We start from the raw sequence: 55,569 nt of genomic DNA on the forward strand, positions 1-55,569 counted from the left end.
GTAATTCTGCTGCTGGTCGAAATAGGACATGACCGAAGCCTGCCAACTGTCGTTCCTGTAGTGGTTGTCCAGACCATAAAAGCCGCTGCCGTTGTAGTTCCCGGCATGGCCCAACCCCAGAGCATGACCGATCTCGTGGATATAGCTATGATAGCTGTAGCTGTTGTAGCCGGTGCCATAACTCATCAGCCAGTCCAGCCCGACATTCACACGCGAACTGACGATCCGGTCACCGCTGGTTACCGATGACGACCAGGCCCCCCAGTCGCTATCGTCAAAGGTTATATGGACCGTCGCATTCGACCCCGGATTGCGGTTGAAAGTAATCCCCGTCACCTGCTCCCAGACCGACAGCGCCATGCTGGCCAATTGCCGCCCCTGCGCGGTCAGCCCAGACAGGTCCACGTTCAACACATCGCCCTGTCCGACATCGAAGGCGCGGCGGGACTGGCCGTCGGCCTCCCAAAAGCCGTCGGTCAACTGATGGGCGATCTGGGCCATGGTAAACTGGGGACGCGGGGCAAGCGCGGTAAGTTGAAGGCTGTAGGCGCCCCAATCAAAAAAGCCGTAACTGCCCGCCTCGAGGTAATAGGTTCCGGGCTGGGTCACGTTCAGCACCAGACGAGAGTTCAGCCCGTCCCCATCGTCATTCTGGGCGATCTCCATGCCATACTCGTTCATCACCCGCAAATAAGGGTCGGAAACCCCCGACGCCCCCCGCGAATCCAACGAGATGACATAGCTGCCCGGCTGCAGCTGCACGCGCACCCAGTCCGCGTCGCCCCAGTCCAGGGTGCCGTTGAAGGTGTCGCCCACGGTCATGGTGTAGCGGGTCGAGGTTCCGGCAGGCGCGTCCCCGACCTCGGTGCGGATCGCACGGGTGATTTCCGCCGCTTCGGTCAGAGTCGCGCCTGCCGCCTTGGAAAATTCCATGTTCCTGCCGATCAACGTCATGAAAATCGTCCTTGTTACAGAATTAGTTACCGGAAATTTGGGGAAGCGCGGCTTTCAGCAGCAACCGAGCAAAATCCCGGATCTCGCTATCGGGAATTACGGGACGGTCCATTACCGACAGAACCATCTCGTCGCCCTGATGCCGGCCAGCGGCACTCTCGACGGTCAGGCGCGCGCGAAGGGTGTCGGGACGCGGGCTTTGCGCCTCGAGTATCAAACGAATGCTGGACGCAGCCTGGGGCAGAGTTTCACCGCCGGATTGACGCATCTCCTCCTCCAGCGCGGCACACAGACGCGCCACTTCCGCATCGTCCGTCTTGGGACAGGTCAGGCTGGCAGAGGTCGCCGCTGCGCTGTTCACGAAACAGGCCACCAGCAGGGCTGCCGCCAGCAGAGAAGGGCGCATTGGGTCATCTTTCGTACATGTGCATGAACCATCGAATTGATCACTAGCCCGCGCTGCGGCAGCGGATCAACTATGCGTTGCGTCCGCCTTTTGAGGATTATCATGTTCGGTCAAAAATTTCCTGAAAATCCAATGGAATTACCCCTCCTGAAGGGACAAAAAGCCGCACCCCCACTTACAAAACGGTAACTATTCCACCTTTAGAATGCGATAACACCGAAACAGCGAGACCGAAAATGCAACTGACATTGCTACCGCAGCCAGACGGGCTGATAATCCGTGTCGATGAAAAACGCCTCGATGCCGCCATTGCCACAGCATTCAAGGACCGGGTGCGCAGTATGATCGCCGGTGGCGGGCCACAGATCACGCTGGATCTGGGCGGGGTGGAATTCATGGACAGTTCGGGCCTTGGCGCGGTGATCGCGATCTATAAGGCAATCCCCGCCGGGCTCCGACTGACGCTGACCGGGCTGACCCCGAATGTCGAGCGGGTGTTTCGCCTGACCCGGATGGACACCGTATTGAACATCCGCAAGACCGGCGCACCCCCCGGCCAGAAGGAGGGCCCGGAAAGATGAGCACATCGCCCCAGCCGGCAGAAAAGCGGCTGCGCCAGCCCCCGCCCGGACGCCAGCCGATGTATCACCGCATCTTCCGCGCCGACCCTCTGACCGTGCGAACCGCGCTGCAGTTCTTGCGGGAGCGGTTCGACGGAAGCGCCGGGAACGAAGTGATCGGCAAGCTGGAACTGGCGCTGGCCGAAGTTCTGAACAATATCTGCGAACACGGCATCCGGCACGAGGCGGTGCGGCTGAACGGACGGCCCCATGCACCCTTGATCCATCTTTGCGTCGCACGCCATGTCGGGGGCATTGCCTGCGCGATAACCGACGACGGCCAGCCCTTGCCGGCATCATGCCTGGAAATGCGCAGCCTGCCGTGGTCAGATCCAGCACCTCGCGACCCCGCAAAGCTCATCTCGCTGCCCGAGCGCGGTTTCGGCTGGTTTCTGATCCAGGAGCTGTCCGCCTCACTCAGCTATTTCCGCGAGGGGCGGCGGAACTTTCTGGCTTTCATCATTCCGGTGACGGAACCGCTGCTGCAAGGCGGCCCCGCCCCCCGCACGCCGGAGGGCAGGCAGGGTCAGTTCAGCCCGAACTGCAACGGATAGCGGCCGTCCTGAAATTCACCAAACATCTCGGTCACCTCGGGATGTTCCAGCGGCTCGCCCGAATAATCCGGCACCAGGTTTTGCTCGGAAACATACGCGACGTAATAGGTCGCCTCGGTTTCGGCATAAAGATGATAAAATGGTTGGTTGCGGGACGGCCGTGATTCCTCGGGAATGGATTCATACCATTCCTCGGTATTGGCGAATTCCGGATCCACGTCAAAAACTACGCCACGAAACGGATGTTCGCGGTGACGCACCACTTGGCCCAGATTGTATTTCGCGGTCTTGGACGCAATCCGCATAACTTCATTCCTGTTTGGCGCGGCTCTTACAGCCCCCAGCCGCCACTGTCCACCTGTAGGGTGCAAACCGTCAGCCTGACACAAGGCTTTATGCGGTCGCCCGCACCGATTATCCCGCATCCATCGGCGCGGCACCCCGGACCTCGCCGCGGCAGGCCGCGCAGGCTTATTGAGCCGGCAACTCTTCGCCCGGTCCCAGCGCCACGGTCGAGACCGACATCTTGGCCGAGCCTTCGTTCACCTGATTGGCATGGGCAAGATAGATCAGAACCTGATTGTCTTCGTCATAGATCCGCTTGACGCGCAGCGACTTGAAAATCAACGAACGCGAGGCGCTGAACACGTCCTCGCCCTTGGGTCCGCGCCGGATGTCACCGATGCTGATCGGCCCGGTCCGCGTGCACTCGATAGCCGAGTTCGAAGGGTCCTCGAACCAGTTGCCCTGACTTAGCCGGTCGATCACCGAGCGGTCGAAATAGGCCAGATGGCAGACCACGCCCTGCACCTCGGGATCGGCGATGGCCTCGACGATGATATCGTTGCCGACCCAGTCCACGCCGACCTTGCCAACCACCTCGGCCGAGGCGGGCGCGGCGATCAGCGCCAAAGTGGCAATCCATGCTTTCATCTTAACCTCCGGGCAGCGCAACCGGGTGGAAGATGGCAAGCCCGCCGCGTCGCTGCAAGCCTTTTGCCAACGCTACGACAGGTCATGCCCGCGGGATAAGTGCCGCGCAAGGACCACAGCGGCCGGTCGGGCCAATGCGGTAGCGCCCCCACCTTTTTCGCGCAGCCTATCGGCCACGGACAGCTAGCCAGTTTTCAACCGGCTTTCGATCAACAGATCCGCCTCATCCAGAATCGGATGGGCGACCGAGACGATATGCGCGTTCACCCGCTTCAGGTCGCGCAGAATGTCCAGATGCAGCGACGAGGTCTGCTGGCTGTCCGCCCGCCCCTCGCGCAGCCGCATCAGGTGGCGCTGCGCCGACATACGCTCCAACCGGCGGATCTCGACCTTTTCTTCCATCAGTTGGCGCGCCAGATCACGGTCGCGGGTCATGAATACGGTCTGGGCAAGCCGCAGGTTTTCGATGGTCATCAGGAACAGCCCGTCGAGTTCCCCGTAGCCCTCTTCGGAAAAGCGCAGCGACAGCGCCGCTTTCTTGCGGATCTCGGGGGCGAGCCCCTTGTCGATGATATCGCCGACATGTTCGAGGTTGATCACGTAGTCCAGAATGGTGATGGCTTGGCGCCGTTGATCCTCGCCCGCGTCGCGACCAAGACGAGACAGAAAGCTTTTGATCTCTTGCTGCATGCGGTCCACGCGCTCTTCCAGAACCGCAACCTCGGCCAGAGGCGCGTCGTCACCGCGCGCGAATGCGGTGCGGGCCTGATGCAGCATCCTTTCGATGGCATCGCCGATGGCCAGCGCCGCACGGCTAGCCCGGGCCAGTGCCACGGCGGGAGTATCCAGCGCGTTGCCATCAAGAAGCTGCGCCTCGATCGGCGGCGTGGGCTCATCCTCGCGCAGGATCACGCCGGTCAGGCGTGTGACGAGTCCCGAGAAGGGCCAGATCACCGCAGCCAGCGCCAAGTTGAAGGTCAGATGCGCCTCGACCGCCAGCCCGGTTTCCGGCAAGGGCACCAAGGTCAGAAGCTGCGCCGCCTGCCCGGCCAGGGGCAGTGCGACAAGGCAGCCGATGCCGCGCACGATCAGGTTGCCCAAGGCGACGCGACGGGCGGCGATACCCTGCCCCGCCGTCGCCAACACGGGGGGTATCGCCCCGCCCAGATTGGCGCCAAGCACCAGCACGACCGTCAAAGCCGGGTCCATGCCCAGCGACAGCACAAGCATCACCACCGCAAGCGAAGACGAGCAGATAACCGCAAGCCCTGCAGCGATGGCCAATGCCACCGGCCAGGCATTGCCCAGCATCGCCAGGAACGCCGCCATGGCAGCAGATTCCCGCAGCGGCTCGGTCGCCAGGCTCAGCAGCGTCAGCGACAATAGCATCAGCGCAATGCCGATCAGCGCCAGCCCCGCCCCCGACCAGCCCTTGCGATCCTGCCGGCGCAAAATATAGCCGATCAGCAACAGCACCGGCACCAGCGCCTCGATCCCCGAAGCGACGATCCACGCCGTCAGCGCCGTGCCCAGATTGGCGCCCAGCAACACGATTTGCGCCATGCGGGGCCGGATCATGCCGCGATCGACAAAGGACGCCGTCATCAGCGCCGTGGCGGTCGAGCTTTGCAGCCCCAGCGTCGCCACCAGACCAGAGACAAACGCCCGCAATCCGTTGCGCGTCCCCCGCCCCAGCACCATCTTGAGCCTGACGCCAAAGGCACGCACCATCCCGTCGCGGACCAATCCAAGCCCGAAAAGCAGCAGCGCCACAGCGCCGGCAAGCTGAAAGATGACGGAAACGGACTGCACGGCGCTTCACCTCCTGGCGCCGCGAAGGGCGCATACCTTCGGTGATATTTGGCCTCTATTGTCCCCGGGTCAATGGATGCCGGGGATTTGAGGCATTTCCCGCCGGTTGATGGCAGCCATGCCACATGGCCCGACTCAGGGCGCGGTAATCGGCTCGCGGCCCGCCTCGGTCAGCAGATGCAACCCGGTTTCATCAAAGACCACCACGCTCAGCGGCCCGCCATAGGCCGCGCCGGTATCGATGGCCAGACGGTTGCCAAAATGCGTCACCCGCTGAACCGGGCTGTGGCCATGCACCACGAGAATGCCGTGATCGGTGATATCATTCAGGAAGCCCTTACGGATCCAGACCAGGTCATGTTCGGTCTGCCGCGACAGATCGACGCCCGGACGAATTCCTGCATGGACGAACAGCGCCTGCGGAATCAGATGCCATAGCGGCAACCCGGCAAGCCAGCGCAGATGCGCCTCGGGCACCGCGCGCAGCGTATCGGCGCGGGTTCGGTCGTGGTCACGGATCTCGACACCATAGGAGGCCAGCGTCTCGGGCGCACCGAGCGAGTCATGGTCCAGCCAGTGCCGCCCCGACGCCAGCCCCGGATCGATCCATTCTGGCTGCACGGCAAAGCGCGGCAGGAAACGGTCGTGATTGCCGCAAAGGACGACCCACGGCCTTCCCTCGGATTGGCCGCGCATCAGGTAATCCACCACGCCGCGCGAATTCGGACCCCGATCCAGCAGATCGCCTACATGGACCAGCGTGCCGCCCCCACCCCGCGCCGCATCGTCGCGGGCGATCAGATTATGCGCCGCCTTGAGCAGTTCCAGATGGCCGTGAATATCGCCGATGGCATAGGTCCGCATGCCGCCCCCGCAAATGAAAACCCCCGGACCGTAATCCGGGGGCTGGGAAGGTTAAACCTCGAATTGCAGCGGACGCACCTGCAGGAACTTGCCGGTGGCACGCAGTGCCTCCAGCGCCTCTGGCTTCAACGGTTCATCCAGATACAGGATGGCGATGGCATCATCCCCGGACTTGGTCCGGCCCAGCGTAAAGTTGGCGATGTTCACCCCCAGATCGCCCAGCGTCATGCCCAATGCCCCAATGACGCCCGGGACGTCCCTGTTGCGGGTGTACAGCATGTGCTCGCCGATCTCGGCATCGACGTTGATGCCGCGGATCTGGATAAAGCGCGGCTTGCCGTCGCTGAACACGGCGCCCGCAATCGAACGCTCGCGCGTATCGGTCACGACGGTTGCCTTGATATAGCCGTCATAAACGCCCGACTTGCCTTGCGTTGTCGTCGCCACCTGCACGCCGCGCTCGGCCGCCATCACCGGCGCCGAAACCATGTTCACGTCGGGGTTGGTGGCCTTCATCACGCCCGAAATCACTGCGGCGTTCAGCGCCTTGAGGTTCATCTCCGAGGCAAGCCCGTCGTAAAGCACGTTGATGGCCTTGATCGGCTCGTCGGTCATCTGGCCGATGAAGGCACCCAGATGACCAGCCAGTTTCAGCCACGGCCCCATCACCGCCGCCTCTTCGGCCGTGACCGAGGGCATGTTCAGCGCATTCTGCACCGCCCCGGTCAGCAGGTAATCCGACATCTGCTCGGCCACTTGCAGGGCAACGTTCTCTTGCGCCTCGGTCGTCGCGGCGCCCAGATGCGGCGTGACCACCACGTTCGGCAGACCGAACAGCGGGCTTTCCGTGGCCGGCTCGGTGGCAAAGACGTCCAGGGCAGCACCAGCGACATGGCCCGATTTCAGCAGCTCTGCCAGCGCCTCCTCATCGATCAAGCCGCCGCGCGCGGCATTGACGATGCGCACGCCCTTCTTGGTCTTGGCCAGGTTTTCACGCGACAGGATATTGCGGGTCTTGTCGGTCAGCGGCACATGCAGGGTGATGAAATCTGCCTTGGCCAGCAACTCGTCCAGCTCGACCTTCTTCACGCCCAGTTCCTTGGCACGGTCCTCCGACAGGAAGGGATCGTACGCCAGAACCTTCATGTGCAAGCCCAACGCCCGGTCGATCACGATCGAGCCGATATTGCCGGCCCCGATGATGCCCAGGGTCTTGTTGAACAGCTCGACCCCCATGAAGCGGTTCTTCTCCCACTTGCCGGCATGGGTCGAGACGCTGGCCTCGGGCAGTTGCCGCGCCACGGCGAACATCAGCGCGATGGCATGTTCGGCGGTGGTGACGCTGTTGCCGAAAGGCGTGTTCATCACGATCACGCCCTTTTTCGAGGCCGCCGGAATATCGACGTTATCGACCCCGATCCCGGCGCGGCCGATCACCTTCAGGTTGGTTGCACCTTCCAAAAGCTTCGCCGTCACCTTGGTGGCAGACCGAATGGCCAGACCATCGTATTGGCCGATGATCTCAGCCAGCTTTTCCTTGTCCTTGCCGACATCCGGCAGGTAATCGACATCGACGCCGCGATCGCGAAAGATCTGAACGGCGGTTTCCGAAAGCTTGTCCGAAACAAGAACCTTGGGCATTTCTCTATCCTCTGGATATACGGGGCCGGTGCGGGAACCTGACGCCCCCGCATCTCATCTTCTTTCGTGAATAAATATCCCGGGGGTCCGGGGGCAGCGCCCCCGGTCCGGCAGACCGTTCAGGCGATTTCCGCCTGCGCCTCGATCTCGGCTTCGAACGCATGCTCGATCCACGGCATCAGCGCCGCGACATCCGAGGTCTCGACCGTCGACCCGCACCAGATCCGCAGACCCGCCGGCGCATCGCGATAGGCGCCAGCGTCCAGCGCCACGCCTTCCTTCTCCAGCCGCTTGGCGACGGCCTTGGCAAAGGCGGCGCCATCCTTGATGCGGGGATCGGTGAATTTCAGGCAAACGCTCGTGGTCGAGGCCGTGGCCGGATCCTCGGCCAGATCGGCGATCCAGTCACGGCCCGCGATAAAGTCGCGCACGGCTTTTGCATTCGCCTCGGCGCGGCCGATCAGCGCCTTGCGGCCACCCAGCCCCTTGGCCCATTTCAGCGCGACGATATAATCCTCGACGCACAGCATCGAAGGCGTATTGATGGTCTCGCCCTTGAAGATGCCTTCGATCAGCTTGCCGCCCTTGGTCATGCGGAAAATCTTCGGCAGCGGCCATGCGGGGGTATGGGTTTCCAGCCGCTCGACGGCGCGCGGGGACAGGATCAGCACGCCATGCGCGCCTTCGCCGCCCAGAACCTTCTGCCAGCTGAAGGTCACGACATCCAGCTTGTCAAAGGGCAGATCCATGGCGAATGCCGCCGAGGTAGCATCGCAGATGGTCAGGCCGGCACGATCGGCCGGGATCGCGTCGCCATTGGGAACCCGCACGCCCGAAGTGGTGCCGTTCCAGGTAAAGACCACGTCATTGTTGAAATCGACCTGCGTGAAATCGACGATCTGGCCATAGGGTGCCTTGCGCACCACGGCATCCAGCTTGAGTTGCTTGACCACATCGGTGACCCAGCCCTCGCCAAAGCTCTCCCAAGCCAGCATCTCGACCTTGCGCGCACCCAGAAGCGACCACAGCGCCATCTCGACGGCGCCAGTATCCGAGGCGGGAACGATGCCGATGCGATAGCCTTCGGGAACGTCCAGCACCTCGCGGGTCAGGTTGATGGCCTCGGCCAGCTTGGCCTTGCCGACAGCGGCACGATGCGAGCGGCCCAGCGGCGCGTCTGCAAGCATGTCCAGCGAGAAATTGGGGATCTTGGCACAGGGGCCCGAAGAAAAGCGCGGATTTGCCGGCCGCGCGGCCGGAGCAGTCTTGCTCATGATGTTAGCCTTCCAGCTATAAGCGCCGCGTTGGGGCGGCGTGTCCCGCTGACGGCCTTAGCGCCGTCGAAAGATTCCCGCAAGGAAAAATTCGACGGCTGCGGCAGATTGAAGCCGCCCCCCGCTTTGGGCTAGTGCTGCGCCATCCCAACCGGCCCGGAGTGTCCATGTTCACCGTCACCCTACTCGCCGCGCCCAGCCGCGCGGATCTGCCCGCCTCTCTGGTCGACGACCTGCGCAGCGCGTGGAATGGCGGCCATGTGATCTGGCTGGCGCAGGGCATCGCCGCCGAATTCCCGCTGGCCGCGGAACCCGCGGATTTCTGGCAGGTCTGGGAACGGCTGCAGGCCGAGGGCTTCGATCTTGCGATCCAGCCCACCCGGGGCCGGCGCAAGGCGGTGCTGCTGGCGGATATGGATTCGACCATGATCCAACAGGAATGTATCGACGAACTGGCCGATTTCGCAGGTGTGGGCCAGCGAGTCGCCACCATCACCGCACAGGCGATGAACGGAGAACTGAATTTCCACGAAGCCCTGCTTGCCCGCGTCAACCTGCTGGCCGGCCTGCCCGAAACCGCCATCGGGGCGGTTCTGGACAGCCGCATCACGCTTGCCCCCGGCGGGCGGGAACTGGTTGCCACGATGCGCGCGCAAGGAGCCTATACGGCGCTGGTATCGGGGGGCTTCACCGTCTTTACCGGTCCGGTCTCTCAGGCGCTCGGGTTTCAGGAACATCGCGCCAATACCCTTCTTGCCGAAGACGGGGTGCTGACCGGCCATGTCGCCCTGCCGATCCTGGGCCGCGAGGCCAAGGTTCAGGCACTGCGCGAAATCACCGCCGAGCGCGGGCTTTCGCCCGTGGATGTGCTGGCGGTGGGCGACGGCGCGAACGATCTCGACATGCTCAAACTCGCCGGCATGGGTGTCGCATTGCATGCCAAACCAGTGGTCGCAGCGCAGGTGGATCTGCGAATCAATCACGGCGACCTGACCGCGCTGCTCTATCTTCAGGGCTATGCGGCCGAGGAGTTCGCGGCATAGGCATCTGCGCATCACGCTGCGGCAAAGCGTCCGCCGTCCGTCTACACGAACTTGCGATCATGACCGTTCGGTGACAGAAGCAAGGGATGAATCGGCGCATGAAAGCCCTGTCCGTGCATCTGCTGACCGCGACCGGAGCGGTGCTGTCGATGCTTGCCCTGCTGGCTGCGGCAAGGGCCGAATGGTCGCAGATGTTTTTCTGGCTGGTCATCGCGCTGATCGTCGACGGCATCGACGGTCCCCTTGCGCGGCGCTATCACGTCAAGACCAACTGGCCGACCTATGACGGCGTGTTGATGGACCTGATCATCGACTACCTGACCTATGTCTTCATCCCGGCCTATGCGCTGTTCATGTCGGGGCTTTTGCCCGGCTGGACAGGCTGGATCGCGATCATCGCCATCACCTATGGCAGCGTGATATATTTCGCCGACACGCGCATGAAAACCAAGGATAATTCCTTTGCGGGCTTCCCGGCCTGCTGGAACATGGTGGTGCTGGTGCTGTTTGCCACCAAGCCGAATTTCTGGCTGACCCTCATCATCGTCGTGGCATTGGCCATCACCATGTTCACCAATGTCAAATTCATCCACCCCGTCAGGACCGAACGCTGGCGGCTGATCTCGCTGCCTGTCACGGTCGCTTGGGTGGGCTTTTCTGTCTGGGCGGTGCTGGTCGATTTTCACCCCGAAAGCTTTGCCCGCTGGGGACTCTTGCTCAGTTCGCTATGGCTGATGTTCGCGGGCCTCGCCCAGCAATTGACCGAGCGACGGGGTTGATCGCCGGGCATTTTACCCGGAATGTGCGCCAAGGGATCAGCCCATAAGGGGGACAGGGATGTTTGCACGATTCATGCAGGCGGCTGCGATGGCCACGGTACTGGCCACGCCGGCGCTGGCGGCGCCGGATTCGATCACGCTGGCCATGGTGCTCGAGCCGCCGAACCTGGACCCGACCGGAGGCGCCGCGGCCGCCATCGACGAAGTGGTCTACGCCAATGTCTTCGAAGGGCTGACCCGCATCGGCCCGGACGGCAGCGTGCAACCCGGCTTGGCCGAAAGCTGGCAGGCCGAGGACGGCGGCAAGTCCTATGTCTTCCACCTGCACCCCGGCGTAACCTTCCACGACGGCAGCGCCTTCGACGCGCAAGACGTAATCTTCTCGCTGGATCGCGCGCGGGCGCCCGACAGCACCAACGCCCAGAAAGCCCTGTTCGAAGGCATCGAGACGGTCGAGGCCGTCGATCCCACCACCGTCCGCGTCACGCTGAAAGCCCCCGATGGCGGCTTCCCCTTCAAGATGGCATGGGGCGACGCGGTGATGGTTGATGAGGCCAGCATCCAGAACATCGCTACCAAGCCGGTCGGCACCGGCCCCTTCCGTTTCGGCGAATGGCGGCAGGGCGATCATATCCGACTCGACGCTTTCGACGATTACTGGGGCGGGAAACCGGCGCTGAAAACCGCCACCTTCCGCTTCATCTCCGACCCCAGCGCCGCTTTCGCGGCCATGATGGCGGGCGACATCGACGCCTTCCCAATCTACCCCGCGCCCGAAACCCTGTCCCAGCTTCAGGCCGATCCACGCTTCAAGGTGCTGGTCGGCACGACCGAGGGCGAAACCATCCTGGCCATGAACCACAAGAACCCTGCCCTTGCGGATATCCGGGTGCGTCAGGCCATCGCGCATGCCATCAACCGCCAGGAAATCATCGATGGGGCAATGTTCGGCTATGGCACGCCCATCGGCACGCATTTCGCGCCGCACCACCCCGATTACGTCGATCTGACCGGAAAATCGCAACACGACCCCGAGCAATCCAGAAAACTTCTGGCCGAGGCAGGCGCCGAAAACCTGACCCTGCGCCTGGCCCTGCCGCCCACCCCTTACGCGAGGCGCGGCGGCGAGATCATCGCGGCCGAATTGCGCGCCGTGGGCATCCAGACCCAGATCACCAACATGGAATGGGCGCAATGGCTGGAACAGGTGTTCAAGAACGCCGATTACGACCTGACCATCATCAGCCATGTCGAGCCGATGGACATAGATATCTACGGCCGCAAGGATTATTACTTCAACTATCGCAACCCGGCCTTCGACGAGGTGATGACCCTACTCAACGCCGCCACCGAACCGGCCGACCGCTCGACGCTGCTGAAACAGGCGCAGGAAATCCTTGCCGGTGATTACGCCAACGCCTTCCTGTTCCAACTGGCCAAAACCGGCGTCGCCAAGGCCGAGATCAAGGGGCTTTGGGAGAACACCCCCATGCCAGCCAACGACCTGACCGCCGTATATTGGAAGGAATAAGACAAGGGATCAGGGGCACCTCGCCCGCTCTTCTCTGTTGCCCAAATACCCAAAAAACAGTGCTACCGGCGCGGCGCTCTCAGTTCTTTAGCACCAGACAGCGCCCACCAAGACTGCGCAGCCGGTTGCAGAACGAATGGGCCTCGGTCTTCGAAGAATAGCCGATCTGCGCGGTATACAGCTTTCGCGGCCCGCCCGAGACCTTGCGATGCACATAGCTGACGCGCTTGCCGCCCAGGATCGGTCGCAACTGCCGGTTCAGCCGTGCGACCTGCTGGTTGACCCCGGACTGGCTGGGATGCGTGGCCACGATCACGCCCCAGGGCCAGGGGTGCTCGGGGGTCTGGAACTCGCGCAGTTTGCGCTTGCCGGCCAGATCGATGCAGGCTTGCCGGAACGGCTGTTCCTTGTCCAACCGCACGTCCAGCCTGGCCGGGGGGTTGTCGCGCCAGATCCAGGCCGTCTGGCCGGTAATCGCCTGGACATAGTCCTGCGTCTCCCACGGCAGGCTTCCGTTTTGCGAAACAAAGCGCGCCGCCCGGTTCTCGCCACCGTTATAGGCGACCGCGGCAAGTCCGACATTGCCAAAGCTGGTGCTCAGCGTCGCCAGATAGCGCGCAGAGGCCTCGATGGCTTTGGCCGGGTTGAAAGGATCGTCCAGCCCGACCATCTCGGCCGTGCCGGGCATGAATTGCGCAATGCCCATGGCGCCGACCGGACTGATCGCGCCGGGCTCGAACAGGCTTTCCTTCCACAGCAGGCGGGCAAAGAAATGCGGGTCCAGCCCATTTTGCCCTGCCGCCCGCTCGATCGCCAGGCAAACGTCGGGCACATAGGTCGCGACCGAGATGCAATAACGTCCATCGTCGGTGCAGCGCAGCTTGTCCGACGGCCGGGGCGCGCGCAAGCCAAGCAGCGCATCCACGGCTTCATAGGCGGGGGCAGCGCTTGCGGCCAGCACGGCGGCAAGGATCAGGACCAGACGACGCATGCGAGACTCGGACAATGGAACGGGTTTCAGATAGCAGCCAAGGCGCGGCTTGAAAACCGCGCCCTTGCTCAATCGGCCTTTCTGCCCTTGCCGGCCTTGTCCTTACCGGTGGTCTTGGCCGGCTTCGGATCGGCCTGCGCAGTCTTGGCGGCCTTGCGCTCAGCCTTGGCAGCATCTCTCGCAGCTTGTTTCGCAGCCTTGCGCTCGGCTTTTTCAGCTTCTTTCACGCGCTTTTTCTCGGCCTTCTCGGCCTCTTTGATCCGCTTTCGCTCGGTCTTGTCGGGTTTACGGCCAAGCGAATGCAGGGGTTTTGCCTTCCCCGCCGGCACGGGTGCCGGTTCTGCGGCTAACTCTGCAAACGGCGCTGGCGTTGCCGCGGCCTCCGGTGCCTGCTCGCCCTGTGCCTTGCGATGGCGCCTTTCGGCACCGGCACGGCGCAGCGCCAGACCCAGTGCCTTGCGCACTGCATCGTCCTGCTCGCTTTCCTTCATGGCGCGCAGATCGCGCTGCAACGCTTCCAGCGCGCTTTGATCCAACAGGCGCAGCGCGGCAGTTTGGGTCTGTTCGACAAGCGCATCCAGATCGCGCGAGGCGACGGCGGACTGATCGTCGGGCTTGGCCATGGGCTTTCTCCTCTGGGCTCGGGCGCTATGCAGGCAGAACCTGCCATGTGCCGCCGATGCTGACCAGAAAAGAATGCCCCGGCCTTGGTCGGGCCGGGGCATGGAAAGCGTGCAAATCGTAAGAGGTTACTGCGCCGCCGCGGTCTGCACTTCATCGGCCGAGGCCAGATAACCGTTGGGCAGTTGGACCTGCGGCCCTTCCAGTGCCAGGCTTTCGGCCTGCGTTCGGACCTTGACAGCGGTGCCGCTGGGAATCTCGTTGAACAGATCCATGATGTCCTGGTTGAACAGACGGATACAGCCGGCCGAAGTCGCCTTGCCGACCGAGGACGGGTCCATGGTGCCATGAATGCGATACATGGTGTCGCGGCCGCCGTTATAAAGATAAAGCGCACGCGACCCCAGCGGGTTGTCCACACCGCCCTTCAACCCGCCCTTCAGCGGACCGTAAAGCTCAGGCTGGGTGCGAACCATGTTGGCGGTGGGCGTCCAGCTGGGCCACGCATGCTTGCGGCCGATCGTCGCCCTGCCCTGAAAATTCTTGCCCGCCTGACCGACCGCGACGCCATAGCGCATCGCCTCGCCATTCCCCAGCACGTGATAAAGAAAGCGCGCATAGGGATCGACGACGATGGTGCCCGCCGCCTCGGGGCCGTGATAGGCCACGCGCTGGCGGCGGTTACGCTCAGTCAGGTAGGCGGGGCGGACAGAGTGAATCTCGATCGGCTCGCCATTCGGGCCGGTATCGACCCGCGCACCATAGACGCCCTGATCGGGCGGCGTGGTCGGGGTCTGCGGGGTCGGAGCGCAGGCGGCAAGGCCAAGGCCCATTGCCAGCATAAGCGGAGCAAGGCGCATCGGTATTTCCCTTCGTAACGCGCCGCGCCCCAGGGGACGCGGCCGTGGCAGCAGTGATATTGCATCGAATGATGTGCCCATCCCGAGCAAAGGGTGGGCATGATTTCCACCTATGTATCAGCCTTCCCCGTGCTGCGGCGTCAAGCCTCGGACCCTGCGGATATGCGCAATCGTTACCAAACTGTTGCCCAAACGCGCGATTTTCCGCGCGCGTTTGGGCAAAATCGGTCCTGCAAGGCGTTGGAACTCCTAGCGCGCGGGAATCGTTACGCTGTCAGACCGGTCCTCCGGCCGAACCATGAAAAGGACGCGCTTCATGACCCTGACCGCCTTGCTCATCACTCTTATCATCGGTGCGATCGCTGGCTGGCTGGCCGGGCAGATCGTCAAAGGCCATGGCGAGGGCCTGCTGATGAACATCGTTATCGGCATCGTCGGCGCCATAATCGCGGGCTGGCTGTTTCCCATGCTTGGCCTTGGGCTTGGTGCCACGGCCCCGATCCTTGGAACGATCGTCTTTGCAACGATCGGCGCAGTGATCCTGCTGGTGATTCTGCAGCTTATCAAGCGGGCCTGACCTCGGTCCAAACGCGAAAAAGGGGACCTTTGGGTCCCCTTTTTTTGTTTGTGGTGATGTCTAGGCGTTGACGGGCTGCAACTTGGGCCGGGCGGCGGCCTTTGTCCCACGCAGATAGCGGGCATAGCCCAGGTCCTCGGCTGCGATGTCGGGATTGCGACCCGAGATCAGATCGGCGATCAGCCGCCCCGAGCCCGCCGACATGGTCCAGCCCAGTGTGCCATGACCCGTGTTCAGATAAAGGTTCGGGATCGGCGTCGCACCGACGATGGGCGTGCCATCCGGCGTCATCGGCCGAAGCCCGGTCCAGAACAGCGCCTTTTCCGCATCACCGGCACCGCCGAACAATTCGCCCACCGATTTCGCCAAAGTCTCGTGCCGGCGCCGGTTCAGGCTCAGGTCATAGCCGGCAATCTCGGCCAGGCCGCCGACGCGGATACGGTCGCCAAGCCGGGTGATCGCAACCTTGTAGGTCTCATCCATGACGGTCGAGACGGGCGCGCGCGATTCGTCCTGAATGTCGATGGTCAGCGAATAGCCCTTGAGCGGATAGATCGGCAGCTTCAGTCCCAGATGCCGCACCATCCGCGGCGAATAAGAGCCCATGGCCAGAACATAGCGGTCGGCGGTCAGCCGGCCCTTGTCGGTGCGCACCGCGGCAACGCGGCCGCTCTCGGCCTCCAGCCCATCGATGGTGACGCCCCAGCGGAAGGTGACGCCCGCTGCAACCGCCATTTCGGCCAAGCGGTTGGTAAAGATAAAGCAGTCACCGGTTTCATCCCCCGGCAAGCGCAGCCCGCCGACCAGCAATTCGCGAGAGTTCGCCAGCCCCGGCTCGGCGGCGACGCAGCCGTCGCGGTCCAGCAGCTCGAACGGCACGCCATCGGCCTTGAGCACTTCGATATCCTTGCCTGCCGCCTCCAGCTGCTGCTGCTTGCGGAACACCTGCAAGGTGCCCTGAGTGCGCTCGTCATATTGGATGCCGGTTTCTGCCCGCAGTTCGCTCAGACAGTCGCGGCTGTATTCGGCCAGCCGGACCATGCGGCTTTTGTTGACGGCATAGGCAGAGGAGGTGCAGTTGGCCAGCATCCGCGCCATCCACGACACCCGTTGCCAGTCAAGCTTGGGCTGCAAAACCAGTGGCGCATGGCGCTGGAACATCCATTTCAGCGCCTTGAGCGGAACACCGGGCGCCGCCCAAGGCGATGAATAGCCGGGCGAGATCTCACCAGCATTGGCAAAGCTGGTCTCCAGCGCCGGGCCGTCCTGCCGGTCGATCACCGTCACTTCATGTCCCGCCTTGGCCAGATACCAGGCCGAAGTGACACCCAGGACACCTGCCCCCAGAATGATGACCTTCATGTTCGCGCACCCCCCGAAATTCGAACTGAGGGCAAGAATACCAATCGGTTCAGAAATGAAATCCGAATTTCATCGTCAAACTGGCAGTAATACACAATTATCCATCGTATATTATTGTTTTATTCGAATAATGTTCGAGTATATGTGTAAATCATGAAAGAATACCCCCTCTGGAAAGAATCGGCCATCGCGATTGCAGGCGGAGGTGGCCTTGCCTAAGGTTGACGCATTGCGCCCTAGGTTTAACGGATTATGCCAGCCCCTGCCCGCAAGAGCCCTTTTGCCCCATTGCGCCACCCTGACTTCCGCCTGCTCTGGTCGGCGACACTGATCTCGAATTTCGGGGGACTGGTGCAGGCGGTAGGCGCGGCATGGATGATGACGCAGCTGACCAGTTCGGCAACGCTGATCGCGCTGGTGCAGGCATCGAATACGCTGCCGATCATGCTGTTTGCGCTGCTTTCGGGCGCGATGGCCGACATCTTTGATCGCCGCACGCTGCTTTTGGGCGCGCAGATATTCATGGCCATAGTCTCGATCCTGCTGGCGGTGCTGACGTGGCAGGGCTTGATGACGCCCTTGCTGCTTTTGTCGCTGACGTTTCTGATCGGTGTCGGGCAGGCGATCTACAACCCGCCCTGGCAGGCCAGCATGCAGGATCTGGTGCCGCGCGACGATCTGCCGGCGGCGGTCTCGCTGAATTCGGTGGGTTTCAACCTGATGCGCAGCGTCGGCCCGGCGGTGGGCGGCATCATCACCGCAGCCTTCGGCGCGGCGGCAGCGTTTGCCGTCAATGCCCTCAGTTATATTCCCCTGCTTGGCACATTGGCGCGTTGGCATCCGGTAACCCCGCCCCGCACCACCACGCCCGAACCCTTTGTCGCCGCCGTGGGCGCGGGGCTGCGTTACGTGGCCCTGTCGCCGAACCTTATGCGAGTGCTGTCGCGCGGAGCTTTGTTCGGCTTCTCGGCCATCGTCATCCTGTCGCTGCTGCCGCTGGTCGCCAAGCAGAATCCGGTGGGCGGTTCACTGCTGTTCGGCCTGCTTCTGGGTTGCTTTGGGCTGGGCGCCATCTTCGGTGCTCTGATCAACCCGCTGGTGCGCGAGCGGCTGGACAATGAAAACGTGGTCCGCGTGGCCTTTGCCGCCTTCGGGGCCTCGGCCCTGATGCTGGCCTTGACCGAAAGCACTTGGCTGCATGCACTGGCCATGCTGCCTGCCGGGGCAAGCTGGGTGCTGGCGCTGTCGCTGTTCAACGTGACGGTGCAGCTTTCGACGCCGCGCTGGGTGGTGGCGCGTGCGCTAGCGCTTTACCAAACGGCGGTCTTTGGCGGCATGGCGGCGGGCAGTTGGACATGGGGTTCGGTCGCCAACAGTTACGATCTGGACACGGCGCTGATCGCGGCTGCGGTACCCCTGTTTCTGGGCGCGATTCTGGGTCACTGGCTGCGCATCCCGGAATTTGGCACGCTGGACCTCGATCCCGTGAACCGCTTTCGCGAACCCGAGCTGGCGCTGGACCTGCGGGGCCGCTCGGGGCCGGTCATGATCATGATCGATTACGAAATCGACCAGTTAGACGTGCCCGAGTTCCTGCGCCTCATGGCGTTGCGCCGCAATATCCGACGCCGTGACGGGGCGCGCAATTGGGCGCTGCTACGCGATCTGGAACACCCCGAGCGTTGGACCGAAAGCTATCACATCGCCACCTGGGACGAATATATCCGCCACAACCTGCGCCGCACCAAGGCCGACTTCGAAACGTATCAGGATCTCAACAAGCTGCACCGCAGTTCCGAGCCGCCCCTTGTCCACCGCATGATCGAACGCCACACCGTCAGTCTGGACGACGATGTGCCCCTGATCGGCAAGCTGGAAGTGCCCTGATCGCGAAGGCGGCTTTACCGGCGCGCAAACCCACACTAGCGTTCCCCCATGTTGCGCTATGTGTCCCGCCGCCTGATCTCGCTTGGCCTGAGCCTGCTCGTGGCCTCGGCGCTGATTTTTTCGGTGGTCGAGCTGGTGCCGGGCGACCCGGCCAGCTTCATGCTGGGCACCGGCGCGCAGCCCGAGACCGTTGCCGCGCTGCGCCAGCAGATGGGCTTGGACCTGCCGCTGCCGCTGCGTTACCTGCACTGGCTGGGCGGGGTGCTCAGCGGCGATCTGGGGCACAGCTTTACCTATAAGACGCCGGTGGCGGGGATGATCCTTGACCGGATGCAGGTTTCGCTGCCGTTGGCGCTGATGGCGCTGGCGCTGGCCGTGACCATCGCCCTGCCCATCGGCATGTATGCCGCCGCAAGACGCGGACGGGGGGGCGATACGGTGGTGATGGGGGCGATGCAGGTCGGCATCGCGCTGCCGAATTTCTGGTTCGCCATGCTGCTCGTCCTGCTGTTCGCGGTCAGGCTGCGCTGGCTGCCGGCGGGCGGCTTTCCGGGCTGGGACCATCCCGGTGCCGCCCTGAAATCGCTGATCCTGCCCGCTTTCGCACTGGCCCTGCCGCAAGCGGCGATTCTGGCGCGCGTGCTGCGCTCGGCCCTGGTCGAGACGCTGGGGCAGGACTATATCCGCACCGCCCGCGCCAAGGGGCTGAGCGCCGGGCAGGTGCTGTCGCGCCATGCCTTGCGCAACGCGCTGATCCCGGTGCTGACTATTCTTGGCATGCAGTTTTCCTTTCTGCTGGCCGGGGCCATCATCATCGAAAACGTATTCTACCTGCCGGGCCTTGGCCGGCTGATCTTTCAGGCCATCACTCAACGCGACCTGATCGTGGTGCAAAGCGCGGTGCTGGTGCTGGTTGCTGCGGTCATCCTGATCACCTTTCTTGTGGACCTGTCCTATGCGCTGGTCGATCCAAGGCTGCGCAGATGAGATGGTCGCTGATCCTTGGCGGATTGCTTTCCGGACTGGCGCTGGTCGCGGCGCTGGTGTCGTTCTTCTGGACGCCCGCCGACGTGACCCAGCTTGCCATCGCGCAAAAGCTGCTGCCGCCCTCGACCGAGCATTGGCTGGGCACCGATCATTTCGGCCGCGACATGCTGTCCATGATCATGGTGGGCGCGCGCACCTCGATCGCCGTTGCGCTGGTGGCGGTCGGGATCGGCATGGGCTTTGGCGTGCCGCTGGGTCTGCTGGCCGCCGCCCGCAGCGGCAGTTGGCTGGATGAAATCGTCATGCGCGGCAACGATCTGGTCTTTGCCTTTCCCAGCCTCGTCATCGCCATCCTCATCACGGCGGCGCTGGGGCCCTCGGCGGTGAATGCGATCATCGCCATCGGCATCTTCAACATCCCGGTCTTTGCCCGCGTCACCCGGGGCGGCGCGCTGCCGATCTGGACGTTGGACTATATCCGCGCAGCACAGGTGGCGGGCAAGGGCGCGACCCGCATCAGCTTGCAGCACATCCTGCCCAATATCGCCAACCTGCTGATCGTGCAGGGCACCATCCAGTTCAGCCTGGGGATTCTGGCCGAGGCGGGCCTTAGCTATGTCGGGCTGGGCGCGCAGCCGCCAACGCCAAGCTGGGGCCGGATGCTGGCCGAGGCACAGACCATGGTATCGCTGGCCCCACACGTGGCCATCATCCCCGGGCTTGCCATCGTCGTGACGGTGCTGGGCCTGAACCTGCTGGGCGACGGATTGCGCGATGCGCTTGACCCCAGATTGCGCAGGTCGCCATGATCGAGACCAGCAAGCTGACCGTCAGCATCGGCACGCATGAGATCCTGCGCGGCATCGACCTGGCGTTGCCGCCCGGCCAGATCACCGGGCTGGTCGGCGAAAGCGGCTCGGGCAAGTCCATGGCGGCGCTGGCGATCATGGGCCTGCTGCCCGAGGGCATGCACGCCGAGGGACGGGTGGATCTGGACGGCCGCAACCTGCTGGACCTGCCCGAACAAGCGCTGTGCCGCATCCGCGGCAAACGCATCGGCATGATCTTTCAAGAGCCGATGACGGCGCTGAACCCGCTGATGAATATCGGCGATCAGGTTGCCGAGGTGCTGCGCATCCACCAGCGCCTTAACCGCAAGACCGCGCTGGCACGCGCCCGCGACCGGCTGGACCGCGTCGGTCTGACCGCGCCGCGCTTTCCGCTGACGCTTTACCCGCATGAGCTGTCGGGTGGCCAGCGCCAGCGCGTCGCCATCGCTCTGGCCATTGCCGAACGCCCCGACCTGCTGATCGCGGACGAGCCGACCACCGCGCTGGACGTGACCACGCAGGCCAAGATCCTCGACCTGCTGAAAGAGCTGGTGCGCGACGAAGGCATGGCGCTGTTGCTGATCACCCACGACCTTGCCGTCGTCGCAGGGATCGCTGATCGCGTCGCAGTCATGCAGCGCGGGATCATCGTCGAAGAGGGCACGACCCAAGAAGTTTTCACCCGACAGTCCCATCCCTATACCCGCGCACTTTTCGCGGCCTCGACCCATCAACCACGGCTGGTGCTGCCCTCGGCCCGGCCACGCCCGCTTTTGCAGGTTCAGGGGGCGGTGCGCGACTATCCCCTGCCCCGCCGCAGCCTGACCGCGCCGCGCGGCACCCTGCGCGCGGTCGATAACGTCAGCTTTGATATCGAGGCCGGGGAATCCGTCGGACTGGTCGGCGAATCCGGTTGCGGGAAATCGACGCTGACGCGGGCAATCCTTGGCCTGGACCGATTGCAAGGGGGCCGGGTCCTGCTGGATGGGCAAGAAATCCATGCCGGCCGCGCCATGGCACCGGAACTGCGCGCCAAGATGCAGGTGGTGTTTCAGGACCCGTTCGGCAGCTTTGATCCCCACTGGCGGGTCGAGCGGCTGGTGGCCGAGCCCTTTCACCTGACCGGCCTGCCCCGCGACTGGCGGGAACAAGTGGCCGAGGCGCTTTTTGATGTAGGCATCACCGGCGATGCCCTGCGCCGGCATATCCACGAATTTTCGGGCGGGCAGCGTCAGCGCATCGCCATCGCCCGCGCGCTGATCATCAAACCCCGTCTGATCGTGCTGGACGAGGCGGTCAGCGCGCTGGACGTGCAGGTGCGGGCACAGGTGTTGGACCTGCTGGCACGGCTGCGGGTCAGCCACGGTCTGTCCTATCTGTTCATCAGCCATGACCTGTCGGTCGTGCGCCAGATCACCGACCGGGTGATGATTATGGAAAAGGGCCGCGTCGTCGAGACCGGCCGCACCCATGCCGTGATGGACGCGCCGCAGCATCCCTATACGCAAAGCCTGATGGCGGCGACGCCGCGCATTCCCGTGGAATGGCAGGTTCACGAACCTATCAGCAGGGTTGCACTCGTCACCCCGGCACCATAGGTGCTGCGGGCTCGTTTCAAAGGCGAAGTGAAAATGGCACGCGCAGATCAAGACAGGCACCCTGCCCGCCCGCAGGCGGAACGACCCGGCAACCGCGACCTTGTCGGTGGCTTGCTGCCTGCCATGCCCGAATCACCGATTCCCGACTGGGCGCCGCGCAACCGGACACCCGATCCGCTTGCCCCGCGCCCTGCCTGCCGCGAAACCTGCGATTCCGATGCCTAGGCCGCGACGAAAAGCCACGCGCGCGCGCCAAAAGATTGCCTTAAACTAAGGCCAGCAAAGCATAGGAATTACGGAAGATTTTTCGGCCGTCTGAAGGGGTTGGCTCAAACAACAACAGGCCCCGCGGGTGGCAGGGCCTGTTGCTCCTCCCCTGAAATGGCGGCCAGCCTCCCCGCATAGCCGCCCAGGTATTCGCAGTCAGAAATCCGGTTCTGCTCAGGCGCTGATCAATTCGGCCTGGCGCACGATCACTTGTGCCTGACGGATGGACGCTATGTCAACCAGTCTACCTTTGTATACCGTCGCGCCGGCACCCGTCCGCTTGGCTTCCTCCATCGCGGCAAGGATCTCGTGCGCTTCGGCCACGGCGGTTTCGCTGGGCGAAAACACCTCGTTTGCCAAGGCCACCTGCTTGGGGTGGATCGCCCATTTCCCGACCATGCCCAAGGTGGCCGAGCGACGGGCCTGCGCCCGGAAACCCTCATCATCGCTGAAATCGCCAAAGGGGCCATCGACCGGCAGCACGCCATGGGTCCGGCACGCGGCGACGATGGCCGTCTGCACCCAGTGCCACGGGTCCGACCAGTATTTCGCCCCCTCGTGCAGCATGTAGTAGTTTTCCTGCGTGCCGCCGATGCCCGTCGTCGCCATGCCCATGCTGGCGGCAAAATCCGCCGCACCCAGACTCATCGCCTGCAACCGGGGGCTCGCCGCGGCGATCTCTTCGACATGGGTGATGCCGGCGGCGGATTCGATGATCACCTCGAACCCGATGCGCTTGCTGCGACCCTTGGCCGCCTCGACGGCGGTAACCAGCGCGTCCACGGCATAGATGTCGGCGGCATTGCCGACCTTTGGGATCATGATCTGGTCCAGCCGCTCGCCCGCCTGTTCCAGCAGGTCCACGACGTCGCGATACCAGTAAGGCGTGTCCAGCCCGTTGATCCGCACCGACAGGGTCTTGGTGCCCCAATCGATATCGCCGATCGCCTGGATGATGTTGCGCCGCGCCCGTTCCTTGTCGTCGGGCGCCACCGAATCCTCAAGATCAAGGTTGATGACATCGGCAGCCGAACCCGCCATCTTTTCGAACAACGACTCGCGCGAACCCGGGCCGAAAAGCTGGCAGCGGTTCAGGCGTGCAGGTGCAGGAGGTTGCGTGCGGAAGGACATGTCTTGCCTTTCAGGTAAGTATGTTTCAAACGGCGTCGCAAAAGTGATAGATAATTGCTGCGCCTGCATCAAGTTGATTTTGCACCTGCGGAAAATCGGGCATCTTGACGCCCTGCCGCTTTCGGCGCAGGACCGCGCGGCAAGCCGCTTGGGACAACGCGGCGCCGACGCTTGGGATAGGAGAATGACATGACCCGCACCGTCTATCTGAATGGCGACTATCTGCCGGAAACCGAAGCCAGGGTCTCGATCTTCGACCGCGGCTTCGTGATGGGCGACGGCGTCTATGAGGTGACCAGCGTGCTTGATGGCAAGCTGCTGGATTTCGCCGGCCATATGAAGCGCCTGACCCGCTCGTTGGCCGAGCTGGAAATGGGTAATCCGCTCAGCGACGACGAATGGCTGGAGGCGCACCGCAAGCTGCTGGAGTTGAACGACGTCACCGAGGGCATGATCTATTTGCAGGTGACGCGCGGCAATCCGGGCGACCGCGATTTCGCCTATCCGCCCGAGGACACACCGCAAACGGTGGTCATGTTCACCCAATCCAAGCCGGGTCTGGCCGATAATCCGCAGGCGAAAACCGGCATCCGGGTGATCTCGATCCCCGATTTGCGCTGGCATCGCCGCGACATCAAGACGGTGCAGTTGCTCTATCCCTCGATGGCCAAGATGGAGGCCAAGCATCGCGGCGTCGACGACGCATGGTTCACCGAAGATGGTTTCGTGACCGAGGGCACCTCGAACAACACCTATATCGTCAAGGGCGGGCGGATCATCACCCGTCAATTGTCCAACGACATCCTGCACGGCATCACCCGCGCTTCGCTTCTGCGCTTTGCGGCCGAGGCGCAGATGCAGATCGAGGAACGCCCCTTTACCATCGAAGAGGCGCAGGCGGCGGACGAGGCATTCTTTACCTCGGCCTCGGCTTTCGTGCTGCCGGTGGTCGAGGTTGACGGCGTAAAACTGGGCAGCGGCCAACCCGGCCCGGTGGCCGCCCGCCTGCGTGAACTTTACTTGGAAGAATCGCGCAAAACCGCCGTCTGATTCCGGCCCGTAGAAGTCAGGGCGCGCAGGGCAACCCGCGCGCCTTTTTCATTCCGCAAAACCTCGGATCAGTTTCCCAAGGTCTCGCGCACCACGTTGATCGTGTTCACGTCGCGCGTCAGCGTATCGCGCAAAATGGCGATGTCTTCGCCATCCAGCACCACGCGCACATCATCGCCGTCCTGCACCAGCTCATGTTCCTCGACGCCCGCATAGTCCTGCGCCAGGGTGATGGTGATTTCGTCGCCCCGGTCATAGACAATGTCGGCCGCCCCACCCGCATCGCTGCGCAGCACAAGAAGATCGGCGCCTTCGCCACCGTCGACGATATCGCCAGCGCCGGCGTGGATCGTATCATTGCCCGCACCACCCAGCAGCGTGTCAGGCCGATCAGGGTCCGAGGCGTCGGGCGACAGGATCAGGTCATCGCCATCTTCACCGTCGATAAAGACGGCACCGCCGTGATCCTCGATCCGGTCGTCGCCATTGCCGCCGGTGATCGAGTGATTGCCCAGATTGGTGATGATCGTATCGTCGCCGGTGCCGCCGTCGATGGTGTCGTTGCCCTCGTCCGCGCCCAGATCATATGCGCCGTAAAGGTCGTCGTCGCCGCCCAAGGCGATCTCATCATCGCCCGGACCGGCCAGGACCGTATCTTCGCCAAAGCCGGCGCTGATCAGGTCGTCGCCGGCCCCGCCGTCGATCAGGTCGTTCCCGTTCAGCCCCTGAATGCCGTCATCGCCATCGGTGCCGGTCAGGACGTCGTCCTCTTCGGTTCCAGAGATCAGCGCATCTCCATGCAACCTGGGATCGTCGGCAGGCCCTTCGGGCGCATGATCGTCATCGTTGCTCGACACGACCGAGCCGATACCGACAAGGCCCAACAGGCCCAGCATCAGGAAAATGGTCTGGTTCATCATAAGTTCTCCGAAACGGTCGGCGGCAGGATAGACCGGCCCCGCCCCGCCCGGCAACCGCCCGCAAGCTTGCCGCCTATACCCATGGGGTAAATTTACCGCAGAGCGCCGCCCGCCCGCAGCACGGATGGGCAATCATGGCACTGGCCGGCCACTGCGTGAACCGCTTATATCGGCGACCACGATTCATTGTCAGCATTTCTGGCAACGGAAAGAGCACCTGAGCGGTCTACGTCAGTGCTGCAATGCGCCTTAAGAGATTATTTTGGATATGGTGATGGGGAGAACCGGCGAGCGGGAGACGAAGAAACGGAGAACTACACCTACGCTATAGCCCTCCAAAATGACACATGAAAGCCACCAATGGTCGACAGGCGAGGCACGGGTTGGCATTATGTTGTCCGTGCCCAACCGCAGGAGCGACACAACGGCAATCCGCGCGGACCGGGAAGGAGCAGAACCATGGTAGCCGTGATGTTGATGAGCGTGGCGCTAGTCGCCGTCCTTTGCGTCGTGGCCTATAAGCTCGCAGTCTATGCTCTGCCCTTCATGCTCGGATTGACTGCTGCGCAATTCGCCTATCAGACCGGCTCCGGCGTGATAGGTGCCGGGCTGGTCGGCCTCGTTGCCGCTGGCGTGGCGTTTGGCATCCTCGCTCTGCTGTTTGAGACGCTGCTCACTCCCATCCTTCGCTTGATCGTGGCGCTGATCTTTGCCGCACCCGCCGCCGTCGCGGGCTATGCGCTGGTCTATGGCGTCACCAAAGAGGCGGTGCCCTCTGAAATCTGGCGGCAAATCTTCTATCTTGTCGGCGGTGGTTTCGTCGGCGTGTCGGCTTTGATGCGACTGGCCGCACCGTTGCCCTCCAGCCCCGCGCTTGCCCGTTGACATGAAGGTATGAAATGCGGTCCCGGCGCAAGAGCGCCGGGGCTTTTTCATAGCGGCCCTCCAGCTCTCTACAGCGCAATTTGGAAGCGCGTTCGCCTCCGGGCCGGCGCGGCTATCGCCGCGCCGCAGTGGCCTACTTTGCCGACAGGGATCGAACGAAGGCGAGTGCGGCATCGACCGGCTTCCGCCTTCGCGTCGTCTCCGAAAGCCGATGGCCCTGCGCGCACCATCTGTTTCCAGCGCCAGAAACCTAACAATGACGCCGCGAAGCAGCGACTGACTGATTAGTTTTACTAAGGGCGTTGCCCTCGCGCCAGCAAGGTAAGTGGAACCGTCCGGGACGGTATCCCCAGCCTTCCGCGCTTCGCTTGTGCAGGCCGGGTGATTCCCCTCCATCCCGGCCGCCCTTGCTCGTTGCTACCCCAGTCTCGGCGACGGCCAGAAGGTCAGGCGCGGCGTTCCGCTTCGCTGACCTTCAGACCCGAGGATCAGAGACATGACCAACGTATCCCACAGCACCCCCCGCATCTATGTTGCCTGTCTTGCAGCTTACAATAGCGGCTATCTGCATGGGGCTTGGATCGACGCGGATCAGGACACCGACCAGATCAGGGACGAGATTGCCGCGATGCTTGCCCGTTCCCCCGTCGAGGATGCGGAGGAATACGCCATTCACGACTATGAGGGCTTCGAGGGCGTCAGCATCTCCGAATATGCCGGCATCGACAGCGTGGCGCGGATGGCCGCGTTCGTCGCAGAGCATGGCGCACTCGGCGCAGGCCTGCTGGAGCAGTTCAGCGCCGACATGGACCAAGCGGAATCCACCTTGGAGGACTGCTATCATGGTAAGTTCGCCAGCCTTGCCGACTATATGGAGGAACTGACCGCCGAAAGCGTCACGATCCCCGAGGCGCTGCGCTACTATGTCGATTGGGACGCGATGGCGCGCGACGCCGAGATGGGCGGCGACCTGTTCACCATCGGGACGGCGCACGGCGAGGTGCATGTGTTTTCCAACAGGTGAAAACATGGTCGCCTGTCCGCACTTGCGGGCGGGCGACTAGCCAGACGGCGACGATAGTGTTAAGAAGAAAATAACCAATAATGATCAGGTTAGTCGCTCAACGTATCTGATTTGAACGGTTCCTAATACTTCAAACAATACTTGAATCTCTCTGGTCCGGGCGTTGCCTCGCACGCCCCGGCTTTGGGAGGTGACGCCATGCTTGGCATCGACTGGCGTTTGCCGGCGGCATACAGGCACGTGAAGCACATTCCGGCCGCCGGTTTCGCTTGGGAATACCTGCGCCGCAACGACGAATATCGTCAGGACTTCCAGACCATCGAATCGACCGGGCAGCCGACCGGGCGCGACCTTGAAGCGTTCGCGCATCGCTGGGGCTTGCGATTTCCCGTGCGATCCCGACGCGCCGCATGACCAGCAATCCCCGATCTGGACGCCGAGCCTTCAACCGCAAGCGATGATGCTGCCGCCGGTCAGTCACAAGGACGGCGACACCGAACCGATATTGACGCTTGCGCATCTCGACGGCCTCGACCTGCGCCGCGCAGCCGATGGTTGGCACGGCATCTGGCAGGTCGATGGCGTCGCACATCAATTCTGGCTTCCCGAGGCGGTGCCGGACGCCGCCGCCTTCTATGCCATCACCCTACCGATGGATTCCTTTCTGGAGCTGCGCGCTCACGCCGCCCGCCGTCTATTGCGATCCCTCAACGGCCGTGCGCCCGGTCCCGACTTCCGGGCCGTTCCCGCCCAGCTCCGGCAATGGCATATTCTGTCCCTGCGCGCGCTTGACGCGCGGTTGCGCGGCGAAAGCTATCGCACCATCGCCGAAGTCCTGCTCGGCTTTCGCGGCACCAAGGAGGATTTCGAGACCGATCCGCGCAAGAACAAGGCCCGCCGGCTGGTCGCGCACGGTATCAAGATGATGCGCGGCGGCTATCGCCTGCTGCTCCACTATCCGATCAAGCCCGATAAGCGGTGATGGGCCTTCGCGATTATATGCGAGAGGCGGGGCGCTTATGGCCGCGATAGCAAAAGACGGATACCGGCATATCCGAAGATCGCGGCGAGTAAGCCTTCAATCCAACGCCGGGATTTCTGATATGCTCGCCCCATCAACATCGTTGAGAAAACCAACGCATAACCGACGTTAATAAGAAGCCCGAGAACAGCACACCCCACTATGATGGCCTGAAAGGTGTATGAGGGAGCATCAGGCCGCAATCCAAGCGACATAATCGCGATCCATCCGAGAATTGCCTTTGGATTTGATAGATGAAGCAGGACACCCCTGCGGTAGAGCGTCGCCTTATTCGCAAGAGGGGTAGCTTTCGCCTGCCGGGCGTCGCTCGACAGGGCCGATTTTGCAGATTTGTAGGCGAGACACAGCAGGTAGAGACCACCAGCGATTTTGATCGCAAAGATAGCTTCGGCGTAGGCGGTCAGAACAGTGGAAAGGCCGGTTGCGGCTAATATCGCCCAAAACATGCTGCCAGTCACGACACCTAGAGCCAATGCCACGGCCGCCGCGCGTCCTTGGTGCATGGCAGCTCCCATGATAGCCATGGTGCTAGGGGCCGGGGCTGGCGACTGCGATCACATATGCAGCATAGACAAGCAGAAGGTGTTGAAAATTTTCCAAGAGCATGTCGTTTTCCCGCTTCTGTATTGATCGCAAAAATCTCGGAACCGGCGACAGGAAGCAAGCTGAAATCCTCGCTTAGACAACACCGATCTTCACGCCTTGTTGGCTGCCGCCTGCTCCAGTATCTTCCGATAGCCCTCACGCGAAAGCCATTGTGCGCGTTCGAGGTGACTTTGCCAGCAGCGATAGGTCCGAAGTTCCTCGGCCACCGGATCGCGGTGCAGCACGATCCGCGCGACTTCCTTCCAGTCCGCGCCCTCGGCCTTGGCATCGAGAAGCCGCAGATAGGTCACGAAATGCCGTTCGTCGTAGGCGGTTATGGCATCGCCTGTTGGTGCTTCGTCATCCACATCGGGATCGAGTTCAACGGGCACTTTCATAGTCATTCCCCGTATCCGAGAGGCTTTGTCTGCGGTGCGTCCCCGCAAACGATTCTCTCTGACTCTTGGTGATCGGGGAGTTCGAAACCGCTGTTACACGGCCCCATGGCCTTTAGCTCGGAAAGCCTGTTGTATACGCCACAGGCTCCCCGACCATAAGGTCAAGGAGTTTGATGCCGTCACGGCCGGCACCAACCGGTAACAGAGGGGTTTCGACGCCCCAGAGCAGCGCGTCTGCTCCACCCACAACCTTCGCCGAGCCGCGCGTGAATGTCTTTGCCTTTTCGGCGCGGCAGGCAATGAGCCGCTGAAATCCCTCAACTATTAGCCACGCGGCACACCCTCCCAGGGGGTGCCGCCAGCGCATAGGCGCAAATGCGGCACGCTACACGCCGCCGATCACTTCCCATGGTTCGCCATAGCGCGCCGCCGTCTCCGGCAGCCGCATCAACCTGACGAACCGGAGGTGATCTCATGGTCGAGCGCCCCAACACGGAAATGCCACCGCGCATGCTGCGCACTCAGGAAGCTGCACGTTTCCTCGGTATTTCTCTTCGCACGCTGGAAAAACACTGGACTTACGGGACCGGTCCGACCTATCGCAAAATCGGCGGCCGCGTCCTCTATACCGTCGAGGATCTCCAGTCCTGGGCCGACATCGGCACGCGCAAATCCACCAGTGACAAGGACGCCGGCACGGTCTTTCCAGCGCGCCCCCTGACGCCTGAAGAGCGGAGTAAGCTCTGAATGCGGCGTGTCGATCACCATGCCCGTTTCCTCGACCTGCGCCATGAACCGGCAGAGCCGAGGCGGCAGTTCGAGCGAACGCTGCGCCTGCGCAGGCGCGGCAAGCTGGAGAAGACGGGGCTTGCGGCCGAGCACGCGCCCGCCGTTTGGGAATTGAGCAAGGATATGGAGCCGGCCCTGCGCGAGCTTGGCGAGCGTGGCGACATTATCCGCACCATGCAGAAGGCGCTCGGCCCGCAGGGCGGCGAACGCGATCCCATGAGCTTCCAAATCCATGACGGAGCGCCCGAGACGGCTATCGTCGGGCGCGTTGTGGACAAGCACCTGTCCGACGAGATGGGGGAGAACCTGACCGTTGTGGTGGACGGGATCGACGGCCGCACCCACCACATCGCCGGCATCGCGCCCGAGCGGCTGGAGGACGCCCGCATTGGTAGCGTCGTCCAGATGGGCCCGGCCGAGGCGACGGCCCGGCCGTCCGACCGCGCCATCACGGCCATTGCCGAGGACGGCATCTATCGGCCGAGCCGCCATCTGGAGCAGGCGAAGTTCGAGGGCCGCGTTCCGGGCGGCGACTATGAGGGCTATCTCGATGCCCATGTGCGGCGGCTGGAGGCGCTGCGCCGGGCCGGGATCGTCGAGCGGATCGACGCCGACCAATGGCGTATCCCCGGCGATCTGGTCAGCCGCGCCGCCGCCTATGATGCAGGCCGCGACCGGCAGGCCAGCGTTCGCGTCCTGTCCCCCGTCGATGTGAACAAGCAGATCGGCGCGAACGGTGCGACCTGGCTCGACCGGCGGCTGATCCATGGCGAGACGGCCGATCTTGCACCGGCCGGCTTCGGGCAGCAGGTGCGCGAGGCCATGGACAAGCGCCGCGAGCATCATATCGAACAGGGCGACGCCACCCGAGCGCGGGACGGCCGCATCTTCTACCGGCGCAGCCTTATCGCCACGCTGCGCGAGCGGGAGGTTGCCCGCGTCGGCGCGGAGATGGCCGAGAGCAAGGCGCTGCCGTTCCGCGCTGCCGTGGACGGCGAGAACGTCAGCGGCAAGTTTACCGGGACCGTGCAGCTATCCAGCGGCAAGTTTGCCGTTGTGGAAAAGAGCCACGAGTTCACCCTTGTCCCGTGGCGGCCAGTCATCGACCGCCAGCTCGGCCGCGAGGTAATGGGTGTCGTGCAGGGTGGCTCAGTGTCGTGGCAATTGGGCAGGCAGGCCTCGTAGGCCTGGCGCAGCGTCTTGTTGGTGACGGCGGCGAGGATCTCGGGGAAGTCGGACGTCGAATGCAGTGCCCGCGTCGCCACCTCGTCGCGCGACAGGCCTCGCGTGTTCACCCCGGCATTGCCGAGGCTTCCGCGGGCGAGTTCCAGCAGCGTCATGCCGCGATACTGACGCGCAGCGTCTTCCAGCTGGAACAGCGTCGGGCTGTAGCGATGCAGGAGCGCGTTCGCCACCGCGTCGCGGCGGGTGATCCGCCCGTCGCGGCCTCCGAGCGGGATCGATACCTGGCCGAAGGTCCGAGTCTCGCCCGATTTCGTGGCGACCTGATCGAGGATCAGGCGGCGGGCCTCGTCGACGCTGGTGCCGCGCTTGACCAGATCCTCGGCGAAGCTGCGCTCAAGGTTCAGCCGCCCGGCCAAATCGTAGATGGTGGAGACGCGGTCGCGCTCGGCCTCGCGGGCACGGGTCGCGATAGCTTCGGTGTCGGGCGTGCCGGGGGCGTCGAACGTCAGCTGGCTGCGGGTCGACGCCTTCATCGCCGCCAAGTTCGAGATCGACGCGATGCTGGAACACCTCGCCGCCCTCAGCTCGGAGCATTTCGAGACCAGCCCCGACGAGATCCACTGGGGCCATGTCGGCACCCTGAACCACTACCGCGACAAGCTGCGGGAGATCACCGACATGGTATTCCGCGAAGGCGAACATGCCGAGTAGCGCCAGCCTCTCCGAAGCCTGCCCGCCGCGAGGCGGGCTTGGGGTCGTAGAAGGGCCGCGATGGGCGCGGCCCCGACCATGGAGACGACCCCGATGACCCAGCTTTCCGATACTCAAGCCGTGATTCTCAGCGCTGCTGCTCAGCGCGACGACGGCAACGTCCTGCCGCTGCCCGGTTCCCTGCGCGGAGGCGCCGCCGTCAAGGTGGTGGGCGCGCTTCTCTCCCGCGGACTGGTCGCCGAGACGCTGACCGACAGCCAGACGAAGGCCGACGCCGCGCTCAACCGCATCTGGCGCAACGACGAGGACGGTCGCGCCATCCTCCTGCACATCACCTCCGCCGGTCTCGCCGCCATCGGCATCGAGCCGGAGGGGCCCGAGACCGCGCTCACGGGCGCCAACGAAACGCCGAGCGCGGAGGCCTCGGAGGACACCCCGCGTGAGAGCGATCCCGCGCCCAAGGCGCGCACGCCGCGCGAGGGCACCAAGCAGGCAACCCTGATCGCCATGCTGCGCGCGCCGGAAAGCGCCGCCAGTTGGTCGAATTCGCCGAGGCGGCCGGCAAGATGGGCATTGCCTTTGATATCTCGGCCGAGGCTGCCGGGCAGGCGATGGCGACATGGCGGTCACAGTTGGGGCTGACCCAGGCTGAAACCATGAAGTTGGGCGATGCCGTCAACCACCTGTCGAACAACATGAACGCAAACGCTGCCGATGTGACCAGCATTATCGGGCGTGTGGGGGCAAACGCCATGACGGCGGGCCTGAACACCACCGAGGTCGCCGCTCTGGCCACGGCTTTCCGCACTGCTGCCCCGTCGGCCGAAATCGCCGCCACTGCGATGAAGAACTTCACCAACGTTCTGTCGATGGGCGAAGGCACAACCAAGCGGCAATCCGATATGATGGCAAAGCTGGGCTTCGACGCTACCGAACTGGCCAAGCGAATGCAGGTCGATGCCCAAGGCGCGATCATTGATGTCATGGAAGCCCTTGAACGGCTTCCTGATTATGAGCGCAACGCGACACTGAACATGTTGGTCGGCACCGAAGCCGCGCCGGCCGTCTCGGGCCTTCTTACCAATCTCGACAACCTGCGCCAGTCCTTCGAATTGGTCGGCGACGAAGCTTTATATGCAGGGGCCATGCAGGCCGAATATGGTGGCGTGGCAGAAACCACTGCCGCAAAGCTGGTGGTGTTCCGTAACTATCTGACCCGGATTTCGGTCTCATTGATGCCGTTGCTGTCGGTCATCAAGGACTTGACCGAAGCGTTGCAGCCGATGTTGCAGCGTATGGCGGAGTGGATGCAGGCCAACCCGGAAATCGTCAAAATGATCGGGATCGGGGTTGCTTCGCTCTTTGCCCTCAAGGTGGGAGTGCTGGGCATCCAGATCGTGTTCCAGTCGTTGACCGGGGCTTTCTGGTTGTTCAATGGTGTTCTGGCTGTCGGCATCCGGGCCTATGGCATTGCCCTTCGTGGGATTGCGGGTTTGTTGCGGGTGTTCGTCGCGTTGCGCACTGCACTGCCGCTGGTAGCGCGCGGTATCGCCATGATCGCGCGCGCCCTGCTCGCGAACCCCATCGGCTTGGCTGTCGCCGCCATCGCCGGTGCCGCCTATCTGATCTATCGCAATTGGGAGCCGGTCAGCGCATGGTTCCGGCGGCTCTGGGACAACGTGCGCAACATTTTCGGTGGTTTCGGCCAGTTCGTCACCGGGATATTCACCGGCGACCTGTCTGGCGCGGTGGACGGTCTGCAACGGATTTGGGACGGTCTGAAGGGCTACTACCAAACCCTCTGGAACGGCATTGAGGGCATCTTTAAGGCCGCGTGGGAAAGCGGCATCAAGCCGATCACCGACGCCCTAGGTGTGACGGATACCATCGTTGCCAGCTGGAACATGGCCAAGGACGCCCTGGGCGCGGCGCTTGATTGGATTTCGAGCAAGTTTTCCGAGGCATGGGCCATCATCTCGCCGGTGATTGACGGGCTGAAATGGGTCAACGAGAAAGGTGCCGCAGCGGTCAACTCGGTCACCGGCGCACATAAGGGGCCGATCAGCAGCGGCCATACCGGCACCGCCAGCAATAATGGCCTTCCTATCCTACCGCCCGCCGCCATGCCGGGCATCAGCGTCCCGACCGTCACCGCGCGCGCCCAAGGCGGCACCTTCACCCCCGGCATGCTGCTGGTCGGCGAGCGTGGCCCGGAACTGCGCTATGAGAGCCGGGGCGGCTTCATCGCCCATAACAACGCCCTGCGCGGGCTGGTCGATCTGTCGCAACGCGCCCGGTCCCTGGCCGGTTTGGTCATGGCCGGCGATGCTGGGCCGGACTTCGGCGGAACGCCGGTTCCCGCGCCGGTCGCCGCCCCCGCCGCCCGCAACCGCCAGATCACTTATTCCCCACACTACAATATTGCGATCAACGGCAGCGGTCTGGACGCCGCCCAATTGCGCGCGGCGATCCGCGCCGAAATGGGCGCGGCAGACCGCCGTGCCCGCGCAGACCTGCGGCGGCTGCTGCATGACTAAGGTGATGATGATCCTCGGGCCGTATCCATTCATGCTGCACACCGCCGCACCGCAGGCGGTTGCGCGGCGGTCGGAATATCGTTGGGAACAGCAGGATCGTATCGGCCGCAAGCCTGCCCGCCAGTTCCTCGGGGCCGGTTCGGACGAAATCACCATGTCGGGCGAAATCCTGCCGCATTTCGCGGGCGGTTACCGGCAGCTTGACGCCATGCGGCTGCTGGCCGGGCGCGGAAGGCCGCTCCTGCTGGTCAGCGGGCGCGGCGATGTTCTGGGCGATTGGGTGATCACCGGCATCGAGGACGAAGGCAGCGAGTTCTTTGCGGATGGTGCTCCTGGTGTCATCGCCTTCACCATGACCATTGCCGAATATGGTGGCGACCGGGGCGGCATCAGTGCCCTGATGTCCGCAATATCGGCCATCCAGACCATTGCGAGGCTGCTATGAAATACCGCACCAAGGATGGCGATGTCGTCGATCTGATCTGCCGCCGTTATTATGATGGCGACCCGCACAGCGTCGAGGCAGTCTATGACACAAATCCCGGCCTGGCTGCATACGGCCCCGTCCTGCCTGCCGGCATTGTGATCGACCTGCCGGCCGCCCAGCCGGTCGAGCCGCAGACCATTCGGCTGTGGGACTGACATGACGCCGGACTTCAAGATCATCGCCGCCGGGGTCAACATCACGCCCCAGATCAAGGACCGGCTGCTGGGCCTGACCATCACGGATGAGGCCGGCACCAAGGCCGACACCGTCGAAATCGTTCTGGATGACCGCGACGGACTGATCGAGCTGCCAGCGTCAGGCGCACCGTTGCTGGTCTTTCTGGGCTACCGCGAAACCGGCCTGATCCCCATGGGGCTGTTTACCTCTGATGAGGTGATGGTGACATCACCCCCGGCTACCCTGACCATCCGGGCCAAGGCCGCTGAACTGAGTGGCAGTATCAAGGATCAGAAGACCCGCAGTTGGGACAAGATCACCCTTGGCGATATCGTCATCACAATCGCGGGCGAACATGGGCTGACCCCGAAGGTCGCCGAGCGGTTCGGCGCAGTCATGGTCGAGCACATCGACCAGACCGAGGAAAGCGATATCAGCTTTCTGGACCGCATGGCGCGCGAGCACGACGCGCTGCTCAGCATCAAGGGCGGAGCACTTCTGTTCATGGGCAAGGGAGAGGGCCGCACGGTCAGCGGCCTGCCTATCCCGCCCCGCCCGGTGCTTGAGCGTAACGCGATCACCTGGACGCTGACCCTGACCACCCGCGAGGCTTATAAATCCGTCATGGCGATCTGGCAGGATACCATGCAGGCAAAGCGGCAAGAGGTTGCGGCCGGCGAGGGGTCGCCCGCCCTGAAGCTGCGCCACATCCACAAGACCGAGGACGAGGCCAAAGCCGCTGCCAATGCAAAGTTGCGAGAGATCACCCGGGGCAACGACACCTTCGAGGCCAGCTTCCCGGGCGATCCGCTGATCGCGGCCGAGGGACGTATTCTGACTGCCGGTTTCCGTGCCGGCGTCAATGGCCTCTGGTCGATCAAGACCGCCACTCATACGCTGGATGGCGGAGGCTTCAGTACGGCGATTTCGGCCGAGCGTCCGGGGGCGGACTAGGCCGGTTCATTCCAGTTGATCGCGTTCCGCGTTCCAGAATATTGTGGTCCCGTCCACCGTCGCGTTCCGCGACTCCCCCGCAGGATATTTTGGACACGAAAGAATGACGCAGTTTCTGGAAGGGCCGCAGGGGCGGCGCATCGCTTATCATCGCAGCGAAGGGACGGGGCCGGGTGTCGTTTTCCTGGGCGGGTTCAGGTCGGATATGCAGGGCACCAAAGCGTTGTGGCTGGAGGATTGGGCGCGCAAGTGCGGCCGGGCCTTTCTGCGCTTTGACTATTCCGGGCATGGGGAATCGTCGGGCGCCTTTGAGGATGGCGCGATCGGCGACTGGTTCGCCGATGCCACGGCCGCGGTCCAGAAACTGACCGAGGGGCGGCAGGTATTGGTCGGTTCGTCCATGGGGGGCTGGATCGGTCTGCTTCTGGCGCGCACCATACCCGAGCGTCTGGCCGGGCTGGTGACCGTGGCGGCGGCGCCGGATTTCACCGAGCGAGGCTATTGGGCCGGTTTCCCCGAGGCGGAACGTGCGGCGCTGCTGGAGCAGGGTAGGGTCGAATTGCCAAGTGAATACGGTGATGCGCCCTATGTCATCACCCGTCGGCTGATCGAGGACGGGCGCGATCATCTGGTGCTGGACCAGCCCTTGCCCATGCCGTTTCCCGTGCGTTTCCTGCAGGGCACGGCCGATGCCGATGTGCCTATGTCATGGGCGCTGGACCTGCTGGATCATGCCACGGGCGAGGACATGCGCCTGACGCTGGTCAAAGGGGCGGATCACCGTTTCTCGACACCGGATTGTCTGGCGTTGATCGGCGCGGCTGTGGATGAGGTGCTGGCGCGAGTTGCCTGAGAAAGGCGCGGGCAGGCCCCGCGCCCGGTTTTCTGTCGCCGCCGAGGTCAGACCGCGAGCTTGGCGTCGTGGTCGGATGGGCTGTTTCCGTCTTGCTCGATGGGGCCGCCACTGCTGCGCCGCCGCCTGCGCTGGCCTTTGGGTTGCACCTGCTCGTCGATGAAGTCCAGCACCAGCGGGCGGATGTTCAGTCGCCAGCTTTTTCCGGCAAAGATGCCATAATGGCCGGCACCGGGTTCCAGATGCTGGGTCTTGCGGCTTTCGGGAACGCCGGTGCACAGCGCCAGCGCCGCGACGCATTGGCCGGGGGCCGAGATATCGTCGTTGGCGCCCTCGACCGTCATCACCGCGACATCGGTGATCTTGCCCAGATCGACCGGCTTGCCGTTCACTGTAAAGCAGTTCTTCGCGATCTCTCGTTCCTTGAAGATGCGCTCGACCGTCGAGAGGTAGAATTCCGCGGTCATGTCCATGACGGCCAGGTATTCGTCGTAGAAGGTGTTGTGCTTGTCGCCCTCGGACGCCTGGCCGCGCGCCTCGGCGAATATCTTGTCAAGGAAGGCCTTGGCGTGGGTTTCGGCATTCATGGCGATAAAGGACGAAAGCTGGGCCAGGCCCGGATAGACCATGCGGCCTGCGCCGCGATACTTGAAGCCCACCTGCTGGATCATCAGGTAATCGAGCTCGCCCATGGTGATGCGGTTGCCGAAATCCGTCACCTCGGTCGCGGCGGCATCGGGGTCGATCGGGCCGCCGATCAGGATCAGCGAGCGCGGCTGGGCCTTGGGGTCCTCTTCCGCCAGCAATGCGGTTGCGGCCAGCGCCAGCGGCGCGGGCTGGCAGACGGCGATCACATTGGTGTCGGGGCCGAGGTGGCGGATGAAATCGACCAGATACTGGGTGTAGTCGTCGATATCGAACTTGCCGCAACTGACCGGGATGTCGCGGGCGTTATGCCAATCCGTCACATAGACTTCGCAATCGGGCAGTAGCGAGGTGACGGTCTTGCGAAGGAGGGTCGCGTAATGACCCGACATCGGCGCAACCAGCAACACCTTGCGCTCCAGCGGTTCGCGGCGGGCGACACGGAAATGCACGAGATCGCCGAACGGGCGCTCGATCACCGGCTCGACGTAGACGACATGGTCCTGGCCCTCTTCCGAGACGATGGGCGGGATTTCCCAGTCCGGCTTGATAACCATGCGCGCAAAACTGCGTTCGGTCACCCGGCCCCAGGCCGACATCAGCTTGAACATCGGATTCGGCAACAATGCGAATGCCGGGTAGGACGAAAGGGCGCGCGCACTGGCGCCGACCCATTCGTTCGTGTTGCGGATCGTCTCCATCGCGTCGTAGGAGATGATCCCCTTCAAACCTTTATACGTTGCCATCCAAACCTTCTCCTTGGAGTTTTGCTGGATTTGACCTTGCCGGGGAAGGACACGGCTTTACCTGCGTATTGCGCTAGGCATAATGATTTTACGGTTAATGGAGGATTGTCAATTATGGCTGGCAAGGACGAAAAACCGGAGGCGGCCACCGGGGCCGGGTCCAAACCACGCAAGAAGCGGGGTGCGGAGGATAAAATTCGGTCCGAGGCCCAGGCCGCGAAACCTGAACCCGCGCTAGCCGATTCGGAAAAACCCGCACGGAAGCGACAAGCGAAAGCCCCGTCTGCAGCCAAGGCTTCGCCAGCGCCCGCGACGCCGGCAAAGCCCGAGGCCGCCAGCGCCAAGCCTGTTTCGGCAAAAGCCGCCACCAAATCCGGCACGCGCAAACCCGTGTCGCGTGCGCGGACGGCCACGCGCAGCGATCCGCGCACCGGCACGCGCCGCAAACCCTCGGCCAAGGTTGCTGCAAAGGCACAGGTCGAGGCCGCATCGCTGAGCGCCGTCGATGAGGCGCTGCGTCCGTTGGGGGCGACGGGTCCCGGCTCGGTGCCGCCCATGAGCGCACCCGTCGGCGGCAGTCCCGCCCTTGGTGAGAGCGAAAAGCCCGCCAGCCCGGCGGTCGAGCAATCGGTCAGCCCCACCACCGCCGCCTTTGCCGAAGCGGCCTTTGGGGTCGGCAGCCGCTTGCCCGAGCAACTGGCCCAGAACATCGAACGCATCGAATCGCTGACCCAGCGCCTGATCAGCGCATTGGCCAAGCGGCGCACGCACAGCCCGGGTGTCGAGATGCCGGGGCCGGAACTGTTCACCACCGCCACCACCGCCTGGGTCAAGCTGCTGGCCGAACAGCCCGAGCGCGTGCTGGGCCAGCAGGTCAGCTATTGGGGCGAGACGCTGCGCCATTTCGCCGAGGCACAGTCCGCCCTCGCACGCGGTACGCTGATGCCGCCGGCCAGCGAAGGGCCAAGGGACCGGCGTTTCTCGAACCCGTTGTGGGAGGCGCATCCGTTTTTCAATTTCATCAAACGGCAATACCAGATCAACGCTCAGGCGCTGGAAGAGGCTGCAAGCGCCCTCGATCTGCCTGAAATGACCGATCGGCGTCGGATCGAATGGTTTACCCGCCAGATGATCGACATGATGGCGCCGACGAACTTTCTGGCGACCAACCCCGACGCGCTGGAAAAGGCGCTGGAGACCGAAGGCGAAAGTCTGGTCAAAGGGCTGGAGAACCTTGTGCGCGACGTCGAGCAGAACAGCGGCGAATTGATCGTTTCGCTGGCCGACCGCGATGCTTTCCGCGTGGGCGAGAATATCGGCACCACAGAGGGCACGGTGGTCGCGCGCACCAAGCTTTACGAATTGATCCAGTACAAGCCCACCACCGAACAGGTGCATCAGATTCCGTTGGTGATTTTTCCGCCCTGGATCAACAAATACTACATCCTCGACCTCAAGCCGCAGAACAGCCTGATCAAATGGATCGTCGATCAGGGGTATACGCTGTTCGTGGTGGCCTGGAAGAACCCCGATCCCAGCTATGGCGATACGGGCATGGACGATTACGTTGCCGCCTATCTGGAGGTGATGGATCGCGTTCTTGACCAGACCGACCAGAAAAAGCTGAATGCGATCGGGTATTGCATTGCGGGCACCACGCTGGCGCTGACGCTTTCGCTGCTCAAGCAGCGCGGCGACGACCGGGTGAACTCGGCCACCTTCTTCACCACGCTGACCGATTTCGCGGATCAGGGCGAATTCACCGCCTATCTGCAAGAGGACTTCGTTTCCGGGATCGAGGAAGAGGCATCGCGGACCGGCATTTTGGGTGCGCAACTAATGACGCGGACCTTCAGCTTCCTGCGCGCCAACGATCTGGTCTGGGGCCCGGCCATTCGCAGCTATATGCTGGGAGAGATGCCGCCGGCCTTCGATCTGTTGTTCTGGAACGGCGACGGGACCAACCTGCCGGGGCGCATGGCGGTGGAATATCTGCGCGGACTTTGCCAGCAGAACCGCTTTGCCAAGGAAGGGTTCGATCTCATGGGGCATCGCCTGCATATAGGCGAGGTGACCGTGCCGCTATGCGCCATCGCTTGCGAGACCGATCATATCGCGCCGTGGAAGGACAGTTGGCGTGGCGTGGCCCAGATGGGCGCCCGGGACAAGACGTTCATCCTGTCCGAATCGGGCCATATCGCTGGCATCATCAACCCGCCCAGCAAAAAGAAATACGGCCATTACACCTCGGCTGCGGGCTTTGATCAGGACGAACAGCATTGGCGCGACAAGGCGCAGTATCACGAAGGCAGTTGGTGGGGCCGCTGGGGCGAATGGCTGGCTGGCCATGCCGGCCGCATGGTCGAAGCCCGCGTCCCGGCCGAAGGTTTCGGCCCGGCTCCCGGCGTCTATGTTCACGAGCGAGTGTAAAATTTTTCTGCACTGCAGCAAGAAAATCTTGCAATGCTGCAGTGCAGAAAGTATATGGGGGACAGAACAGTTTAACCGGTGCTCACACTTCGCGCCGATCATGGAGAGAGCAAATGGCCAAGACCCCTGACTTTACGAAGACCCTGCAAGAAGTAATGGCGAAATTCCCGGTCGACACCTCGTCGTTCCAGGATGCCTTCAAATCGCAGACCGCCCTTGGCGAACGGATGGCCAAGGTTGCGCTGGCCGCCGCCGAGCGTTCGACCGAGATCTCGTCCCAGTGGGCCAAGGACACCATCGCCCGCATGGGTGAGCTGACCTCGTCCAAGGAAGAGCCGGCCGAATACGCCAAAGCGGTCAGCGATTTCGCCACCGCCGCCGCCGAAATGGCTGCCGAGCATATGGCTGCCTTTGCCGAAGTCGCCAAGAAAGTGCAGATGGACACCGTCGATCTGATGCTGACCGCCGGCAAGGACCTGGCCTCGGACGCCCAGAAAGCGGCCGAAAAAGCCACGCGTGAAACTCAAGCCGCTGTCAAGAAAGCTGCTGCCGCCGCGACCTCGTCCAGCACCGTGACCAAGGCCTGATCGCGACCTCCACGGTTTAGCGACATCTGACGACAAGGGGGCAGTCCGCTGCCCCCTTTTCCTATGCGTGCCCGGTGCCGCTTCCGGCGCAGAGAGGCGATTTTCTTTGCATTTTTCCGGACCATTTCCCATCATGCTGCAAATGCACTGCCGGAGGAGCCATGGCTGAGGCCCAGAACACGACCCCGCTTCTGATCAAGCGCTATGCAAGCCGCCGCCTCTATAACACCGAGACGAGCGATTACGTCACGCTTGAGGATATCGCGGGGTTTATCCGTGCCGGGCGTCAGGTGCGCATCATCGACCTGAAGTCCGGCGATGACCTCACCCGGCAATATCTGCTGCAGATCATCGCCGAGCATGAGGGCAGGGGAGAGAATGTGCTGCCCATCGAGGTGCTGATCGATCTGGTGCGCAGCTACACGACCCAGGCGCAATCGGTGGTGCCGCAATTCCTGGCTGCCAGTTTCGAGATGCTGCGCGAGGGTCAGTCCAAGATGATGGAGAATCTTTCGACTTTTCCGAACCCCATGTCCTCGATGCCGGGGTTCGAGGCGCTTCAGCGCCAGCAGCAGCTGTTCCTGAAGGCCATGTCCGCGGGTTGGGGCACAGGCAGCACCGGCCCCGCAATGGATGACATGGAAGGGGGCGAGACCGGCCCCGGCGACAAGGGCAGTTCTGATCCCAAGGACATGGACGAGATCCGCCGCCAGCTTGCCGAATTGCAGAAGCGGATTTCGAAACTTTGAGATAACTGCGACTTGCGCAACGCGTTTTGTCGCGCTAGACGAGCCGCCACGGACGGTTGGCCGAGTGGTCGAAGGCGCACGCCTGGAAAGTGTGTAGGCGGGGAACCGTCTCGAGGGTTCGAATCCCTCACCGTCCGCCACTTTCAAGTTGCGAACCTGCCACGAGGCCCCCCAGCGGGGCTTTTTTCTTTTTATCTCAAAGGGGTTTGGCTGCTGGGTCCGCCCTGCGGAGACTGGCAGCACGACGGATATAATGCGCCACATCGTCGCCGATCCGCTGATGGTCGGGTGGTGTGATGCGGCCGGAAAAGAACCCGTCCCATACCATCGTCACGATGGTCTTCTTTTGCCCGGCATCCTTCCGGGTTTCTGGCATCAGGCCCAGCAGCCCACCAGCATCATAGGCCGCGATCCAGTTGTATAGGGTGGACCGGGACAGCACCTTGCGCTTGCCGTCCGGCAGGACCTGTATCTGCCCGGCTAGCACGTCCAGCGCCGCTTTGCGCGCTGGGCTGCCCTTCGGTTGTGCCGCCACCTGCCGGATGATGTTCAGCCGCCACTGCGCCACCGCAACCCGCTCATCCCATTTGGGATCGTGCTGGGTGACCGCCTCGGGCAGCTTGCGCACCTCGCCGGTCGCCGGGTCCACGGCCTCGTCCAGCTTGATGCCCTGCGACAGATACCACGCCTCGCGCAGATCAGCCGGCAGGCTGTCAACGTGGACCTGCGGGGCCATGCCGCTCGCGCCGCCCCGACCGATTTCAACCTGACGAACGATAAGGTCAGCGCCGCGCCAGCGACCCTTTCCGATAGCCTTATTGACGTTCTGCTGGGCTATGCCAGCGAGGGCCGAAAAGGCCGCGACCGACAACCATTTTTCTCGGGTGCGCAATGGGTGCGCAATTGGGTGCTCAATCAACTGGACCGCAGGGATTGCGCACCCACCTTCGACCAACTGGAATTTATGCGCGACCTGCCCCATGGCTCTTACGCTGTCCCATCATACAGTGATTGTTGGCGGCAGGCTGGGCACATACGATTGTGCGGCCCTTCGCTGTCGAAATACGTCCCGCAGGTCAGGCAGGGGCGGCACTTCGCCCGGGCCTTGCGCTCAAGCCGGTCGGCATGGTCGTCAGCCTTCCACCAGGTAGAAAAGGTCGCGACAGCCTTGCCGCCGTCCAGCACGGACCAGAAAGCCCCGCTGCCCCGAACGGCGAACCGGCTGCTCATGTGCCGACCACGATCGCCACAGCCGCAATCAGCAACCCGCCCATGATCGCGCCCGGCAGCACCCACCAGCCGGCCGGCAGGACCAGTTCGCCGCCCTCGTCCCGAACCGCACAGGCCCAAGGCAGACGCCGCTCATGAAGGCAAAGACCACGGCAGAAGCACCAAACAGGATGATCATGCCGCACCCTCGCCCAGCAGATGATCCGCATAGCGATCAGCGATCAGATCGTTCAGATGCCCGGTCAGGGTGTTGCGCAGTCCGGCAATCAACTCGATGCTGCGTACCTGTTGCAGCATCGAGTTGAACAGTTCGACCCGCTCAACCTCTGTCAGTTCGGACAGCGCCGACCGCGCCAGTTCCGAGGCATCCCATGCAGGCTTGCTCATGCTGCCACCTGTGCGGCTTGCACCAGTTTCCGCGCTTCGGCATCCATGCGAACACGATAGGCAGCGGTGACCACCTCACGTCCAGCCAAGCAGGAAGAGAAGAAAATGGTGGTCGCTGACCGAATACGTGAGCTAGCCCAAGACAAAGATATGAATATAAAGAAATTTTCCAAATTTCTGGAGGTTAGTGAGCGAACAATCCAGAACTATCTTGCGGGTGTCAGCCTTCCCAATGGGCGCTCTCTTACTGACTTAGCCGAAAAAATTGGTGCTTCGCCCGCATGGATTTTGGTGGGCATGGGGCCAAAATATCTCACCGGTAACCACCAAAATTTGCACCATCCGATTCCAGATTTTGTCCCGATTCCGCGCTACGTCGTAGAAGCTAGTGCCGGTTATGGCGCAGCGGTCCATGATGAGGGATGCAGCGGCTATTATGCCTTCAACCGTAAGTTCCTTGAACGGCGTGGGTTGAAGCCGAACGATCTTTCGGTGATCGCGGTCAAGGGTGACAGTATGGAGCCAGACCTGTCAGAGGGCGATTTGATCCTGCTCGACCGAGCGCAGACAGAATTGTGCGACGGCTATGTCTATGTGGTGCGTTTCAACGACGATCTCTTCGTGAAGCGTGTGCAGAAATTGCCCGGCAACCGCATCCAATTGCTATCATCGAATCCGCTCTATCCACCGATCACGGTAGAGGGTGCCGACCATACCGGTATCCAGATTATCGGCCGCGTTGTGAACTCAACCCATGAATGGTAATTTGCTTCCGCATCGGGAAGGGGGCGGAAGCTGGCGGAAGTTAATCCAGCCGATCATGTTCCGCCTCGGCATGATCCAGCCAGAACAGCCGATCAGAAAGACCCCAGCAATTGCAGGGCTTCCGCAACGGCCATTCCAGACAAGCCCGATCCTCCCATTCTAATTTATTCCATCCCCCCCCAACGGGGGCGCAAAGCCCCCTGCACACCTAGCCGCATTGACAACGCCGGGCAATCGCGCCACACCCGCGCAACATACCCGCAACCGGGCGTTCCGTGGGCGCCAAACCGACGAGGAGGACTCCATGTCCCAGATCTCCCTCACCTTTCCCGATGGCAATTCGCGCGACTACCCCGCCGGCATAACGGCGGCCGAGGTCGCGGCCTCCATCGCCCCCAGCCTTGCCAAAAACGCCATCTCGGCCAATCTTGACGGCCAGCATATCGACCTGCAATGGCCGATCGGGAAAAGCGGCAACATCTCGATCAATACCATCAAGGACAGCGAACCGGCGCTGGAACTGATCCGCCACGACCTTGCCCATATCATGGCCCGCGCCGTGCAGGAGCTCTGGCAGGATGTGAAGGTCACCATCGGCCCGGTCCGCGATCAGGGGTGGTTTTACGATTTCGACCGCGCCGAGCCTTTCACCCCCGAGGATCTGGGCCTGATCGAGGCGCGGATGAAGCAGATCATCGCCGCCCGCGACCCGGTCCGCACCGAGGTCTGGGACCGCGACCGCGCGCTTGCCTATTACGAAGACCGTGGCGAGCCCTTCAAGATCGAGCTGGTGAACCGCATCCCCGAGGGCGAGCCGCTGCGCATGTATTGGCACGGCGACTGGCAGGACCTCTGCCGCGGCCCGCATCTGCAACATACCGGGCAGGTGCCGGCAGATGCCTTCCGGCTGACCCATGTCGCCGGCGCCTATTGGCTGGGCGACGCCTCGCGGCCGATGTTGCAGCGCATCTACGGCGTGGCCTTCCGTAACCGCGACGACCTCAAGGCCCACCTGACCATGCTGGAAGAGGCCGCCAAGCGCGACCACCGCAAGCTGGGCCGTGAAATGGAACTCTTCCACTTCCAGGAAGAGGCGCCGGGCATGGTCTTCTGGCACCCGAACGGCTGGTCGATCTATCGCGAGCTGGAAGCATATATGCGCCGCCGGCTGATCCGCGCCGACTACAAGGAAATCAAGACGCCGCAGGTGGTGGACCGGGTCCTTTGGGAAAAGTCCGGCCATTGGGAAGCCTATCGCGAGAACATGTTCATCGTCGAGGTCGACGAGGAAGGCGCCAAGGAAAAGCGCGTGAACGCGCTCAAGCCGATGAACTGCCCCTGCCATGTTCAGGTCTATAATCAGGGTCTGAAATCCTATCGCGACCTGCCGCTGCGACTGGCGGAATTCGGCTCCTGCCACCGCTACGAGCCCTCGGGTTCGATGCACGGGCTGATGCGGGTGCGCGGCTTCGTTCAGGACGACGCGCATATCTTCTGCACCGAGGACCAGATCGAACAGGAATGCGCCGGCTTCATCGGGCTGCTGTCCTCGGTCTATCAGGATCTCGGCTTCGAGAAGTTCGACATCAAGCTGTCGACCCGGCCCGACGTGCGCGTCGGCTCGGACGAGATCTGGGACAAGGCCGAGGGCGCGCTGAAAGGCGCCATCGAACATCTCGGCCTGCCCTATGAGGTCAATCCGGGCGACGGCGCCTTCTACGGTCCGAAACTCGACTTCAAACTGACCGACGCCATCGGCCGCGAATGGCAATGCGGCACCTTCCAATGCGACTTCAACCTGCCGCAGCGGCTCGAGGCGGAATATGTCGGCGAAGACGGGGGCAAGCACATGCCGGTCATGCTGCACCGCGCCGTCCTTGGCAGTTTCGAGCGCTTCATCGGCATCCTGATCGAAAACTACGCCGGCAAGCTGCCGCTGTGGCTGGCCCCGCGTCAGGTCGTGGTCGCTTCGATCGTTTCGGGGGCAGATGATTACGTCCACGAAGTCGTCGCCGCACTGCGCGCCGCCGGCCTGCGGGCCGAGGCTGACACCCGCAACGAAAAGATCAACTACAAGGTGCGCGAACATTCGGTGGGCAAGGTGCCGGTCATCATGGCCATAGGCCTGAAAGAGGTCGAAGAGCGCAGCGTCTCGATCCGCCGTCTGGACCATCAGGGCAGTGAAAGCCACGGGCTCGAATCGGCCATCGCCATGCTGCGCACCGAGACCACCCCGCCGGATCTGCGCTGAACGTTTCGGTTGGCGGCAATTTGCCGAAATGGGTGCAAAAGATGATTCGGTCGCAATGGTGCGCAGTGCATTCGTACTTGCGTTTTTCGACGAATCGTTCATCCTCTCGTCCGCGTGAGCACGACTTTCTACCGCCTCCCTTCACGGGGCAGCCGGACTTGACGGGAAAGGGCTGCACGGCCCGGGCGCAATCTCGCCCCGGGTAGACTTGAAGGAGAGACGGTAATGGCTACCGGCACCGTAAAATGGTTCAATGCCACCAAAGGCTATGGCTTCATTGCGCCCGATGACGGCGGCAAGGACGTGTTCGTCCATATCTCTGCGGTCGAGCGCGCCGGCCTGACCGGCCTGAACGACAACCAGAAAATCGCCTACGAACTGCAGTCCGGTCGCGACGGCCGCAGTTCGGCGTCCGATCTGAAGCTCCTCTGATTCCGCAAACCCCGGAATTCGGATACGGCCGGCCCGCAAGGCGCCGGCCGTTTTCATTCGCCCCCACCAGCTTCTTTCGTGAACAAATATCCCGGGGGATGAGGAGCGCCCGGAAAAAGATCCAACGGATCTTTTTCAGCGACGAAGGGGGCAGAGCCCCCACTTGGCCTCAAAGCTGGGGCGCCTCAATGCCCCCCTTCCATCACGCGAAACCAGCATCTATCCCCAGTCCCGGAACTGAACGGGGTGAGGATATGAATCTGGCCGAACATGTGCTGCGGGCGGGCCTTGCCACGCCGGACAAGCTGGCCATGTCGGTCCTGGAGCTGGGCGGCGGCGACCGCTGGTCGCATGCCCGGCTGCGGCAGGCGGTCCTGGGTACCGCAACAGGCCTGCTGCAATCGGGCCTGCGTCCGCGCGACCGGCTGCTGATGCGTCTGGGAAACACCCCCGGCTTTCCCGTCACCTATCTCGGCGCCATCGCCGCTGGAATCGTCCCGGTCCCGACTTCGGCCATGCTGACCACGCCCGAGGTCACCCGGATCGCCGCCACGATCCACCCCGCCATGGTGATCGCCGACCACGGCCTTGCCCTGCCCGACCATCCCGCGCCGGTTCTGCCTGCCGCAAGGCTTGCCGAATTCGCAACCCTGCCGCCGGCCGAATTCGCCCAACACGACCCCGACGATCTGGCCTATATCGTCTTTACCTCGGGCACATCCGGCCAGCCGCGCGCGGTTTGCCATGCGCATCGCGCCATTCTGGCCCGGCAGATGATGTTTCAGGGCTGGTACGGGCTGACCCCGCAGGACCGGTTGATGCACGCAGGCGCGTTCAACTGGACCTTTACCCTCGGCACCGGCCTCATGGACCCCTGGACCCTCGGCGCCAGCGCCCTGATCCCTGCCGCTAGCGTCGCGCCCGAGCAGATCCCGCTGGTCGCCAGCCGCAACGGCGCCAGCATCCTTGCCGCAGCCCCGGGCGTCTTTCGCCGCATGTTGCGCGCCGATTGGAAACCCTGGCGCGACTTGCGCCATGGCTTGACCGCCGGAGAGCGGCTTGACCCCGGCCTGCGCCGCGCATGGCAGGAACGCACCGGCACCGACCTGCATGAGGCGATGGGCATGTCGGAATGCTCGACCTTCATCTCGGGCAGCCCCGCCCGCCCGGCCCCCGAGGGTGCGGCGGGCTTCGCCCAACCCGGCCGCCGCATCGCTATCCTTGACGACGAAGGGCGCGAACTGCCGCCCGGCACGCCTGGAACCCTTGCCGTCCACCGCTCGGATCCCGGACTGTTTCTTGGCTATCTCGACCAGCCTCGCGACACCGCCGCGCGCTTCGTGGGCGACTGGTTCGTAACCGGCGATCTTGCCCGGATCACCGATGCGGGCGCGGTCTGCACGCTTGGCCGCGCCGACGACATGATGAACGCCGGCGGCTTTCGCGTCGCTCCGGCAGAGGTCGAGGACGTGCTGGCCCAAACCCCCGACATCGGCGAGGTCGCAGCGGCCGAACTGCCGGTCGGCCCCGGCAGCAGCATCATCGCCGCCTTCTGGACCGGCAGCGCGGACGAGCGCGATCTGCGCACCGCTGCCGAGAACGGCCTTGCACGCTATAAGCAGCCGCGCGCATATATCCACCTGCCCGCCCTGCCCCGCACGCCTACGGGCAAGATCAACCGCCGCGCCCTGCGCGAGGCCCATCGCAAGGACCGGACATGACCCAGCAGATCCGCCTCGATATCTTTGCCGACCCCGTTTGCCCCTGGTGCCTGATCGGCAAGGCCGAACTTGACCGAGCGTTGGAAAGCCGCCCCGATCATCCCTTTGCCATCACCTGGCAGCCCTTTCGGCTGGACCCGCAGATGCCACGGGCCGGAATGGACTACGTCGCCTATATGAAGATGAAGTTCACCGACGAAAAAGGCATCATCGCCGCAATGAAGCCGGTGATGGAGGCCAGCGAGCGGCTGGGGTTGTGGATAAACCCATCGCTGATCGAGCGGATGCCCAATACGCTGGACGCGCACCGCCTGATGCATTGGGCCGGGATCGAGGGCGCGCAAAGCCCGGTCATGTCCGCCCTCATGCGTGCCCATTGGCGCGAGGGCCAGAATATCTCGAATCCCGACGTGCTGGTAGCCATCGCCGAGGGGGCCGGCATGGACGGCAAGGTGATCCGCCGCCTGCTTGCCTCGGATGCCGATGTGGACACCGTCAACGCGCGCGAGCTGCATGCAAGACAGCGGGGCGTGAACTCGGTCCCCACCTTCATCATCGCCGACACCCATGTGGCCTCGGGCGCCCAGTCCGCCGACCTGTGGCAACGGGTAATCGACGAGTTGCAATCCCAATAGGTTGCGCGCGGCGCCTTAAAAGGCGCAAGATCTGGAAATTGTCGCGCGATTCGCCTATATTCAGTCTTCTCCATCTTTCCGACTGGAACCCGGCGTTCGCGGCTGTATAAGACCCGTTCGCCAATTTTCGACCTCTTGCCAAGGACCTCCGCCATGAGCCGATTCTCTGCTCCTATCGCCGAACAGATCTGGGACATGAAATACCGGCTCAAGGACAGCGACGGCCAGTCCATCGACCTGTCGGTCGAGGATAGCTGGCGCCGCATCGCCCGCGATCTTGCCCGCGTCGAAAAGGATCCGACGCTGTGGGAAGACCGCTTTTATGCCGCGCTTGAGGATTTCAAGTTTCTGCCCGCCGGCCGCATTCTGGCCGGCGCCGGCACCGGGCGCGAGGTGACGCTGTTCAACTGCTTCGTCATGGGCACCATTCCCGACAGCATGGGCGGCATCTTCGACATGCTGAAAGAGGCCGCGCTGACCATGCAGCAGGGCGGCGGCATCGGCTATGACTTCAGCACCATCCGCCCGCGTGGGGCCGAGGTAAAGGGCGTCGCCGCCGACGCCTCGGGACCGTTGTCGTTCATGGATGTCTGGGACGCCATGTGCCGCACCATCATGTCGGCGGGCTCGCGCCGCGGGGCGATGATGGCCACCATGCGCTGCGACCACCCCGATATCGAGGCCTTCATCCAGGCCAAGCAGGACAGCGCCCGTCTGCGCATGTTCAACCTGTCGGTGCTGGTGACGGATGCCTTCATGGAGGCAGTCAAGGCCGATACCTCGTGGGATCTGGAATTCGGCGGCAAGGTCTATCACACCGTGCAGGCGCGCGATCTGTGGAACCGTATCATGCGCGCGACCTATGACTATGCCGAGCCGGGCGTGATCTTCATCGACCGCATCAACCAGCAAAACAACCTGTCTTATGCGGAAACCATCGCCGCCACCAACCCTTGCGGCGAACAGCCTCTGCCGCCCTATGGCGCTTGCCTGCTGGGGTCGGTCAACCTTGCCCGGCTGGTCGAGGCACCCTTTACCGCCGAGGCGCGGCTGAACGCGGACGCCCTGGACGAGTTGGTCCGCACCGCCGTGCGCATGATGGACAACGTGGTCGATGCCTCGAAATTCCCGCTGCCGCAGCAGGCGGACGAGGCGCAGGCCAAGCGCCGCATCGGGCTGGGCGTCACCGGTCTTGCCGATGCGCTGTTGATGCTGGGCCTGCGTTATGGCGCGGCTGATGCTGTCGAACAGACCCGTATCTGGATGAAGGCCATCGCGCGCTCGGCCTATCTGGCCTCGGTCGATCTGGCACGGGAAAAGGGCGCTTTCCCGCTGTTTGACGCGAAGAAATACCTGAATTCGGGCTTTATGCGCCGGATGGATGCGGACGTGCGCGAGGCGGTGGCCCAGCACGGCATCCGCAATGCGCTGCTGACCTCGATCGCGCCGACCGGCACGATCTCGCTTTACGCCGGCAACGTCAGTTCGGGCATCGAGCCGGTCTTTGCCTATGCCTATACCCGCAAGGTGCTGCAAAAGGACGGATCGCGCACCGAGGAAGAGGTCGTCGATTACGCCGTGCAGATGTGGCGCGACCTGAAAGGCGACGCCCCCCTGCCGGATTATTTCGTCAACGCCCAGACGCTGGCGCCGATGGACCATGTCGCCATGCAGGCGGCGGCACAGGAATGGGTGGACAGCTCGATCTCCAAGACCATCAACTGCCCCGAGGACATCGGCTTTGAAGAGTTCAAGGACGTCTATCTGGCCGCCTGGGATAAGGGCTGCAAGGGCTGCACCACCTATCGCCCCAATGACGTGACCGGCTCGGTCCTGTCGGTCAGCGAAAAGACCGACGCCGCGCCGCAGGCCGACAAGGGCGCCGATGTGGTCTATCTGACCGAGCCGCTGGACCGTCCAGCGGCATTGGAGGGCGCGACCTACAAGCTGAAATTCCCTGGCAGCGAGCACGCGATCTATATCACCATCAACGACATCGTGCAGGCCGACCACCGCCGCCCCTTCGAGGTCTTCATCAACTCGAAGAACATGGAGCATTTCGCCTGGACCGTGGCGCTGACGCGCATGATCTCGGCGGTGTTCCGTCGTGGCGGCGACGTGTCCTTTGTGGTCGAGGAACTGAAGGCGGTTTTCGACCCGCGCGGCGGCGCGTGGATCGAGGGCCGCTATGTCCCCTCGATTCTCGCGGCCATCGGCGGGGTGATCGAGCGTCACATGATCGCCACCGGCTCGCTTTCGGGTGAGGGCATGGGGCTGAAAACCGATCCCCAGGCCGAGGTAATGGCGGTGGGCGAACGCCCGCGCGGCCCCGCCTGCCCCTCTTGCGGCCAATACGGCATGCGGATGATCGAGGGCTGCATGACCTGCCCCTCTTGCGGCCATTCGAAATGCGGCTGATCGGCGCCGGGCAGCGCAAACTCTGCCCGGCTGGAAACCGTATCTGGCGAAATTGCATCAAAGGTGTAGCCTTGTGATTGCAGGAAGGAGCAGATGCGCATGTCCCGAAAGACCGCCCGCTATGTGATCGTCCCTGACGACAACGTCTTCAACGACAGCATGGAAACGACCAGCTTCCGGCTGTTTCGCGCCATGCATCACCGGCTTTTCCGCCCCTCGGGGGCAAAGCCCGCGGACAGCATGGCGCGGGGCGCCTGCCAAGGGTCGGAACCGGCGGCCCGGCCACCCCTGAGGATGCTGGATACCGAGGTTGGGCGGATCAGGTTGCTTGATTCCATCGGCGAGAACGAGGCGTCGCTGGTTCGTATGACGCCACAGCAGGCGCGCGAATTGCAGCGCGCCTATCCCGGACTGCGCGTGCGGCCCGAACTGCGGCTTTATCCCCTGCGCTATGGCCAGATCAATATCATTCGCAAGCAGGCCAATCCGGCAGCCTTTCGCTCGGCCAAAGAGCTTGAATTGCGCTGCGTCGACGCGCTCAGCGGCAAGCCGGTCGCCGGGGCCTCGGTCGTGGTGGTGCTGGACAGCCGGCGCGGCTTTGGCATCTCGGATGCGGTGACGGATAAGGACGGGCGGTTCCGCACCCCCCTGCCCGCCCGACAAACCCGCATCGACGCGGTGATCTGCCAGCCGCTGGCCGGATACTGGCCCGGCGGGACCGAGGATATCCCCGTCGCCGCCGAGGGCCTGACCGAACTGACCCTGTCGCTGGTCCCTGTTGCCGAGGATTTCAGCGACGGGCTTGCGCAGATGCTGGCCCCGGCAAAAAAGACCGACGGGCGTGGCGTCAGGGTCGCTGTCGTCGATACCGGCGTCGATCCCGCCAAGGGGTTGAACCTTGAACGTGGGCTGAACACCACCGGAACCGAACCCGCCGACGAATGGTTCGACAATGGCACCGGCCATGGCACCCATGTCGCGGGCATCGTGGCCCGCATCGCGCCACAGGTCGCGCTGCATTCCTATCGCGTCTTTGAAAAGGGCGATGGCGGGGCCAGCGAATTCGCCATCGCCCGCGCCATCCGTCAGGCGGTCGAGGACGGCTGCGACATCATCAACCTGAGCCTTGGACAGTCGTCCGAGCCGATCGCGATCTCGCGCGAGGTGCGGCGCGCCCGCGCCTTGGGCGTGGTCTGCGTTGCGGCTGCTGGCAATGACTATATGTCGCCCGTCTCATATCCGGCGCGTTCAGGGGTGGTGGTGGCGGTATCGGCGGGTGGCTTGCTGGATAGCTGGCCAAAGGGCGCAATCACCGGCCGCAACGTCGCGGACGACCCCGCCCCCATAAAGGATCGCTTTTTTGCCAGATTCAGCAATATCGGACCGGAAGTGGACTTTATAGGACCGGGTGTCGGTATTATATCTTGGGTGAACAGGACCTCGAAGGGGGTAATGGACGGCACCTCGATGGCTTGTCCCGCCGTGGCCGGGCTGGTGGCGCGGCTGCTGTCCCGAAACCCCGAAGTTCTTTCGGCGGAACGCAACCAACAGCGCTCCGACGACATTATCAAGTTGGCGAACAGCCATGCGGTTCCGATAGGTTTCGGCCACGAATACGAAGGCGCCGGCCTGATCGACCAAAGGTAAGGCCCAGAGGTGAAGACCATGAAGACGCAATACAAGAGACCCCTAAGCTGCGTTCTCGTCTATGCCGATGACCGCGACCCCAGCCGCGAGGAAACGGCCGAGGTGCTGGACCAACTCAGGCCGCTGCGCGCCGAAGAGGTCGTGCCCGGCACGATCCGGGTCAAGGGCAGCCTGAACGACGTGCGCAAATATCTGGGCGAACTTGCGCATTGGCAGTTGGCGCAGGAAAAGATCTTTGCCCTTAATCCCCCGCACAAGGCACAGCTACGCTGATGCCGCGCGGCTTCGGCCCGTCTGCCGGGCTTGACGCGCTGCGGGTTACAAATGCAATTTTACCGCTGGAAAGCTATGACGACCGCCCGGGCTATGACCCGGGTTTCGTTTTGCAGTCTCATCCCCTGCCATTGCCCGGTCCGGGCCGCTGGGCGGATGATCTGGTCCACCTGACCCCCGAGGCCCGGCAACAGAGCCGCGACGACAGCGAGCTTCGCTATACCCATTTCTCGGTCCGTATGGCGCAGTCGCGCGCCCTGCCGCTTTGCAGCGCGTGCAATATCGACGGCAGCCGTTCCGATCACAGCGTGCCACGCAGCGACATCTGGCGGCGCGATCCGCGGATCAATACCGGCTTGCAGAACCTGAACGAAGGTTACGGCCACGACCATCAGGGCCTGTTCAGTCGCGGTCACATGACCCGGCGCAAAGACCCGAACTGGGGCCCGCCAGAGATCGCGCAGCGTGCCGACGCCGACACGTTCCACATCACCAATGCCGCCCCGCAGCGTCAGGGTTTCAATGCCGGCATCTGGCTGGCGCTCGAGGACTATGTCCTCGACAATACCGATCGCGCCAATCTGAAAGTGACGGTCATCACCGGCCCCATCCTTTCGCCCGATGATCCGGTCTATTACAACCGCCGGATTCCGACCGCCTTCTGGAAGATACTGGCTTTTGTCCATGCAGGGACCGGGGCGCTGACGACGATAGGCTATCGCCGGTCGCAGATGGATTACCTGCCCCGGCCGGCCGGTGGCCGTTTCGTCTTTGGGGATTTTCGCGACAGCCAGGTTCCGGTCCGCGCCATTGCGCAGGAAAGTGGGCTGGATCTTGCCGCCTATGCCGAACTGGACGTAATGGCCGGCGCCGGACCCGAGATGGAGATCCGGGTCGCCAGCACCGCCGACTTCTATCTGTCGCGCTGATCCGAAAACGCCTTAGCCATCCAGCACCGGAAAGCCGCGCGACAGGATGCGCCCGGCCAGCGGCGCGGAAATGGTGCCGGGGGTGCGGCCCCGATCAAGGCCAAGACGGGTCTGGACAAAGGCCCCCGCCAGATCGGCATCGCCTTGGGTCAGCAGCACGGCGGCGGTCAGCAGCAGGGCGCTGCGTTCGACGAACCAGCGCGCCTCGGCCTCGGGGACCGCGCTGCCCCAGCGGCTGCGATGCGCGGTCAGCGCGGCGTCATAGGCCGGGTCCAGCCCCGCCGCCGCATCCAGCCGCACCGCCAGCATTTCAGCCGCCAGAGGATCGCGCGCCAACGTCCGCAGCGCATCAAGGCAGATCACATTGCCCGAGCCCTCCCAGATGCCGTTCAGCGGCGCCTCTCGGTACAGCAGCGGCAGCGGCGTATCCTCGACATAGCCCATGCCGCCCAGTACCTCCATCGCCTCGGCCACGACCATCGGGCACAGCTTGTTGGCCATGTATTTCGCCAGCGCCACGCCGATGCGGGCAAAGGCGCGATCATCTTCCCCGGTGCCGTCAAAGCTTGCCGACACATGCAGGCCCAACGCCAGACTGCCGTGCC

57 protein-coding genes and 1 tRNA gene (2 of these 58 cut by a window edge) are annotated in these 55,569 nt (G+C 63.3%); 38 read left to right on the top strand and 20 right to left on the bottom strand.

The genetic code is table 11. From position 1 onward, the window contains the following. Together JWJ88_RS07210 and JWJ88_RS07215 are read right to left on the bottom strand one after the other, a co-directional pair. Positions 1 to 954: the beginning of a M10 family metallopeptidase gene (locus tag JWJ88_RS07210; RefSeq protein WP_205293442.1), read on the bottom strand. The gene continues 1,428 nt to the left of window position 1, outside the view; 954 of the gene's 2,382 nt are visible here — the first part of the coding sequence; it begins with the start codon at positions 952 to 954; its stop codon lies off the left edge, out of view. Positions 955 to 976: 22 nt separating this feature from the next. Then, positions 977 to 1,360 carry a hypothetical protein gene (locus JWJ88_RS07215; RefSeq protein WP_205293443.1) on the bottom strand — a complete coding sequence of 128 codons (384 nt, stop codon included), beginning with the start codon at positions 1,358 to 1,360 and terminating at the stop codon, positions 977 to 979. A gap of 236 nt (positions 1,361 to 1,596) precedes the next feature. Between JWJ88_RS07215 and JWJ88_RS07220 the strand changes: the two genes are divergently transcribed. Both JWJ88_RS07220 and JWJ88_RS07225 read left to right on the top strand, forming a co-directional pair. Then, positions 1,597 to 1,941 carry an STAS domain-containing protein gene (locus tag JWJ88_RS07220; RefSeq protein ID WP_205293444.1) on the top strand — a complete coding sequence of 115 codons (345 nt, stop codon included), beginning with the start codon at positions 1,597 to 1,599 and terminating at the stop codon, positions 1,939 to 1,941. Next, on the top strand, positions 1,938 to 2,534 hold the full coding sequence (locus tag JWJ88_RS07225) for an ATP-binding protein (protein ID WP_205293445.1): 597 nt from the start codon (positions 1,938 to 1,940) through the stop codon (positions 2,532 to 2,534). Before JWJ88_RS07220 ends, JWJ88_RS07225 begins: the two co-directional genes overlap by 4 nt. On the opposite strand, the gene hspQ is transcribed toward JWJ88_RS07225, so the two are convergent. The 6 genes from hspQ to JWJ88_RS07255 all read right to left on the bottom strand — a co-directional run bounded on the left by hspQ (position 2,507) and on the right by JWJ88_RS07255 (position 9,058). Then, positions 2,507 to 2,839 (bottom strand): heat shock protein HspQ, encoded by a 333-nt coding sequence (hspQ, locus tag JWJ88_RS07230; RefSeq protein WP_205293446.1) that lies wholly within the window; start codon positions 2,837 to 2,839, stop codon positions 2,507 to 2,509. The genes JWJ88_RS07225 and hspQ overlap by 28 nt on opposite strands. A gap of 166 nt (positions 2,840 to 3,005) precedes the next feature. Further along, a complete protein-coding gene (locus JWJ88_RS07235) occupies positions 3,006 to 3,467 on the bottom strand; it encodes a CreA family protein (protein ID WP_205293447.1) in 462 nt (153 codons plus the stop codon). Positions 3,468 to 3,650: 183 nt separating this feature from the next. Then, a complete protein-coding gene (locus JWJ88_RS07240) occupies positions 3,651 to 5,279 on the bottom strand; it encodes a Na/Pi cotransporter family protein (protein ID WP_205293448.1) in 1,629 nt (542 codons plus the stop codon). 135 nt (positions 5,280 to 5,414) lie between these two features. After that, positions 5,415 to 6,143 carry a metallophosphoesterase gene (locus JWJ88_RS07245; protein ID WP_205293449.1) on the bottom strand — a complete coding sequence of 243 codons (729 nt, stop codon included), beginning with the start codon at positions 6,141 to 6,143 and terminating at the stop codon, positions 5,415 to 5,417. Positions 6,144 to 6,194: 51 nt separating this feature from the next. Continuing rightward, complete coding sequence (serA, locus tag JWJ88_RS07250) at positions 6,195 to 7,784, bottom strand: phosphoglycerate dehydrogenase (RefSeq protein WP_205293450.1); 1,590 nt, start codon at positions 7,782 to 7,784, stop codon at positions 6,195 to 6,197. Between the two features lie 119 nt (positions 7,785 to 7,903). After that, entirely contained in the window at positions 7,904 to 9,058 is a 1,155-nt protein-coding gene (locus tag JWJ88_RS07255; RefSeq protein ID WP_205293451.1) for a phosphoserine transaminase, read from the bottom strand. 167 nt (positions 9,059 to 9,225) lie between these two features. Between JWJ88_RS07255 and serB the strand changes: the two genes are divergently transcribed. From serB to JWJ88_RS07270, 3 genes are all read left to right on the top strand, one after another. Beyond that, positions 9,226 to 10,101 (top strand): phosphoserine phosphatase SerB, encoded by an 876-nt coding sequence (gene serB, locus JWJ88_RS07260; RefSeq protein ID WP_205293452.1) that lies wholly within the window; start codon positions 9,226 to 9,228, stop codon positions 10,099 to 10,101. Positions 10,102 to 10,187: 86 nt separating this feature from the next. Continuing rightward, on the top strand, positions 10,188 to 10,880 hold the full coding sequence (locus JWJ88_RS07265; protein WP_205293453.1) for a CDP-alcohol phosphatidyltransferase family protein: 693 nt from the start codon (positions 10,188 to 10,190) through the stop codon (positions 10,878 to 10,880). 58 nt (positions 10,881 to 10,938) lie between these two features. After that, positions 10,939 to 12,411: an ABC transporter substrate-binding protein gene (locus tag JWJ88_RS07270; protein WP_205293454.1), complete on the top strand. Its 1,473-nt coding sequence runs from the start codon at positions 10,939 to 10,941 to the stop codon at positions 12,409 to 12,411. A 79-nt stretch (positions 12,412 to 12,490) separates the two neighbouring features. Here the strand turns inward: JWJ88_RS07270 and JWJ88_RS07275 are convergent, their stop codons facing one another. From JWJ88_RS07275 to JWJ88_RS07285, 3 genes are all read right to left on the bottom strand, one after another. Beyond that, positions 12,491 to 13,402: a lytic transglycosylase domain-containing protein gene (locus JWJ88_RS07275; protein WP_205293455.1), complete on the bottom strand. Its 912-nt coding sequence runs from the start codon at positions 13,400 to 13,402 to the stop codon at positions 12,491 to 12,493. A 68-nt stretch (positions 13,403 to 13,470) separates the two neighbouring features. Beyond that, on the bottom strand, positions 13,471 to 14,025 hold the full coding sequence (locus tag JWJ88_RS07280; protein WP_205293456.1) for a hypothetical protein: 555 nt from the start codon (positions 14,023 to 14,025) through the stop codon (positions 13,471 to 13,473). 126 nt (positions 14,026 to 14,151) lie between these two features. After that, on the bottom strand, positions 14,152 to 14,883 hold the full coding sequence (locus tag JWJ88_RS07285) for a L,D-transpeptidase (protein WP_205293457.1): 732 nt from the start codon (positions 14,881 to 14,883) through the stop codon (positions 14,152 to 14,154). Positions 14,884 to 15,199: 316 nt separating this feature from the next. Between JWJ88_RS07285 and JWJ88_RS07290 the strand changes: the two genes are divergently transcribed. Next, positions 15,200 to 15,460, top strand: a complete 261-nt coding sequence (locus JWJ88_RS07290; RefSeq protein WP_205293458.1) for a GlsB/YeaQ/YmgE family stress response membrane protein — start codon at positions 15,200 to 15,202, stop codon at positions 15,458 to 15,460. Between the two features lie 60 nt (positions 15,461 to 15,520). Here JWJ88_RS07290 and JWJ88_RS07295 read toward each other — a convergent pair whose 3' ends face one another. Continuing rightward, entirely contained in the window at positions 15,521 to 16,822 is a 1,302-nt protein-coding gene (locus JWJ88_RS07295; protein WP_205293459.1) for a D-amino acid dehydrogenase, read from the bottom strand. 252 nt (positions 16,823 to 17,074) lie between these two features. Here JWJ88_RS07295 and JWJ88_RS07300 point away from each other — a divergent pair, with 252 nt between their 5' ends. Genes JWJ88_RS07300 through JWJ88_RS07320 form a run of 5 tightly spaced genes read left to right on the top strand, consistent with a single transcriptional unit; the run spans position 17,075 to position 22,349 of the window. Next, a complete protein-coding gene (locus JWJ88_RS07300) occupies positions 17,075 to 18,709 on the top strand; it encodes an MFS transporter (RefSeq protein WP_205293460.1) in 1,635 nt (544 codons plus the stop codon). A 48-nt stretch (positions 18,710 to 18,757) separates the two neighbouring features. Beyond that, positions 18,758 to 19,696 (top strand): ABC transporter permease, encoded by a 939-nt coding sequence (locus JWJ88_RS07305; RefSeq protein WP_205293461.1) that lies wholly within the window; start codon positions 18,758 to 18,760, stop codon positions 19,694 to 19,696. Next, positions 19,693 to 20,505 carry an ABC transporter permease gene (locus JWJ88_RS07310; RefSeq protein WP_205293462.1) on the top strand — a complete coding sequence of 271 codons (813 nt, stop codon included), beginning with the start codon at positions 19,693 to 19,695 and terminating at the stop codon, positions 20,503 to 20,505. The genes JWJ88_RS07305 and JWJ88_RS07310 overlap by 4 nt, the downstream gene beginning before the upstream one ends. After that, a complete protein-coding gene (locus JWJ88_RS07315) occupies positions 20,502 to 22,124 on the top strand; it encodes an ABC transporter ATP-binding protein (protein ID WP_205293463.1) in 1,623 nt (540 codons plus the stop codon). Before JWJ88_RS07310 ends, JWJ88_RS07315 begins: the two co-directional genes overlap by 4 nt. Positions 22,125 to 22,157: 33 nt before the next feature. Next, the gene (locus tag JWJ88_RS07320) at positions 22,158 to 22,349 is read left to right on the top strand and encodes a hypothetical protein (protein ID WP_205293464.1); all 192 of its coding nucleotides are present in this window, start codon (positions 22,158 to 22,160) and stop codon (positions 22,347 to 22,349) included. A 216-nt stretch (positions 22,350 to 22,565) separates the two neighbouring features. Here the strand turns inward: JWJ88_RS07320 and JWJ88_RS07325 are convergent, their stop codons facing one another. Beyond that, positions 22,566 to 23,522, bottom strand: coding sequence for an L-malyl-CoA/beta-methylmalyl-CoA lyase (locus JWJ88_RS07325; RefSeq protein ID WP_205293465.1), 957 nt, complete (start codon positions 23,520 to 23,522; stop codon positions 22,566 to 22,568). 189 nt (positions 23,523 to 23,711) lie between these two features. Here JWJ88_RS07325 and JWJ88_RS07330 point away from each other — a divergent pair, with 189 nt between their 5' ends. Next, positions 23,712 to 24,572 carry a D-amino-acid transaminase gene (locus JWJ88_RS07330; protein WP_205293466.1) on the top strand — a complete coding sequence of 287 codons (861 nt, stop codon included), beginning with the start codon at positions 23,712 to 23,714 and terminating at the stop codon, positions 24,570 to 24,572. Between the two features lie 68 nt (positions 24,573 to 24,640). Here the strand turns inward: JWJ88_RS07330 and JWJ88_RS07335 are convergent, their stop codons facing one another. Next, the gene (locus tag JWJ88_RS07335; RefSeq protein ID WP_240200126.1) at positions 24,641 to 25,489 is read right to left on the bottom strand and encodes a calcium-binding protein; all 849 of its coding nucleotides are present in this window, start codon (positions 25,487 to 25,489) and stop codon (positions 24,641 to 24,643) included. A 462-nt stretch (positions 25,490 to 25,951) separates the two neighbouring features. Between JWJ88_RS07335 and JWJ88_RS07340 the strand changes: the two genes are divergently transcribed. From JWJ88_RS07340 to JWJ88_RS07355, 4 genes are all read left to right on the top strand, one after another. Then, entirely contained in the window at positions 25,952 to 26,377 is a 426-nt protein-coding gene (locus JWJ88_RS07340; protein WP_205293468.1) for a hypothetical protein, read from the top strand. A 496-nt stretch (positions 26,378 to 26,873) separates the two neighbouring features. Beyond that, complete coding sequence (locus JWJ88_RS07345; protein ID WP_205293469.1) at positions 26,874 to 27,401, top strand: antirestriction protein ArdA; 528 nt, start codon at positions 26,874 to 26,876, stop codon at positions 27,399 to 27,401. 198 nt (positions 27,402 to 27,599) lie between these two features. Next, on the top strand, positions 27,600 to 27,815 hold the full coding sequence (locus tag JWJ88_RS07350; RefSeq protein ID WP_205293470.1) for a transcriptional regulator domain-containing protein: 216 nt from the start codon (positions 27,600 to 27,602) through the stop codon (positions 27,813 to 27,815). A 46-nt stretch (positions 27,816 to 27,861) separates the two neighbouring features. After that, positions 27,862 to 28,383, top strand: a complete 522-nt coding sequence (locus JWJ88_RS07355) for a DUF2285 domain-containing protein (protein ID WP_205293471.1) — start codon at positions 27,862 to 27,864, stop codon at positions 28,381 to 28,383. Between the two features lie 35 nt (positions 28,384 to 28,418). On the opposite strand, the gene JWJ88_RS07360 is transcribed toward JWJ88_RS07355, so the two are convergent. Together JWJ88_RS07360 and JWJ88_RS07365 are read right to left on the bottom strand one after the other, a co-directional pair. Beyond that, a complete protein-coding gene (locus JWJ88_RS07360; RefSeq protein ID WP_205293472.1) occupies positions 28,419 to 28,946 on the bottom strand; it encodes a LysE family translocator in 528 nt (175 codons plus the stop codon). Positions 28,947 to 29,138: 192 nt separating this feature from the next. Then, a complete protein-coding gene (locus JWJ88_RS07365) occupies positions 29,139 to 29,426 on the bottom strand; it encodes a DNA -binding domain-containing protein (RefSeq protein WP_205293473.1) in 288 nt (95 codons plus the stop codon). 474 nt (positions 29,427 to 29,900) lie between these two features. On the opposite strand from JWJ88_RS07365, the gene JWJ88_RS07370 reads away from it, so the two are divergent. The 9 genes from JWJ88_RS07370 to JWJ88_RS07410 all read left to right on the top strand — a co-directional run bounded on the left by JWJ88_RS07370 (position 29,901) and on the right by JWJ88_RS07410 (position 37,119). Next, entirely contained in the window at positions 29,901 to 30,173 is a 273-nt protein-coding gene (locus JWJ88_RS07370; protein ID WP_205293474.1) for a helix-turn-helix transcriptional regulator, read from the top strand. Next, the gene (locus JWJ88_RS07375) at positions 30,174 to 31,400 is read left to right on the top strand and encodes a DUF3363 domain-containing protein (protein ID WP_205293475.1); all 1,227 of its coding nucleotides are present in this window, start codon (positions 30,174 to 30,176) and stop codon (positions 31,398 to 31,400) included. A gap of 486 nt (positions 31,401 to 31,886) precedes the next feature. Beyond that, positions 31,887 to 32,111 (top strand): hypothetical protein, encoded by a 225-nt coding sequence (locus JWJ88_RS07380; protein ID WP_205295155.1) that lies wholly within the window; start codon positions 31,887 to 31,889, stop codon positions 32,109 to 32,111. A gap of 93 nt (positions 32,112 to 32,204) precedes the next feature. After that, positions 32,205 to 32,753 (top strand): DUF3489 domain-containing protein, encoded by a 549-nt coding sequence (locus JWJ88_RS07385; protein ID WP_240200127.1) that lies wholly within the window; start codon positions 32,205 to 32,207, stop codon positions 32,751 to 32,753. Next, positions 32,648 to 34,648, top strand: a complete 2,001-nt coding sequence (locus tag JWJ88_RS07390; protein WP_205293476.1) for a phage tail tape measure protein — start codon at positions 32,648 to 32,650, stop codon at positions 34,646 to 34,648. The genes JWJ88_RS07385 and JWJ88_RS07390 overlap by 106 nt, the downstream gene beginning before the upstream one ends. Continuing rightward, entirely contained in the window at positions 34,641 to 35,093 is a 453-nt protein-coding gene (locus JWJ88_RS07395) for a phage tail protein (protein WP_240200128.1), read from the top strand. The genes JWJ88_RS07390 and JWJ88_RS07395 overlap by 8 nt, the downstream gene beginning before the upstream one ends. Continuing rightward, complete coding sequence (locus JWJ88_RS07400) at positions 35,090 to 35,290, top strand: tail protein X (RefSeq protein WP_205293477.1); 201 nt, start codon at positions 35,090 to 35,092, stop codon at positions 35,288 to 35,290. Before JWJ88_RS07395 ends, JWJ88_RS07400 begins: the two co-directional genes overlap by 4 nt. A 1-nt stretch (position 35,291) precedes the next feature. Continuing rightward, positions 35,292 to 36,266, top strand: a complete 975-nt coding sequence (locus JWJ88_RS07405; protein WP_205293478.1) for a contractile injection system protein, VgrG/Pvc8 family — start codon at positions 35,292 to 35,294, stop codon at positions 36,264 to 36,266. A 103-nt stretch (positions 36,267 to 36,369) separates the two neighbouring features. After that, a complete protein-coding gene (locus JWJ88_RS07410; RefSeq protein ID WP_205293479.1) occupies positions 36,370 to 37,119 on the top strand; it encodes an alpha/beta hydrolase in 750 nt (249 codons plus the stop codon). 47 nt (positions 37,120 to 37,166) lie between these two features. On the opposite strand, the gene phaZ is transcribed toward JWJ88_RS07410, so the two are convergent. Continuing rightward, positions 37,167 to 38,510 (bottom strand): polyhydroxyalkanoate depolymerase, encoded by a 1,344-nt coding sequence (gene phaZ, locus JWJ88_RS07415; RefSeq protein WP_205293480.1) that lies wholly within the window; start codon positions 38,508 to 38,510, stop codon positions 37,167 to 37,169. Between the two features lie 114 nt (positions 38,511 to 38,624). On the opposite strand from phaZ, the gene phaC reads away from it, so the two are divergent. The 4 genes from phaC to JWJ88_RS07435 all read left to right on the top strand — a co-directional run bounded on the left by phaC (position 38,625) and on the right by JWJ88_RS07435 (position 42,416). After that, positions 38,625 to 40,940: a class I poly(R)-hydroxyalkanoic acid synthase gene (gene phaC / locus JWJ88_RS07420; protein WP_205293481.1), complete on the top strand. Its 2,316-nt coding sequence runs from the start codon at positions 38,625 to 38,627 to the stop codon at positions 40,938 to 40,940. Between the two features lie 113 nt (positions 40,941 to 41,053). Then, the gene (locus tag JWJ88_RS07425; protein ID WP_205293482.1) at positions 41,054 to 41,527 is read left to right on the top strand and encodes a phasin family protein; all 474 of its coding nucleotides are present in this window, start codon (positions 41,054 to 41,056) and stop codon (positions 41,525 to 41,527) included. A 161-nt stretch (positions 41,528 to 41,688) separates the two neighbouring features. Beyond that, positions 41,689 to 42,276: a polyhydroxyalkanoate synthesis repressor PhaR gene (gene phaR / locus JWJ88_RS07430; protein WP_205293483.1), complete on the top strand. Its 588-nt coding sequence runs from the start codon at positions 41,689 to 41,691 to the stop codon at positions 42,274 to 42,276. Between the two features lie 50 nt (positions 42,277 to 42,326). Beyond that, positions 42,327 to 42,416, top strand: a tRNA-Ser gene (locus tag JWJ88_RS07435). 56 nt (positions 42,417 to 42,472) lie between these two features. Here the strand turns inward: JWJ88_RS07435 and JWJ88_RS07440 are convergent. Then, entirely contained in the window at positions 42,473 to 43,012 is a 540-nt protein-coding gene (locus JWJ88_RS07440; RefSeq protein WP_205293484.1) for a hypothetical protein, read from the bottom strand. Between the two features lie 668 nt (positions 43,013 to 43,680). Beyond that, on the bottom strand, positions 43,681 to 43,893 hold the full coding sequence (locus JWJ88_RS07445) for a hypothetical protein (protein ID WP_205293485.1): 213 nt from the start codon (positions 43,891 to 43,893) through the stop codon (positions 43,681 to 43,683). Between the two features lie 66 nt (positions 43,894 to 43,959). Between JWJ88_RS07445 and JWJ88_RS07450 the strand changes: the two genes are divergently transcribed. From JWJ88_RS07450 to JWJ88_RS07490, 9 genes are all read left to right on the top strand, one after another. Next, the gene (locus JWJ88_RS07450) at positions 43,960 to 44,658 is read left to right on the top strand and encodes an XRE family transcriptional regulator (protein ID WP_205293486.1); all 699 of its coding nucleotides are present in this window, start codon (positions 43,960 to 43,962) and stop codon (positions 44,656 to 44,658) included. 304 nt (positions 44,659 to 44,962) lie between these two features. Beyond that, positions 44,963 to 46,909, top strand: coding sequence for a threonine--tRNA ligase (gene thrS, locus JWJ88_RS07455; RefSeq protein WP_205293487.1), 1,947 nt, complete (start codon positions 44,963 to 44,965; stop codon positions 46,907 to 46,909). A 225-nt stretch (positions 46,910 to 47,134) separates the two neighbouring features. Further along, complete coding sequence (locus JWJ88_RS07460; RefSeq protein ID WP_011747293.1) at positions 47,135 to 47,341, top strand: cold-shock protein; 207 nt, start codon at positions 47,135 to 47,137, stop codon at positions 47,339 to 47,341. 254 nt (positions 47,342 to 47,595) lie between these two features. Beyond that, on the top strand, positions 47,596 to 49,062 hold the full coding sequence (locus tag JWJ88_RS07465) for a class I adenylate-forming enzyme family protein (RefSeq protein ID WP_205293488.1): 1,467 nt from the start codon (positions 47,596 to 47,598) through the stop codon (positions 49,060 to 49,062). Further along, positions 49,059 to 49,697, top strand: a complete 639-nt coding sequence (locus tag JWJ88_RS07470; RefSeq protein WP_205293489.1) for a DsbA family oxidoreductase — start codon at positions 49,059 to 49,061, stop codon at positions 49,695 to 49,697. The genes JWJ88_RS07465 and JWJ88_RS07470 overlap by 4 nt, the downstream gene beginning before the upstream one ends. 153 nt (positions 49,698 to 49,850) lie before the next feature. Beyond that, positions 49,851 to 52,115, top strand: a complete 2,265-nt coding sequence (locus JWJ88_RS07475; RefSeq protein ID WP_205293490.1) for an adenosylcobalamin-dependent ribonucleoside-diphosphate reductase — start codon at positions 49,851 to 49,853, stop codon at positions 52,113 to 52,115. Positions 52,116 to 52,214: 99 nt separating this feature from the next. Beyond that, a complete protein-coding gene (locus tag JWJ88_RS07480; protein ID WP_240200129.1) occupies positions 52,215 to 53,762 on the top strand; it encodes a S8 family serine peptidase in 1,548 nt (515 codons plus the stop codon). A gap of 18 nt (positions 53,763 to 53,780) precedes the next feature. Next, positions 53,781 to 54,035 carry a hypothetical protein gene (locus JWJ88_RS07485; protein WP_205293492.1) on the top strand — a complete coding sequence of 85 codons (255 nt, stop codon included), beginning with the start codon at positions 53,781 to 53,783 and terminating at the stop codon, positions 54,033 to 54,035. Beyond that, positions 54,035 to 54,964 carry a DNA/RNA non-specific endonuclease gene (locus JWJ88_RS07490; RefSeq protein WP_205293493.1) on the top strand — a complete coding sequence of 310 codons (930 nt, stop codon included), beginning with the start codon at positions 54,035 to 54,037 and terminating at the stop codon, positions 54,962 to 54,964. The genes JWJ88_RS07485 and JWJ88_RS07490 overlap by 1 nt, the downstream gene beginning before the upstream one ends. Before the next feature lie 12 nt (positions 54,965 to 54,976). On the opposite strand, the gene JWJ88_RS07495 is transcribed toward JWJ88_RS07490, so the two are convergent. Then, on the bottom strand, positions 54,977 to 55,569 hold the final stretch of the coding sequence (locus tag JWJ88_RS07495) for an acyl-CoA dehydrogenase family protein (protein ID WP_205293494.1). Its footprint extends 1,039 nt past the window's final position; only the last 593 of its 1,632 coding nucleotides appear in the window; its start codon lies beyond the right edge, outside the window; its stop codon occupies positions 54,977 to 54,979.

Source organism: Paracoccus methylovorus (genome assembly GCF_016919705.1).
GTDB lineage: Bacteria > Pseudomonadota > Alphaproteobacteria > Rhodobacterales > Rhodobacteraceae > Paracoccus > Paracoccus methylovorus.

Coding starts and splice junctions, on each gene's coding strand:
- JWJ88_RS07215 (WP_205293443.1), bottom strand. CDS start 1,360: ATGCGCCCTTCTCTGCTGGCGGCAGCCCTGCTGGTGGCCTGTTTCGTG.
- JWJ88_RS07220 (WP_205293444.1), top strand. CDS start 1,597: ATGCAACTGACATTGCTACCGCAGCCAGACGGGCTGATAATCCGTGTC.
- JWJ88_RS07225 (WP_205293445.1), top strand. CDS start 1,938: ATGAGCACATCGCCCCAGCCGGCAGAAAAGCGGCTGCGCCAGCCCCCG.
- hspQ (WP_205293446.1), bottom strand. CDS start 2,839: ATGCGGATTGCGTCCAAGACCGCGAAATACAATCTGGGCCAAGTGGTG.
- JWJ88_RS07235 (WP_205293447.1), bottom strand. CDS start 3,467: ATGAAAGCATGGATTGCCACTTTGGCGCTGATCGCCGCGCCCGCCTCG.
- JWJ88_RS07245 (WP_205293449.1), bottom strand. CDS start 6,143: ATGCGGACCTATGCCATCGGCGATATTCACGGCCATCTGGAACTGCTC.
- serA (WP_205293450.1), bottom strand. CDS start 7,784: ATGCCCAAGGTTCTTGTTTCGGACAAGCTTTCGGAAACCGCCGTTCAG.
- JWJ88_RS07255 (WP_205293451.1), bottom strand. CDS start 9,058: ATGAGCAAGACTGCTCCGGCCGCGCGGCCGGCAAATCCGCGCTTTTCT.
- serB (WP_205293452.1), top strand. CDS start 9,226: ATGTTCACCGTCACCCTACTCGCCGCGCCCAGCCGCGCGGATCTGCCC.
- JWJ88_RS07265 (WP_205293453.1), top strand. CDS start 10,188: ATGAATCGGCGCATGAAAGCCCTGTCCGTGCATCTGCTGACCGCGACC.
- JWJ88_RS07270 (WP_205293454.1), top strand. CDS start 10,939: ATGTTTGCACGATTCATGCAGGCGGCTGCGATGGCCACGGTACTGGCC.
- JWJ88_RS07275 (WP_205293455.1), bottom strand. CDS start 13,402: ATGCGTCGTCTGGTCCTGATCCTTGCCGCCGTGCTGGCCGCAAGCGCT.
- JWJ88_RS07280 (WP_205293456.1), bottom strand. CDS start 14,025: ATGGCCAAGCCCGACGATCAGTCCGCCGTCGCCTCGCGCGATCTGGAT.
- JWJ88_RS07285 (WP_205293457.1), bottom strand. CDS start 14,883: ATGCGCCTTGCTCCGCTTATGCTGGCAATGGGCCTTGGCCTTGCCGCC.
- JWJ88_RS07290 (WP_205293458.1), top strand. CDS start 15,200: ATGACCCTGACCGCCTTGCTCATCACTCTTATCATCGGTGCGATCGCT.
- JWJ88_RS07295 (WP_205293459.1), bottom strand. CDS start 16,822: ATGAAGGTCATCATTCTGGGGGCAGGTGTCCTGGGTGTCACTTCGGCC.
- JWJ88_RS07300 (WP_205293460.1), top strand. CDS start 17,075: ATGCCAGCCCCTGCCCGCAAGAGCCCTTTTGCCCCATTGCGCCACCCT.
- JWJ88_RS07305 (WP_205293461.1), top strand. CDS start 18,758: ATGTTGCGCTATGTGTCCCGCCGCCTGATCTCGCTTGGCCTGAGCCTG.
- JWJ88_RS07310 (WP_205293462.1), top strand. CDS start 19,693: ATGAGATGGTCGCTGATCCTTGGCGGATTGCTTTCCGGACTGGCGCTG.
- JWJ88_RS07315 (WP_205293463.1), top strand. CDS start 20,502: ATGATCGAGACCAGCAAGCTGACCGTCAGCATCGGCACGCATGAGATC.
- JWJ88_RS07320 (WP_205293464.1), top strand. CDS start 22,158: ATGGCACGCGCAGATCAAGACAGGCACCCTGCCCGCCCGCAGGCGGAA.
- JWJ88_RS07325 (WP_205293465.1), bottom strand. CDS start 23,522: ATGTCCTTCCGCACGCAACCTCCTGCACCTGCACGCCTGAACCGCTGC.
- JWJ88_RS07330 (WP_205293466.1), top strand. CDS start 23,712: ATGACCCGCACCGTCTATCTGAATGGCGACTATCTGCCGGAAACCGAA.
- JWJ88_RS07335 (WP_240200126.1), bottom strand. CDS start 25,489: ATGAACCAGACCATTTTCCTGATGCTGGGCCTGTTGGGCCTTGTCGGT.
- JWJ88_RS07340 (WP_205293468.1), top strand. CDS start 25,952: ATGGTAGCCGTGATGTTGATGAGCGTGGCGCTAGTCGCCGTCCTTTGC.
- JWJ88_RS07345 (WP_205293469.1), top strand. CDS start 26,874: ATGACCAACGTATCCCACAGCACCCCCCGCATCTATGTTGCCTGTCTT.
- JWJ88_RS07350 (WP_205293470.1), top strand. CDS start 27,600: ATGCTTGGCATCGACTGGCGTTTGCCGGCGGCATACAGGCACGTGAAG.
- JWJ88_RS07355 (WP_205293471.1), top strand. CDS start 27,862: ATGCTGCCGCCGGTCAGTCACAAGGACGGCGACACCGAACCGATATTG.
- JWJ88_RS07360 (WP_205293472.1), bottom strand. CDS start 28,946: ATGCACCAAGGACGCGCGGCGGCCGTGGCATTGGCTCTAGGTGTCGTG.
- JWJ88_RS07365 (WP_205293473.1), bottom strand. CDS start 29,426: ATGAAAGTGCCCGTTGAACTCGATCCCGATGTGGATGACGAAGCACCA.
- JWJ88_RS07370 (WP_205293474.1), top strand. CDS start 29,901: ATGGTCGAGCGCCCCAACACGGAAATGCCACCGCGCATGCTGCGCACT.
- JWJ88_RS07375 (WP_205293475.1), top strand. CDS start 30,174: ATGCGGCGTGTCGATCACCATGCCCGTTTCCTCGACCTGCGCCATGAA.
- JWJ88_RS07385 (WP_240200127.1), top strand. CDS start 32,205: ATGACCCAGCTTTCCGATACTCAAGCCGTGATTCTCAGCGCTGCTGCT.
- JWJ88_RS07395 (WP_240200128.1), top strand. CDS start 34,641: ATGACTAAGGTGATGATGATCCTCGGGCCGTATCCATTCATGCTGCAC.
- JWJ88_RS07400 (WP_205293477.1), top strand. CDS start 35,090: ATGAAATACCGCACCAAGGATGGCGATGTCGTCGATCTGATCTGCCGC.
- JWJ88_RS07405 (WP_205293478.1), top strand. CDS start 35,292: ATGACGCCGGACTTCAAGATCATCGCCGCCGGGGTCAACATCACGCCC.
- JWJ88_RS07410 (WP_205293479.1), top strand. CDS start 36,370: ATGACGCAGTTTCTGGAAGGGCCGCAGGGGCGGCGCATCGCTTATCAT.
- phaZ (WP_205293480.1), bottom strand. CDS start 38,510: ATGGCAACGTATAAAGGTTTGAAGGGGATCATCTCCTACGACGCGATG.
- phaC (WP_205293481.1), top strand. CDS start 38,625: ATGGCTGGCAAGGACGAAAAACCGGAGGCGGCCACCGGGGCCGGGTCC.
- JWJ88_RS07425 (WP_205293482.1), top strand. CDS start 41,054: ATGGCCAAGACCCCTGACTTTACGAAGACCCTGCAAGAAGTAATGGCG.
- phaR (WP_205293483.1), top strand. CDS start 41,689: ATGGCTGAGGCCCAGAACACGACCCCGCTTCTGATCAAGCGCTATGCA.
- JWJ88_RS07440 (WP_205293484.1), bottom strand. CDS start 43,012: ATGGCCCCGCAGGTCCACGTTGACAGCCTGCCGGCTGATCTGCGCGAG.
- JWJ88_RS07445 (WP_205293485.1), bottom strand. CDS start 43,893: ATGAGCAAGCCTGCATGGGATGCCTCGGAACTGGCGCGGTCGGCGCTG.
- thrS (WP_205293487.1), top strand. CDS start 44,963: ATGTCCCAGATCTCCCTCACCTTTCCCGATGGCAATTCGCGCGACTAC.
- JWJ88_RS07460 (WP_011747293.1), top strand. CDS start 47,135: ATGGCTACCGGCACCGTAAAATGGTTCAATGCCACCAAAGGCTATGGC.
- JWJ88_RS07465 (WP_205293488.1), top strand. CDS start 47,596: ATGAATCTGGCCGAACATGTGCTGCGGGCGGGCCTTGCCACGCCGGAC.
- JWJ88_RS07470 (WP_205293489.1), top strand. CDS start 49,059: ATGACCCAGCAGATCCGCCTCGATATCTTTGCCGACCCCGTTTGCCCC.
- JWJ88_RS07475 (WP_205293490.1), top strand. CDS start 49,851: ATGAGCCGATTCTCTGCTCCTATCGCCGAACAGATCTGGGACATGAAA.
- JWJ88_RS07480 (WP_240200129.1), top strand. CDS start 52,215: ATGTCCCGAAAGACCGCCCGCTATGTGATCGTCCCTGACGACAACGTC.
- JWJ88_RS07485 (WP_205293492.1), top strand. CDS start 53,781: ATGAAGACGCAATACAAGAGACCCCTAAGCTGCGTTCTCGTCTATGCC.
- JWJ88_RS07490 (WP_205293493.1), top strand. CDS start 54,035: ATGCCGCGCGGCTTCGGCCCGTCTGCCGGGCTTGACGCGCTGCGGGTT.